The 57,537-nt window shown below is 44.8% G+C and carries 60 protein-coding genes and 1 tRNA gene (1 of these 61 only partly in view); 30 read left to right on the top strand and 31 right to left on the bottom strand.

Annotated features, from left to right (window positions below):
* The 5 genes from ACEW8S_RS09630 to ACEW8S_RS09610 all read right to left on the bottom strand — a co-directional run.
* A protein-coding gene (locus tag ACEW8S_RS09630) for a sulfite exporter TauE/SafE family protein (RefSeq protein ID WP_373517937.1) crosses the window boundary here: on the bottom strand, nt 1-787 show its 5' portion. 14 nt of this gene lie to the left of the window's left edge; the window shows 787 of its 801 coding nt (coding positions 1-787); the start codon lies at nt 785-787; the stop codon falls past the left edge of the window.
* Nucleotides 788-809: 22 nt separating this feature from the next.
* A complete protein-coding gene (locus tag ACEW8S_RS09625; protein ID WP_373517936.1) occupies nt 810-1,226 on the bottom strand; it encodes a DsrE family protein in 417 nt (138 codons plus the stop codon).
* Between the two features lie 45 nt (nt 1,227-1,271).
* Entirely contained in the window at nt 1,272-1,952 is a 681-nt protein-coding gene (locus ACEW8S_RS09620; RefSeq protein WP_373517935.1) for a Tat (twin-arginine translocation) pathway signal sequence containing protein, read from the bottom strand.
* Between the two features lie 6 nt (nt 1,953-1,958).
* A complete protein-coding gene (locus ACEW8S_RS09615; RefSeq protein ID WP_373517934.1) occupies nt 1,959-3,002 on the bottom strand; it encodes a c-type cytochrome in 1,044 nt (347 codons plus the stop codon).
* A 325-nt stretch (nt 3,003-3,327) separates the two neighbouring features.
* Nucleotides 3,328-3,843, bottom strand: a complete 516-nt coding sequence (locus ACEW8S_RS09610; protein WP_373517933.1) for a nicotinate-nucleotide adenylyltransferase — start codon at nt 3,841-3,843, stop codon at nt 3,328-3,330.
* Nucleotides 3,844-4,065: 222 nt separating this feature from the next.
* Between ACEW8S_RS09610 and ACEW8S_RS09605 the strand changes: the two genes are divergently transcribed.
* Both ACEW8S_RS09605 and ACEW8S_RS09600 read left to right on the top strand, forming a co-directional pair.
* Entirely contained in the window at nt 4,066-4,608 is a 543-nt protein-coding gene (locus ACEW8S_RS09605; RefSeq protein WP_373517932.1) for an RNA polymerase sigma factor, read from the top strand.
* Nucleotides 4,609-4,612: 4 nt separating this feature from the next.
* Nucleotides 4,613-5,338 (top strand): tol-pal system YbgF family protein, encoded by a 726-nt coding sequence (locus ACEW8S_RS09600; RefSeq protein WP_373517931.1) that lies wholly within the window; start codon nt 4,613-4,615, stop codon nt 5,336-5,338.
* Here the strand turns inward: ACEW8S_RS09600 and ACEW8S_RS09595 are convergent.
* From ACEW8S_RS09595 to ACEW8S_RS09540, 12 genes are all read right to left on the bottom strand, one after another.
* Nucleotides 5,318-8,002 (bottom strand): CHAT domain-containing protein, encoded by a 2,685-nt coding sequence (locus ACEW8S_RS09595; protein ID WP_373517930.1) that lies wholly within the window; start codon nt 8,000-8,002, stop codon nt 5,318-5,320. The genes ACEW8S_RS09600 and ACEW8S_RS09595 overlap by 21 nt on opposite strands.
* 137 nt (nt 8,003-8,139) lie before the next feature.
* On the bottom strand, nt 8,140-9,465 hold the full coding sequence (locus tag ACEW8S_RS09590; RefSeq protein ID WP_373517929.1) for a S8 family serine peptidase: 1,326 nt from the start codon (nt 9,463-9,465) through the stop codon (nt 8,140-8,142).
* A 286-nt stretch (nt 9,466-9,751) separates the two neighbouring features.
* Nucleotides 9,752-10,207 carry a hypothetical protein gene (locus tag ACEW8S_RS09585; RefSeq protein ID WP_373517928.1) on the bottom strand — a complete coding sequence of 152 codons (456 nt, stop codon included), beginning with the start codon at nt 10,205-10,207 and terminating at the stop codon, nt 9,752-9,754.
* A 54-nt stretch (nt 10,208-10,261) separates the two neighbouring features.
* Nucleotides 10,262-10,420, bottom strand: coding sequence for a hypothetical protein (locus ACEW8S_RS09580; RefSeq protein ID WP_373517927.1), 159 nt, complete (start codon nt 10,418-10,420; stop codon nt 10,262-10,264).
* A 22-nt stretch (nt 10,421-10,442) separates the two neighbouring features.
* Nucleotides 10,443-10,619: a nickel-binding protein gene (locus tag ACEW8S_RS09575; RefSeq protein ID WP_373517926.1), complete on the bottom strand. Its 177-nt coding sequence runs from the start codon at nt 10,617-10,619 to the stop codon at nt 10,443-10,445.
* A 24-nt stretch (nt 10,620-10,643) separates the two neighbouring features.
* Nucleotides 10,644-11,720: a nickel-binding protein gene (locus tag ACEW8S_RS09570; RefSeq protein WP_373517925.1), complete on the bottom strand. Its 1,077-nt coding sequence runs from the start codon at nt 11,718-11,720 to the stop codon at nt 10,644-10,646.
* Between the two features lie 17 nt (nt 11,721-11,737).
* Entirely contained in the window at nt 11,738-12,844 is a 1,107-nt protein-coding gene (locus ACEW8S_RS09565) for a nickel-binding protein (RefSeq protein ID WP_373517924.1), read from the bottom strand.
* A gap of 206 nt (nt 12,845-13,050) precedes the next feature.
* On the bottom strand, nt 13,051-13,650 hold the full coding sequence (locus ACEW8S_RS09560) for a MarR family winged helix-turn-helix transcriptional regulator (protein ID WP_373517923.1): 600 nt from the start codon (nt 13,648-13,650) through the stop codon (nt 13,051-13,053).
* 98 nt (nt 13,651-13,748) lie between these two features.
* The gene (locus ACEW8S_RS09555) at nt 13,749-13,988 is read right to left on the bottom strand and encodes a thioredoxin family protein (RefSeq protein ID WP_373517922.1); all 240 of its coding nucleotides are present in this window, start codon (nt 13,986-13,988) and stop codon (nt 13,749-13,751) included.
* Nucleotides 13,989-14,156: 168 nt separating this feature from the next.
* Nucleotides 14,157-14,399 carry a DUF2442 domain-containing protein gene (locus ACEW8S_RS09550; RefSeq protein WP_373517921.1) on the bottom strand — a complete coding sequence of 81 codons (243 nt, stop codon included), beginning with the start codon at nt 14,397-14,399 and terminating at the stop codon, nt 14,157-14,159.
* Nucleotides 14,400-14,722: 323 nt separating this feature from the next.
* Nucleotides 14,723-15,337 (bottom strand): ribosome biogenesis GTP-binding protein YihA/YsxC, encoded by a 615-nt coding sequence (gene yihA, locus ACEW8S_RS09545; RefSeq protein ID WP_373517920.1) that lies wholly within the window; start codon nt 15,335-15,337, stop codon nt 14,723-14,725.
* Nucleotides 15,338-15,356: 19 nt separating this feature from the next.
* The gene (locus ACEW8S_RS09540) at nt 15,357-16,121 is read right to left on the bottom strand and encodes an alpha/beta fold hydrolase (protein ID WP_373517919.1); all 765 of its coding nucleotides are present in this window, start codon (nt 16,119-16,121) and stop codon (nt 15,357-15,359) included.
* Between the two features lie 280 nt (nt 16,122-16,401).
* Here ACEW8S_RS09540 and mraZ point away from each other — a divergent pair, with 280 nt between their 5' ends.
* From mraZ to ACEW8S_RS09460, 16 genes are all read left to right on the top strand, one after another.
* Entirely contained in the window at nt 16,402-16,872 is a 471-nt protein-coding gene (mraZ, locus tag ACEW8S_RS09535; protein ID WP_373517918.1) for a division/cell wall cluster transcriptional repressor MraZ, read from the top strand.
* Nucleotides 16,862-17,755: a 16S rRNA (cytosine(1402)-N(4))-methyltransferase RsmH gene (gene rsmH, locus ACEW8S_RS09530; protein WP_373517941.1), complete on the top strand. Its 894-nt coding sequence runs from the start codon at nt 16,862-16,864 to the stop codon at nt 17,753-17,755. Before mraZ ends, rsmH begins: the two co-directional genes overlap by 11 nt.
* Nucleotides 17,756-17,770: 15 nt before the next feature.
* Nucleotides 17,771-18,130, top strand: coding sequence for an FtsL-like putative cell division protein (locus ACEW8S_RS09525; RefSeq protein WP_373517917.1), 360 nt, complete (start codon nt 17,771-17,773; stop codon nt 18,128-18,130).
* Complete coding sequence (locus tag ACEW8S_RS09520) at nt 18,130-20,136, top strand: penicillin-binding protein (protein WP_373517916.1); 2,007 nt, start codon at nt 18,130-18,132, stop codon at nt 20,134-20,136. The genes ACEW8S_RS09525 and ACEW8S_RS09520 overlap by 1 nt, the downstream gene beginning before the upstream one ends.
* Nucleotides 20,133-21,596 (top strand): UDP-N-acetylmuramoyl-L-alanyl-D-glutamate--2,6-diaminopimelate ligase, encoded by a 1,464-nt coding sequence (locus ACEW8S_RS09515; RefSeq protein WP_373517915.1) that lies wholly within the window; start codon nt 20,133-20,135, stop codon nt 21,594-21,596. The genes ACEW8S_RS09520 and ACEW8S_RS09515 overlap by 4 nt, the downstream gene beginning before the upstream one ends.
* 130 nt (nt 21,597-21,726) lie before the next feature.
* Entirely contained in the window at nt 21,727-22,950 is a 1,224-nt protein-coding gene (mraY, locus tag ACEW8S_RS09510) for a phospho-N-acetylmuramoyl-pentapeptide-transferase (RefSeq protein WP_373517914.1), read from the top strand.
* Between the two features lie 20 nt (nt 22,951-22,970).
* Nucleotides 22,971-24,365: a UDP-N-acetylmuramoyl-L-alanine--D-glutamate ligase gene (murD, locus tag ACEW8S_RS09505; RefSeq protein WP_373517913.1), complete on the top strand. Its 1,395-nt coding sequence runs from the start codon at nt 22,971-22,973 to the stop codon at nt 24,363-24,365.
* A gap of 95 nt (nt 24,366-24,460) precedes the next feature.
* Complete coding sequence (locus ACEW8S_RS09500; protein WP_373517912.1) at nt 24,461-25,666, top strand: FtsW/RodA/SpoVE family cell cycle protein; 1,206 nt, start codon at nt 24,461-24,463, stop codon at nt 25,664-25,666.
* Nucleotides 25,653-26,744, top strand: coding sequence for an undecaprenyldiphospho-muramoylpentapeptide beta-N-acetylglucosaminyltransferase (gene murG, locus ACEW8S_RS09495; RefSeq protein ID WP_373517911.1), 1,092 nt, complete (start codon nt 25,653-25,655; stop codon nt 26,742-26,744). Before ACEW8S_RS09500 ends, murG begins: the two co-directional genes overlap by 14 nt.
* A gap of 110 nt (nt 26,745-26,854) precedes the next feature.
* Nucleotides 26,855-28,207, top strand: coding sequence for a UDP-N-acetylmuramate--L-alanine ligase (murC, locus tag ACEW8S_RS09490; RefSeq protein ID WP_373517910.1), 1,353 nt, complete (start codon nt 26,855-26,857; stop codon nt 28,205-28,207).
* Nucleotides 28,197-28,916: a cell division protein FtsQ/DivIB gene (locus tag ACEW8S_RS09485; protein WP_373517909.1), complete on the top strand. Its 720-nt coding sequence runs from the start codon at nt 28,197-28,199 to the stop codon at nt 28,914-28,916. The genes murC and ACEW8S_RS09485 overlap by 11 nt, the downstream gene beginning before the upstream one ends.
* A 3-nt stretch (nt 28,917-28,919) precedes the next feature.
* Nucleotides 28,920-30,257 (top strand): cell division protein FtsA, encoded by a 1,338-nt coding sequence (gene ftsA / locus ACEW8S_RS09480; RefSeq protein WP_373517908.1) that lies wholly within the window; start codon nt 28,920-28,922, stop codon nt 30,255-30,257.
* 37 nt (nt 30,258-30,294) lie between these two features.
* On the top strand, nt 30,295-32,277 hold the full coding sequence (ftsZ, locus tag ACEW8S_RS09475; protein WP_373517907.1) for a cell division protein FtsZ: 1,983 nt from the start codon (nt 30,295-30,297) through the stop codon (nt 32,275-32,277).
* A 124-nt stretch (nt 32,278-32,401) separates the two neighbouring features.
* Nucleotides 32,402-32,851, top strand: coding sequence for a GatB/YqeY domain-containing protein (locus ACEW8S_RS09470; RefSeq protein WP_373517906.1), 450 nt, complete (start codon nt 32,402-32,404; stop codon nt 32,849-32,851).
* A gap of 89 nt (nt 32,852-32,940) precedes the next feature.
* Nucleotides 32,941-33,014: transfer RNA gene (locus ACEW8S_RS09465), tRNA-Arg, on the top strand.
* A 280-nt stretch (nt 33,015-33,294) separates the two neighbouring features.
* Complete coding sequence (locus ACEW8S_RS09460) at nt 33,295-33,918, top strand: HPP family protein (RefSeq protein ID WP_373517905.1); 624 nt, start codon at nt 33,295-33,297, stop codon at nt 33,916-33,918.
* Between the two features lie 5 nt (nt 33,919-33,923).
* Here ACEW8S_RS09460 and ACEW8S_RS09455 read toward each other — a convergent pair whose 3' ends face one another.
* A complete protein-coding gene (locus tag ACEW8S_RS09455) occupies nt 33,924-34,295 on the bottom strand; it encodes a PepSY-like domain-containing protein (protein ID WP_373517904.1) in 372 nt (123 codons plus the stop codon).
* 88 nt (nt 34,296-34,383) lie between these two features.
* On the opposite strand from ACEW8S_RS09455, the gene ACEW8S_RS09450 reads away from it, so the two are divergent.
* The 6 genes from ACEW8S_RS09450 (at nt 34,384) to ACEW8S_RS09425 (ending at nt 39,139) form a co-directional block, all read left to right on the top strand.
* Nucleotides 34,384-35,061, top strand: coding sequence for a response regulator transcription factor (locus ACEW8S_RS09450; protein WP_373517903.1), 678 nt, complete (start codon nt 34,384-34,386; stop codon nt 35,059-35,061).
* A 137-nt stretch (nt 35,062-35,198) separates the two neighbouring features.
* Nucleotides 35,199-36,470 (top strand): sensor histidine kinase, encoded by a 1,272-nt coding sequence (locus tag ACEW8S_RS09445; RefSeq protein WP_373517902.1) that lies wholly within the window; start codon nt 35,199-35,201, stop codon nt 36,468-36,470.
* 88 nt (nt 36,471-36,558) lie between these two features.
* Nucleotides 36,559-37,416 carry an SdiA-regulated domain-containing protein gene (locus ACEW8S_RS09440; protein WP_373517901.1) on the top strand — a complete coding sequence of 286 codons (858 nt, stop codon included), beginning with the start codon at nt 36,559-36,561 and terminating at the stop codon, nt 37,414-37,416.
* Nucleotides 37,417-37,418: 2 nt separating this feature from the next.
* The gene (locus tag ACEW8S_RS09435) at nt 37,419-38,144 is read left to right on the top strand and encodes a TVP38/TMEM64 family protein (protein ID WP_373517900.1); all 726 of its coding nucleotides are present in this window, start codon (nt 37,419-37,421) and stop codon (nt 38,142-38,144) included.
* Nucleotides 38,145-38,209: 65 nt separating this feature from the next.
* A complete protein-coding gene (locus tag ACEW8S_RS09430; RefSeq protein ID WP_373517899.1) occupies nt 38,210-38,950 on the top strand; it encodes a hypothetical protein in 741 nt (246 codons plus the stop codon).
* Nucleotides 38,951-38,974: 24 nt separating this feature from the next.
* Entirely contained in the window at nt 38,975-39,139 is a 165-nt protein-coding gene (locus ACEW8S_RS09425; protein ID WP_373517898.1) for a hypothetical protein, read from the top strand.
* A 200-nt stretch (nt 39,140-39,339) separates the two neighbouring features.
* Here ACEW8S_RS09425 and ACEW8S_RS09420 read toward each other — a convergent pair whose 3' ends face one another.
* The 6 genes from ACEW8S_RS09420 to ACEW8S_RS09395 form a co-directional block, all read right to left on the bottom strand.
* The gene (locus tag ACEW8S_RS09420; protein WP_373517897.1) at nt 39,340-40,185 is read right to left on the bottom strand and encodes a universal stress protein; all 846 of its coding nucleotides are present in this window, start codon (nt 40,183-40,185) and stop codon (nt 39,340-39,342) included.
* Between the two features lie 113 nt (nt 40,186-40,298).
* On the bottom strand, nt 40,299-40,427 hold the full coding sequence (locus tag ACEW8S_RS09415; RefSeq protein ID WP_373517896.1) for a hypothetical protein: 129 nt from the start codon (nt 40,425-40,427) through the stop codon (nt 40,299-40,301).
* The gene (locus ACEW8S_RS09410; protein ID WP_373517895.1) at nt 40,424-40,843 is read right to left on the bottom strand and encodes a GreA/GreB family elongation factor; all 420 of its coding nucleotides are present in this window, start codon (nt 40,841-40,843) and stop codon (nt 40,424-40,426) included. Before ACEW8S_RS09410 ends, ACEW8S_RS09415 begins: the two co-directional genes overlap by 4 nt.
* Nucleotides 40,844-40,939: 96 nt before the next feature.
* Nucleotides 40,940-41,305: a hypothetical protein gene (locus ACEW8S_RS09405; protein WP_373517894.1), complete on the bottom strand. Its 366-nt coding sequence runs from the start codon at nt 41,303-41,305 to the stop codon at nt 40,940-40,942.
* Nucleotides 41,306-41,515: 210 nt separating this feature from the next.
* Nucleotides 41,516-42,841, bottom strand: coding sequence for a sigma-54-dependent transcriptional regulator (locus ACEW8S_RS09400; RefSeq protein ID WP_373517893.1), 1,326 nt, complete (start codon nt 42,839-42,841; stop codon nt 41,516-41,518).
* 2 nt (nt 42,842-42,843) lie between these two features.
* Entirely contained in the window at nt 42,844-43,932 is a 1,089-nt protein-coding gene (locus ACEW8S_RS09395) for a sensor histidine kinase (RefSeq protein ID WP_373517892.1), read from the bottom strand.
* Between the two features lie 306 nt (nt 43,933-44,238).
* Between ACEW8S_RS09395 and ACEW8S_RS09390 the strand changes: the two genes are divergently transcribed.
* Nucleotides 44,239-44,607, top strand: a complete 369-nt coding sequence (locus ACEW8S_RS09390) for a hypothetical protein (protein ID WP_373517891.1) — start codon at nt 44,239-44,241, stop codon at nt 44,605-44,607.
* Nucleotides 44,586-45,434, top strand: coding sequence for a response regulator (locus tag ACEW8S_RS09385; protein WP_373517890.1), 849 nt, complete (start codon nt 44,586-44,588; stop codon nt 45,432-45,434). The genes ACEW8S_RS09390 and ACEW8S_RS09385 overlap by 22 nt, the downstream gene beginning before the upstream one ends.
* Nucleotides 45,435-45,512: 78 nt before the next feature.
* Here ACEW8S_RS09385 and cphA read toward each other — a convergent pair whose 3' ends face one another.
* Complete coding sequence (gene cphA, locus ACEW8S_RS09380) at nt 45,513-48,152, bottom strand: cyanophycin synthetase (RefSeq protein WP_373517889.1); 2,640 nt, start codon at nt 48,150-48,152, stop codon at nt 45,513-45,515.
* Between the two features lie 95 nt (nt 48,153-48,247).
* Between cphA and ACEW8S_RS09375 the strand changes: the two genes are divergently transcribed.
* The gene (locus ACEW8S_RS09375) at nt 48,248-49,108 is read left to right on the top strand and encodes a cyanophycinase (RefSeq protein WP_373517940.1); all 861 of its coding nucleotides are present in this window, start codon (nt 48,248-48,250) and stop codon (nt 49,106-49,108) included.
* Nucleotides 49,109-49,233: 125 nt separating this feature from the next.
* On the opposite strand, the gene ACEW8S_RS09370 is transcribed toward ACEW8S_RS09375, so the two are convergent.
* From ACEW8S_RS09370 to rpe, 3 genes are all read right to left on the bottom strand, one after another.
* Nucleotides 49,234-50,169 carry an isoaspartyl peptidase/L-asparaginase family protein gene (locus ACEW8S_RS09370; RefSeq protein WP_373517888.1) on the bottom strand — a complete coding sequence of 312 codons (936 nt, stop codon included), beginning with the start codon at nt 50,167-50,169 and terminating at the stop codon, nt 49,234-49,236.
* Nucleotides 50,170-50,241: 72 nt separating this feature from the next.
* Nucleotides 50,242-51,225, bottom strand: coding sequence for a YpdA family putative bacillithiol disulfide reductase (locus ACEW8S_RS09365; RefSeq protein WP_373517887.1), 984 nt, complete (start codon nt 51,223-51,225; stop codon nt 50,242-50,244).
* Nucleotides 51,222-51,884: a ribulose-phosphate 3-epimerase gene (gene rpe / locus ACEW8S_RS09360; RefSeq protein ID WP_373517886.1), complete on the bottom strand. Its 663-nt coding sequence runs from the start codon at nt 51,882-51,884 to the stop codon at nt 51,222-51,224. The genes ACEW8S_RS09365 and rpe overlap by 4 nt, the downstream gene beginning before the upstream one ends.
* 188 nt (nt 51,885-52,072) lie before the next feature.
* On the opposite strand from rpe, the gene ACEW8S_RS09355 reads away from it, so the two are divergent.
* The 3 genes from ACEW8S_RS09355 (at nt 52,073) to ACEW8S_RS09345 (ending at nt 56,058) form a co-directional block, all read left to right on the top strand.
* Nucleotides 52,073-53,908 carry a flavohemoglobin expression-modulating QEGLA motif protein gene (locus ACEW8S_RS09355; RefSeq protein WP_373517885.1) on the top strand — a complete coding sequence of 612 codons (1,836 nt, stop codon included), beginning with the start codon at nt 52,073-52,075 and terminating at the stop codon, nt 53,906-53,908.
* Between the two features lie 140 nt (nt 53,909-54,048).
* Entirely contained in the window at nt 54,049-55,101 is a 1,053-nt protein-coding gene (locus ACEW8S_RS09350; protein WP_373517884.1) for a glutathione synthase, read from the top strand.
* 54 nt (nt 55,102-55,155) lie between these two features.
* Nucleotides 55,156-56,058 (top strand): succinylglutamate desuccinylase/aspartoacylase family protein, encoded by a 903-nt coding sequence (locus ACEW8S_RS09345; RefSeq protein ID WP_373517883.1) that lies wholly within the window; start codon nt 55,156-55,158, stop codon nt 56,056-56,058.
* 162 nt (nt 56,059-56,220) lie between these two features.
* On the opposite strand, the gene ACEW8S_RS09340 is transcribed toward ACEW8S_RS09345, so the two are convergent.
* The 3 genes from ACEW8S_RS09340 to ACEW8S_RS09330 form a co-directional block, all read right to left on the bottom strand.
* Entirely contained in the window at nt 56,221-56,679 is a 459-nt protein-coding gene (locus tag ACEW8S_RS09340; protein ID WP_373517882.1) for a tRNA (cytidine(34)-2'-O)-methyltransferase, read from the bottom strand.
* Nucleotides 56,679-56,909, bottom strand: a complete 231-nt coding sequence (locus ACEW8S_RS09335; RefSeq protein ID WP_373517939.1) for a VF530 family DNA-binding protein — start codon at nt 56,907-56,909, stop codon at nt 56,679-56,681. The genes ACEW8S_RS09340 and ACEW8S_RS09335 overlap by 1 nt, the downstream gene beginning before the upstream one ends.
* A 165-nt stretch (nt 56,910-57,074) precedes the next feature.
* Nucleotides 57,075-57,537, bottom strand: a 463-nt coding sequence (locus ACEW8S_RS09330; protein ID WP_373517881.1) for a sigma-70 family RNA polymerase sigma factor, incomplete at its 5' end; no start/stop codon positions are given.

The following is a 57,537-nucleotide window of genomic DNA, read 5'->3' as shown; positions in this document are numbered from 1 at the left end:
CCGTATACAAAATACTGATCGCCACCATAAGCACGAACCAACCAAAAGTCTTTTTGAGGCTGTCGCCCTTGACAAAAGAGGATAGGTACATGCCCATAAAAATGCCTAAAATAGAAATCAATGTAAAGGGTATCAAGAATGACCAATTGATTTCCAAATGGCCCAGATCGCCCGTAAATCCGATCAAGGATTTGAGGGCTATGATGAGCAGGGAGGTCGCCACCGCTTTCTTCATCGGCAATTTTACACATAGCACCAAGGCCGGAATAATCAAAAATCCCCCACCTATACCTACGATACCCGTTAACATTCCAATGACAATGCCCTCGAACACGATCAAGGGGTAGTTATAGCGGACAGAGGCATCACCCTCGGTCAGCAACCTTTTTTTCCGTATCATTCCAATCGAGGCGGCTGCCATCAATAACGCAAAAAAGATCATGATCCCCATATCCCTGCTCAGGATAAACCGTTCCGTTGACCATAGCTCTTCAGGGATAACCGGCACTACAAACTTCCGTGCCATATAGACCGCAATAAATGCTGGAACGGCAAAAATAAGGGCAACCCTCAGGTCTATCAGCCCCTTATTGAAGTTCCGTAAGGCACCGACCGATGCCGAAGTGCCTACCACGAACAAAGAATATGCCGTGGTGGTTACGGGACTAATATGAAACAGATAGGTCAAAATAGGGACGGCCATCAGGGAGCCCCCACTCCCCATCAGGCCCAGAATTAGACCTATGGCCAATGCCCCTAAATACCCGAAAATTTGTAGGGTTTCCATATTGTCCTAAAATTGCTGTTTCCTATTTCCCTTCCTTTATATACCCCCAACCTTCTTTTTGTTTTCTAAAGATTTCATAGATCCCGTTCGGAACCGTCGTTACGCCAGGTATTAAATCGGAATCGGTCATATTGTGTCGATCTATGGTAGCCTTGCACACAACGAACGCCACATTATCCTTTTTAGCCAATTTTTCCAGTTCGTCGGCTACGGTCGATTTATTTTTGTTGACCATGTCGTAGGCCCCGCTATACATAACCACCTCAAATTTGGAATCGGGATATTCCTCGGACATATATTGTACATGTCGTATCGTCGACCCGTGTACGGCCGTATCGTCACTGGTAACATCGAATACGACTTTTATCCGTTCTTCCTGAGCCAATAGCAACGAGGTGCCGCCCATAACCAAACTTAACAAAATGATATACTTTTTCATGTTCTTACATTTTTAAGGCCTGCCTAGCGACAGGCCGGTTACTACCTAATTGCTTGCAAAAATATAGCCGCAGCCCTTTTCCTGAGCCCTGCCCAAGGCCCATACGCCCGAGGGCACTAACTGAATCCCAGGATGAACGGCATCTATCCATTCTTGGTAGACGACTTTGGGGTCTAGTCCCATTTTTTGCGAAACTACACCACTATATACCGAAAGAGCTAAATTGCAGACACAGAACATTGCGCCTCTGGCTTGCATATCTTTTATGCCCTGAATAACCGGCATGGGAAAATCTCCCTCCTTTGGTTCGTAATAAGGATTACGCAACGAAGGTGCCTTGGTCGCATTATCGGTTACCCCGAAAACCTCGCCCAAATCGTATTTTTTCCATACTTCGGATTTCAATGCGAAGGGAATGGCCTTATGGCGTAAAACCGTCATGGCCGTAATGTCGTCGTCTTCCGACCCCGTTTCATTGTTGGTCAGGTAAAAGGCCCAGTTCCAGATAATGGAAAAACCGTCATGCGGCGTAGAACCGTCATATACAATTCGGTGCGTACCCTTTATTTTTTTAAACCACGCATCGGCCTCGCTCATCTTTTTGTCATCGAAAGACGGTACATTGGCATAGATGGGGTCCGTAAATAGCGATAGCGTACTTGCAGTTGCCCCCATCAGCATCGCTCCCATAAATGTTCTTCTTGAATTTTTGCTCTTTGTTTCCATAATGATCTATTTAGATTTAACAATATTGTACGCTGTTTTATAGTGTTCCATAATGGGTTGAAAGGGCCCCAACTGATGCTGTGCCAATGAAAAAGTATCGGCATACGGGGGATAGGGGGTCGAGACCGGTTTTTTCTTCAGGTCGGGAAAATCGGCTTCCCGATTTTCTTTTATCGGCCGAAGCTGTTGGTTGATATAGCCGGCCACATCATAGGCCTCTTCATCGGTCAAAACGGGATTCTCATAAGTAACGCCATAGGGCATGTTGGCCTTGATGAATTGGGCCGCCGTGATAACCCGGGTCATTCCTGCCCCATTGTTATAGGAATCATTTCCCCATAGTGGAGGATATTGATAGGTAAGACCATCCGCTGATTTTGACCCTTGTCCGTTACGGCCATGGCATAGCGTACAGTTCGTTTTAAAAACCTTTTTGCCGTTATCTAGATCGACTGCCCTATAGGGAATGTCGATTTCTACGAATCCCTGTCCCTCTATTTTTCCATCCTCGGGGGCGTATCGGCCCAACCAATTGAGATAGGCGACCATGGCCTTCATTTCCTTGCTCTCTTGCGGCATGATCCTACCGTTCATACTCCGTTCCATACAGCCGTTGATACGTTCCTCGATGGTTCCGATCTTATTCTCCCTGCCCCGAAATTGAGGAAATCGTTGTACAACCCCTATTAAAGGGGCAGCATAGGGCTTTGTGCCGGACCACAAATGACAATTCGTGCAGGACAGATTGTTACCTGCATAAGTTCTATCTGCGTTACCGTTGTCCGGTCCTAAATATTTCGGTGTATTCTGAAAGACCTCATAACCGTACTTTATATCACTGTTTTCCTCGGAATCATTAAGTTCCGATACATCATAATTCCTATCATAAATAGCTGTTGTGCTATAATTGTCGACCAGTGTTTTTGGACTCCCGTCAAGGCATCCTTGCAGCATGGCGAACGACAGCAATACTATGAACACCGGGAATCCTGTAATTTCCGCAGGATGGCTTCCGTTGCATTTGGATGTATGTTGATTATTGCTCGGCATAATTATTAGCTCTTTAACCTTAGATTACATTTTTTTACCTACGATTTAGACATTCAAGTCCTTGCGGACATAGGCTGTCCACCTCCATATTCGGAATTGTTAAGGGGGAGAATCAACTGGCTGGCCAGTGATGCTATCTGTATTTAATACAGTAAAATTACGATGGGAAATGCGGGAAAAATGTAAGTTTTGTTTCAAAGGTTCGCACATTTGAACCACGGCTGTACTTTCTGGATCAAATGATGAAACAAATGGTTCAAACGTTATAATCCTCCCGCTCCACCATTGGCGGATCGGGAGGATATATTTCTTAATCCAAAGGGACTTACAACAGATTACCTTCCGCATCGATTTTTAGGTTCTTTTTTAATCGATCCTTCCGAACCTGTATTTTGTACATTTTTTTTGTCCCTTTCTTATGATGGTAAGAAACCAAATAGGCATTGTCCTCCATTTTCCAACCGGGATATTCGGTGTAAACCCTGTTCCTTACCGCTTGTGGAAGCGATACATTTTTATACCGTTCACTGGTAGACAGAATTTTTCCCTTGGGGTCATAGGTGGCAAGAATATTTCCGATCTTTTGTGCAAACTTGATTGTATTTAACTCCCCACTACCGTTATAGAAAGGTGATTCCTTGATATTATATCTAGACGCTTTCTTTTCCAAGGTAAATACGCGATACGAAATGGTTCCATCCCGCACCTTATCCAAATAGGCCTGGTTTGGCGTTACCGCAACATCAGATAGTTTTACTTCTTCCATCACATCGATAGAACTTTGTGAAAACCCTAGGCTGGCAAGACCTATAAATAACGTGCCGATCAAAAACTTTTTCATGATATATAGATTTAAAGATTAATACTCTACTTAGTTTGCTAAATCCAATTAGCTTCTTTTGGGATGGTTCTTTCAAAAAACCGATGATGTACAAGGCTTTCTTTTGCTATATTTGATTCTAGACAGATTGCCCTGTGTACTCTTTGGTCGATTTTTTAACCATTTACCCTTAGTACACCTGAAAATCTAAAAGGTTAACATTGACCTGAAAAAAAGTGCTACATGGATAACCAAGCGGTCGAAGACCTAAGATCGGACGATAGGCTTAAGCTTAAGGCATTATACAATCAATACAGGGCAGAATTTTTGGGCTTTGGAAAAAGGTACAACCTTGATCAGGATGCCTTGGCGGATGTCTACCAGGAAGCTTTTTTGGCTTTGCGAAAACGGGCCATCAATGGTAAGCTCGGTAACATACAAAGTAGTTTGAAGACGTATCTTTTCGGGATAGGCAAGCACATGATTTTTGATGCGCTTAAGGAAAAAAATCGAAATGTATCCTACGAGTCCAATATGCACCTTGTGGGAGAGGAAATAGCTGAGATCGAATTGGATGCCATGCCGCCGTTGACCCAAGAGCAGTCGCTATTGCGCAAATATTTTAAGGAATTGGGAGAAAAATGCCGTCAGGTGTTAACTTTATTCTATTATAGGGGACTAAATATCGAAGAGATTGCCCAAGCGGCCGGATACGGTAATGCCAATGTGGTCAAAGCCCAAAAGTCCCGCTGCCTAAAGACCCTTAGACAACTTATCAATAGTTAGAGTTATGGAAAGAGAAACGTTGTTGGAAAAATACATCCAAGGGGAATTGACCGAAAAAGAGTGGCGGGAATTCGATGCGCTCTTAAAAGAGGATTCCGATTTTAAGTCGGATGTGGATTTCCATACCGACCTGAAACGAGTGGCCGAGGCCGAAGATGATGATTACTTCAAGGAAATGCTGTCCGATTTTGAAGCTGAGGCAAGAACCGAAAATTCCATTAAAAAGAGATTCCCTACCAAATGGCTGGTAGCTGCGTCCATTGCTTTAATTGCAGGACTTGCTTACTTTTTTACCGTGGATTCTTCCGCTTCGACCCAAGATTTGTTTGTCAGTAATTTTGAACCCTACCGAAATGTGGTACACCCTATTGTTCGGGGCGAAGAAGGACAGACCAAAAAGACAAATGCCTTTGCTGCCTATCAAACAGGGGATTATGAAACGGCCTTACCCTTATTGGACGAATTGTATACCAATACAAAAGAGCCGTACTATCTATTTTATAGGGCCAACGCACTTATTGAATTGAACCGTGCCAAAGAAGCCGTTCCCCTGTTGCAGCAACATTTAAAAACCAACGACACCTTGGTCAAAAATTCACCCTGGTATTTGGCCATGGCCTATTTGCAGCTTGATGACAAGGAAAATGCTATAAAAATGCTGCAAGAGGTCATTAAAAATGGAAAGTACAAAGTGGAAGAGGCTCAAAAGCTACTGGATGCCCTTAAATAATTTTCCTCTAACAAGTAAGAACACTAGCACCAATAGGCCCATGGCCAAAAGTATCCAATACCAATACGATTTTGTTACCATGGGGGCATTGTCACCAACGACGATAAAGCCTGCCCAGTAATAGGGATGTTTAAGTTCCACTTCCTCGGTGGTCTTTAAATAGGCCAGCTTTGCTTTCTGTAGTGCCTCGGATTTTGAACACCCTTGATCTAGATTTTTGTAGAAACCGATCAGAATATCCTTGCCGGCTTCATCGGCCACGGGCCATAAGGTCGAGACCACGCTTTTGGCACCGGAATAAAAGAACCCCCTGGCGAGGCTCATGACCCCTTCGCCGCGTTTCAGTTCGCCGTTCGAGGTATTGCAACCGCTTAAGACCACCATATCGGCCTGGTTTCTGGTGGCATAGATTTCCTTTAGGTACATTTTTGAATCGCTAAAGGCTATCCAAGGGTTCTCCCCATCGCCAACATCGGCATGGGTGGCCAAATGCACAATTTTATGTTGATCTACATTTTCAATAAAATTCGCCTTTGTAGCCCGCCCGTTCATTAGGGTCTCCCCGGGATACACATCGGCGATACCGGTAATTTCGTTTTCGCTAAAATAGAGTTGCGGTAATCCCATACTATCGAATTGTACGGGGGCGAAAGCTACTAGGTCGTTTGGGGAATTCTTTTCCCTTCCCTTGGTATGATCCAAAAGAGACATAGAATAGGCATAACCTATGTCCACCTCCTCAATCAAGTATTTGGGTTCTTCCTTGTTGACCACCAAGGCTTCAAAGGGAATCCGCTGTAAGGTATAATCGGGAATTATGGTCAGTTGTTTTCCCTTAATTTCGTCATACACCTTTTCCGGAATCAGATTTTCAAATAAAGTATAGGCAAGGGCATTAAAAGTTTCTTGATCGGAATTACCGCTGGAAAGCATATGGATCAGTACTTCAATATCCCAATTGAGCTTGGAGGGATTTTCCAGTTTAAAGAGTAGGGTCGTATCTGCCGTAGTCAACAGGCCATAGCCCTGTTCGTCGTTCAGAATGTAGTGCAATACCGCTTGTTCGTCCAAAAGGTAATTTGCTTTTAGCTCATTAAAAGTAAGAACATCTACTTTTTTTTTGAATTTGGCATATTCCGGATAGGCTTTGTTTAGGGAATCTACAAACTGCTCATACCGATACTTGTCTTCCCGTATGGTCTCTTTTAAACGGGAAATAACCTCTTGACTTTCATCGCCGACTACTTGCCGACTGTTCTCCGATAAAAATATGGCGCGTTTAAGGCTAAACTCCCTTTCGGCAGCTTTGTTGGGTAAATTGGCTATTTCTTTGGCCTCTTCGTTAGTTAAATCTTCCAACAATAATAAAGCCTTATTCCGCTCCATAAAATGGAAGGCCTCCTTAGGTTTGTTGAGCAGATAGCATACCTCTACGGCCTTCATATAGAGTAGTGCGCCCTGTTCCCTCCAATAGAGTTTTGATTGGTGTTCAGTGCTTTCGAACCGGATCAGATCGACCAGTTGATCGGCCAAGGTAAAGGTTTCCAAAGCATGAACAAGATATTCTTTTTTGTTGTCAAAATGGTAGTATTTTAACCAGCCGTTGGCCTTAATTACTATATGACTCAATAAAAATGTCTTTTTCGGAGATAGTTCCAAATCTTCTAGGGATGGGATGTCGTCGTATTTAACCTCCAAATTTTTATTAGTGGCTAAAGCTATGGCTTTTTGGTAGTGGAGCAATCCCTTTTCAAACTCGCCAGAGTTCAGGAATAAATCCCCAAGATTTTCGTAAGGCAATGAGAATTCGGTATTCAGGAGCAGGGCCTTATTAAGATGTTCAAGGGCAATTTTGGTCTCCCCAAGTTTGTCATACGACATACCAATACTATTGTGGACTGTGGCCAAATTATGCTTCAAATCAGACTTCGAAAACTCCTTTACATGGGTATTGCTAAACTCCAAGACTTTCAAATGATGTTGCTTAGCGCCATCATAGTTCCCCAACATAAGCAGCAGATTACCTCTTAGCATCGCGATCTGGGCTCCGATAAAACTGTTCTTATCGGAATCTGCAGCTATAAGCGAATCGGCCACTTGCAAATGAAATGTAACCTTGTCGGCGTATTCCTTATGTCCCATCGAGGAATAGTTTTCGGCCATTGCAATATGTGCGGTCGCCTTAGCAGCATAATTTTGGGTGTCATTCTGTGCAATAGTCAAAGCCATTTCCAGGTGATCGATTGCTTTTTGATAATCACCTATTGTTCTGTAGGTATCGCCCAACTCTTGATGGGCGGCCTTTACCCTATTGTCTTTCCCTCCTAACTGAACCAAGCGTAGATGTGAGTTTAGCGACGCATAGAGGTCGTCATTTAGCTTTTGTAAAAAACCGAGGTTGAATAGTGATCTTTTAAGAGAAATGGAATCTATGGAATCTAGCCTGCTTTTAAGTGCAACTGCTTTTTTTGTATGAGCTATAGCATCTAGTAAATACTTTTCAAATCCGGTGTTATTCCAATTAGGATGATACCAATGCAATGCCAAATCATGGTAGGTATCCGCCAAATCCGCATTCGTTGATCTTTCAATACTTGACATTAAAAGGGAATCGATTTTTTTTTGCTTCAGTTCCAGGGAGCGATCTGATTCTATGATTTCCAATAGCGTTTGATTTTGACCATAAAACTGCCCGACCCAAAAAGAGACCAAATAAATTGCTATATATTGCCAGTACTTCATAGTTCTAGTACTATGATTAAAAGAATCTAAGTGCAGGAACTATCCGGTTAATGCCGTATTTACTGCTCGTATTTGCCATCTTTGATAAAGTTATTTAAACTGGGCGAACGGCTTGCAGCTCCCAGAAACCGAGTTTTTATTTCACGCGGGGTCAAATTCGGATTTTCGTCCTGAAATTTAGCGAGCGAAGCTGAAATCTGGGCTGTGCCAATCGAAGTGCCAGTGACATCCTTATTCATTAGTTTATGAACGTAAGGTGATGCGATATCGACACTTTTAGTGCCATAGTTTGATTTAACATGCTTACTTATACTATTTTTATTCAAGCCACCGACCCCCATTAAGGTTTCGGAATCGAATCCGACTGGATAATAGACAAATCTGCCATTTTTGTCCACATTTGTATGCTTATTGCCTGCTGCGGTTATAAATAAGGATGAATCAGAAAGATCGTTGATGTACTTTTTCAATATACTCATTTGATCTGGTAAATCTAACTCGTCTAGTAATGGGATTTTATTGTTGTTAAGTTTAAATCCAAGGCTGGCATTGATAATTTTGATGTTTACACCATGTTCATTTTTCAGTTTCTTGATAAAGCTCATCGCACAAAGAAGATTCCAATACGAGACTAGGCTATCATTTGATATCTTTAATGGTAAAATTTGATACTTTGCCCCAAGAGGGTCTACCAGCTTTTCCGTAATTTTTTTTGTAACAAAAGTACCATGACTTATTTCTGCATTATCTTGAATATCCGTATTGTTGTCTATAAAATTATATCCAGAGGAAGGTTCGTTATCATCAATGCAGCCTATGACTGAAGGGTTTCGAAATAAGAATTTTTCTCCCGTAAAGTGATTCAGATCTATTCCGGAATCCAAAACAGCCAGGACCATGGCATCAGTTTCTTCTGAAATAAAATCACTAATGATGGGGTCAGTTGGTCCGGTCGGAGGTAAGCCCGGTATATTTTTGAGGTTGGATTTTTTCAGGTTATACACAAGTACAGGATCTGCGGTCATTTCCCCCCCCTTTAATCCTGCCACAACCCCAAGTAAATCACCTTTAGTTTCCAATGCCTCGCCAAGGACGACCATCCATAAATCAGGATCCCCACATTTACAATCTTCTAACGTAATCTGTTCCTGTTGAGGGAATGCTAATCTCATTATTTCTTCTATTTGAGCCTTGGTCATAGGGACTTTTAATCGGATGATAAAACGGTCAAGAGATAGCGCGGTATTTTTTCCGGCGCAGGTGAGATCTCCAACAATAGGAAATTGATTTTCAATAAAAGGTATTTTAAGGGAACAACACCCCTGGAAAATAAGCAGTGATGCTAACAGGACTAAAAAGATGGAATAACGGAATAGATTTTTCATGACGAGTTAATTTAAAGTTCACCCATTAGTCTCTGCTAGACACCATAAGGTTAACACGTAGTACCAAAAAGTCGGGGGAAAGTAAATTTATAGCGTATAAAAATATAATGCGCTGAAATAAAATAGTTTAACAAAACTAAATGTAATGAATTTACCGCCAATTTCGTATACTTTTCGTTCCAAAATATGTACGTTTTGTTTCAAATACTGTAACAGATGGTTCATAAGGATCGGCGCAAGCGTATTTCCCGGATCAGCTCATTGGGTGACATTCCCGTTAACGCCTTTATTTTTCTATAGGTCTGGGCCTTGCTAAAGCCCAATTTTTTACGGAGATGGTCGCTCTTAAATTCGGGGTCGGCGCGTCGAGAATTTTCCGCAAGGCCGTATATAACGAAAAATCGTTCTCCGATAGAATCCTTAGCGATTCATCGCCCATATCCGGTATTTCGGAATCCCGGTGTACAAGCGACTTTGTATTGGAATCTATGTGCATCATTTGGCCGAGGCCCAGCCGACAAAGTAACCGCAACCGCTTTTTTGCCTCCTCGAACAACTCTGACCCCGTTTCATCCACCGGTTTTCCGGTCACCAATGCCATATTGTATTCCAAACCTTTGGGTAGGGTCTTTAAAAATCGGGATATCTCCGTGCTGCAAACCATGGCATCTTGGGCATGAGTAAAGGAGGCCATAATCTCGTCATTGGGGAGTTTGATCCTGCTGCCTTGATGCTTTTCCAATAACTGATAGATTCGGTCGATGTATTTTCCGCACGCTCCGGAGAAATCGGATAGTCAGATCATCATCAAAGTGCGGTAGCCCGTATCGATTTCCCCGGAACTGGTCAAGGCCATATCTTTTTTATCCTTGCCGCCTTCGCCTAGAAATGCATTAAAATCAATCTCACTAGACACTTCGATAACATTGCACGCTCCTACCCCATGTGCGGCCATATGGTTGTCTATAAAGGCTTTTTTATTGGGGTGCCTCCATAAGGCAAAAAACCTTTTTTTCAGGAAGGTTCAAGAAATATTTTACATGTTTCACGCCAAACCTATGTTGCACCGCTATATCTTTATGATGCCCTTCTTGGAGGGCGATTTCACTAAAGGCTTTGTCTTCGACGACATGTATGTCTATAAAAAGAGGCATAAGCTGAAAATATTAATTTTTTCACTAAGAGGCGTATATTCTGGCAAAAGAGGTCGGCAAAACCATGTACCTATTTCTAAAAACCCGGGTAAAATAGGTGGGGCTATTGAACCCGAGGTCATAGGCTATCTCCGCCACTGTTTTATGATTGTTTTTCAGCGCCTTGAGCGATCTTCGAAGGCGGAGTTCCCGTATCAAGGTGTTCGGCGACATACCGGTCAGCGCCTTTATCTTTCTATATGTCTGTGCCTTGCTCATGCCCAATAGCCTACCCATTTCCTCACTTTTGAAATAAGGGTCGTTACACTTATCGCTTAAAATTTTTATTAATTGTTCACAGAATGAAAAGTCCGTCGTATCGACTATCTTAACATGGGCGTGGTTTACCTTTGGGATATTCGATTCTTTTTGTGAAAGTGCCTTGGTATTTGCATCTAAATAGACCACATTATTCAGCCCGATCTGGCAAAGTGTGCGAACTCTTTTTTTGGTTACCTCGAACAGGTCGATTCCCTTTTCATCAACAGGGGTGCCACTTACCAATGCCAATCTGTATTCAAAATTGTCGGGAACGGTCTGCAATAAATTTGCTATGGCCATGGCAGCAATAATTGCATCGGAAGCCAACAAAAAAGAGGCCATCGTCTCATCATCATTTGGTTGGCGCACTATTTTACCGTGAAATTTTTCTATCAAACTTTTTGTTTCAATTATATAGTGCTGGTATTTTCCTGAAAAATCTGAAGTATTTACCTGCATAATAGTTCTGAACCCGGTATCAAGATTGCCGTCGGCCATATAGGCCAAATCATCTTTTTGTGTACTACCGCGTGCCATAAAAATGTTGTACTCGTCATCGGAGACCTCGATAATATTACAGGCGGTCATACCATGCGATTCTTCATGTGTTTTGTGGCAGGCTTCCTTGTTCGGGCCTTCCATCAAGCAAAACACCATTTTGTCTTCTTCGTTCACCCAATACTTGCGTTGTATTACCCCAAAACGCTCTTGCACTGCAAGATCTCGCAAATGGGCCTTTATCACATCCTCGACCGTAAAGTCATCGGAATCTACAGTGTGTATATCCATATAAAGTGGCATAATCAGTGTTTTAAGTTTTACGTTTTCAATTTAGAGTAACTTAACGGGAGAAGGCCAAACCGCTGTTGAAAGCACTTAATAAAATAAGACGGACTGTTAAAGCCTGTATCAAAGGTGGTCTGGGAAACGTTTCGACCTTCTTTTCCCAATAGCTCAAGGGATTTTAGCAATCGGTACTCCCGTAGCAGGGCATTGGGCGATTTACCGGTTGTACCGGTACATTTTCGGTATAATTTTGATTTGCTGATGGACAGCTCCTTACAGAAAGAATGGATACCGAATTCCGAATCTTGCGAATTCTTTTCTAAAACAGCAACAAAAGTTTCGAGAAATTGCTCTTCTGGCGACGTGAGTCTTTTGATGCTGTTTTGAAAGGGGACATTCTTTAAAAAATCGGGTCCGTTCAATTCCCCCACGATCGAAGACAGGATAATCCGATTTTCGCCACCAATGGTACAGAGGTAATTCGACAACCGCACCGTTTTTCCGAAGAGCGAATCGCTTTCATCCACCGGAAGACCGGCATGAAGGCCTACGCGCAGATCGATTAGATCGGCAGCCACATGCAGGGCTTTCTGAACGGCGATGGCGCATTCCACCGCTTGGGAGACCGATGCAAAGGAAACCACAAAAGCTTCCCCTTTTAGTTCTACTTCGCTCCCCTCGTATTGGGCAATTTGATCCTTAACCACTTCATAGTACAAGGCGAGCAAGTGTTTTGCCTTATCGATTCCCAAATCACGAAGCAGCAGACCGGCATCCTTGATCTTGATCGCCATGATGACCCGAAAAGCGGGGTCGTTGAATACTTTCAAGGTAGGGTCGCTGGGATTGAAATACGGTTCGGGATCGTCTATTCTTCCTAAAAAGGCTTCCACGACCTTACTGTTAACGGGAATGATTTCATGGGGTACGATGCCGTGGGACTGATCGTGCATTTCCCGAACCGCCTGTTCATTGGGCGCATCTATAAGGCAAAAGACCCTGCCCTTGTCCTCATCGATCCAGTAGGTCATATTTCTACAGCAGAACCGTTCCTGTACCTCAAGATCTTTCTTATGCGCTTCGGCAGCATGCTTGGCCTCGACCCCCGGAACGATATGTGAATCCATATAGATTGGCATGGCTTAAAATTTGAAATAAGACTTTTGATTCAACGGAAAGGGGGATAGTATAAATATACGGATTCTATTGTAGGAAAATAGAACTTTTGATTCAAATAATCGCACAAATGGGTCGTTTTCAATATTTTGTGTCGCAACTCAATTATAACCAAAATGGGTTGCTACGGGGATTTAGAAGAAAAGTAGGTGGTTATTCTAGTAGAGGTTCAGATCAACACCTCATGCTCCGGACAATCGACCCGCAGATCGGGTTTGCACAGCTTTTTTTCAAGCAGTTTGCAGTAGTCGTTTTCCTTGCCAGGCCGATAGAACCGGCAGGAAAAGCACATGCGCTGCACCGTAATAATTCCCGCCTTATTCAACTTTTCGATAAGTTCCAACAAACTTTGATAGAGGATTTCTTTTTGGGTTTCGGAGAAGGTATGGATCGGTTTTTCCAGCGCTCCCGCAAACGAACTGCATTTGGCGGCTATTTTCTTGCCTTTTTCGGTCAGATAAATGGAATAGCTACGAGTGTCGATTGGATCCGTTTCTTTGTCGATCAATTTTTTTATGGCCAACAACCGAACGGTTTCGCTAACCGTGGGCTTGGTGAGATTGAACTCTTGGGCCAAATAATTGACCTTGCATTTTTCAGGGGAATGGAACTGTATGAACAGCAGAAGTTGTAATTGAATGGGAGTAAGGGCGTGTTCCTTGCCTTCCTGCCAAAGCAGCACCCGAAACGCTTCGGAAATACGTTCCAGGGCGACCACGATCTTGCCCTCGATGTTTCGATTCTGATAATCGGGATCAAACGACTCCATAAGCTAAAAACAGTCAAATTTTTATCTCCCATTAATCGTTTGGGAGCTTAAAAATAGCCCCAAACGATTAGTTAACCTAACTATTTGGGGCAAAAAATTTACCCTCTAACTTCTGCCATGGTCGCCCCGTGGTTGATGTGCAGTACGTTGCCGTTGTCCAGTACCAAAGCGGGTACGGACTTTACACCGGAATTCTCGGCATCCCCGATCTTGTTTTTCTGTTCGCCGAGATGTACTACCTCTATATCAATTTTAGAAGAATCGACCAAGTTCAACAGTTCGTGTTCCGCGTTCACGCAGACCGGGCAGCCTGCATGGTAAAAGGTTGCTTTTTTCATTGCTATGATATTTAGGTTATGGCACTATTGCCGAGAACAAATATAGTTAGTTTAACTAACTATATAGGATATTTTTATCGTTTTAACTTTTCGCGAACAGGGACAGGGTTTATATAGCGTGTTAGAATGTGAGATAACTTAGAAAGAAGCGTGTACCTCGCAAGTAACTCAAATTTTCCCCTCGTGTAAATCCCAGATAGGGAAGCACATTTCAAAGTCGTTCCACATTAAGTCTCCGTACTCAATTTGAAATTTAGAAAACTCGTTTTTATCCAAATATTTAATAGTCATAGGATTCATTGATTTCGAAAGAAAACTCTCAAAATCTACCAAATTAGTTGCACCGTCGGAAAAGTAAAGTTCAATTTTATAATCCCCTCTATACTCGGCTTTGTCGATTGAAATTACCATGCTAGTCTATTTTTTTTGTTATTTTTTCAGTTTCGACTTTTCTATTATAAACGAAGAAGTCCACCCATTTACTTACAATATCGTCCCTATAGATTTCTGCTAGTTTTTTTAGTCTTTTCTTGTTTTTAGAATCTAAGGGCTTCTTGCCATTGACATCCATAATTCTAACCTTCCAAAACTTTCCTTCTCGGAATAATATCTCTGCTTTACTTTCCTGATCTTGATACTTCCATGCACATGTAACGGCCGGTGCTCATTGGAATAAAACAGGACAATCAATCCGAAGTACTCATATAGCTTTGGCATATGTAAAGTTAATATATTTATGGATTTTGCTTAAAAAAATCTGCATTAACATTCTCGATAAAATTCAAAACGTTATCCCGCCCGACACCCTTCGAGGAAGAGGTGACAAAATATTGTGGAGCATCTTCCCAAACACCGGATAGTAATTGTTCGAGATAGGCCTTCACATGCCGTTCAAGGGCCTTCGGCTTTAATTTGTCGGCCTTGGTGAAGATAATGCAAAAGGGAATGGCGTTTCCCCCCAGCCATTCCATAAACTCCAAATCGATTTTTTGCGGCTCGTGGCGAATGTCCACCAAAACGAAGGCGCAGACCAATTGTTCGCGTTTTGCGAAATAGTCGGTGATGTATTTTTGGAAGGTTTTTTTGCTTTTTTTGGAAACCCGTGCATATCCATATCCCGGCAAATCGACCAAGAACCAATTCCCATTGATCTTGAAATGGTTGATCAATTGCGTCTTTCCGGGCCGACCGGATATCTTGGCCAAACTTTTTCGCTCGGTCAGCATGTTGATCAAAGAAGATTTGCCGACGTTGGATCGGCCGATAAACGCATATTCAGGTAGCAGCTCGTTGGGACATTTGGCCACGTCGGTGTTGCTAATTATAAAATTGGCGGATTTTATTTGCATAGGATGAAAAAGTTCAAGTTCAAAACCCGCGCTTCTCCAACCAGGCATCCAAAATAGAGTTAAACTCGTTAGGATGCTCCATCATGGGCGCATGCCCGCATTTATCGATCCAGAAAAGCTCGGAATCGGGCAACAGTTCATTGAAAAGCTCGGCCACGTCAGGTGGGGTTACATTATCGTTTTTCCCCCAAATAATACAGGTCGGGGTGTGCATCGATGGCAGATCGTCCGCCATATTATGTCGAATGGCACTTTTGGCGATAGCCAGGGTCTTTAAAATTTTGTTACGGTCGTTCACGGTGGCGAACACCTCGTCGACGATTTCCTTGGTGGCTACCTTGGGGTCATAAAAGACATTTTCAGCCTTCTTTTGGATGAAATCGTAATCCCCGCGTCTGGGGTATCCATCACCCATAGCACTCTCATAGAGTCCCGAACTTCCCGTAATTACCAAGGCCTTGACTTTTTTGGGATACATTTTGGTGTGTAGTAGCCCAATATGTCCGCCCAACGAATTTCCCAGTAGAATTACATCCTTCAAACCTTTGTCTTCGATAAAACCCTCCACGAACTTGGCGAACTGTTTTACGGTAGTCTTTAACATAGGCATACCGTAGATCGGCAGTTCGGGCAGCAATATTTTGTAGCCGTTTTTCGGAAAATGGTCGGTAACCCCATGAAAGTTGCTTAGACCGCCCATTAGGCCGTGCAGTATAATCATGGGTGTGCCTTCCCCTTTTTCGATATACCGATATTTCCCTTCCGTGATAATTTTCTCTTCCATTCAAAATGGTTCTGGTGGTTGCGTCAAATATAGGCAATTCAAAGTAATACGGGAGTACCTTATTATCATCGAATGTATACTCCATCCAAAAAATCGGTTCCCGTTTTTCAGTTGATCAACATAAAACAACCCTCAAAATCCCACTATTTATTAACAATGTGGTAATTTGTGGTAAAATGTGGTAATAAAAATTGTATTTTTGAGTTATAGTACTGTAAAACGCGGATTGGTTTGGCTATTGCACCTGAAAAAATAGGTTTTACACATCAACAACAACTACGTGATCAATTTCATTGGAACATACGATTGTAAGGCTGACTCCAAAGGTAGGGTAATGCTGCCAGTTGCCCTAAAAAATCAGATGTCCCCAATCTTGAACCAGGGTTTTGTCATCAAAAGATCGGTTTTTCAGCCGTGTCTGGAGCTCTATCCGATGGAGGAGTGGAACCAGCTGATGCAGAAGATGAAAAAGAAAAACCGGTTCAAGGCAAAGAACGCCAATTTCATCCGCAGTTTTTCGGCGGGAGTCAAAACGGTAGAAATCGATGCTACGGGCAGGTTATTAATCCCGAAGAACTTGGTGGAGATTGCCAATATCGACAAAGAGGTCGTTTTGACTTCCGCAATCAATATCGTGGAGATTTGGGACAAGGATAGCTATGAAAAGGTGTTGGCCGATACGGCAGAGGATTTTGCCGCCCTGGCGGAAGAGGTAATGGGTGATGACGGAGATGATGGCGATGTATCATAATCCAGTGGTTTTGCGCGAGTCCGTTGATGGACTTAATATTAAAAAGGACGGGGTTTATGTGGATGTCACCTTTGGCGGCGGCGGACACTCCCAAGAAATATTGAAACGCTTGGGCGGCGAAGGCAAATTGTTCGCTTTCGATCAAGATGAGGATGCCCTTGAGAATACTATGGATGACGAAAGGTTTATGTTGATCAACGAGAATTTCAGGTTCGTCACGCAGTTTTTAAAGTTCTATGGCATTCGGAAAGTGGACGGTATTTTGGCCGATTTCGGGGTCTCGTCGCATCAGTTCGATACCGCCGAACGCGGATTTTCGACCCGGTTCGCGTCCAGTCTCGATATGCGAATGAGCAAACGCAACGCGCTATCGGCTTACGAAGTGGTCAATACATATGATTATGACGAATTGCGAAGGGTACTTTTTCAATACGGCGATCTGCGAAATGCGAACGCCATGGCCAAAGTGATCTTAACCCAACGGGAGCAATCCCCGATAAAGACCACGAAGCATTTAAAAGAAGTATTGCAACAATTTTTGCCCAAAGGAAGGGAACATAAAATACTGGCGCAGATCTATCAGGCCATCCGCATCGAGGTAAATCAGGAGATATCCGTTATAAAGGAATTCTTTTTGCAGACGCCGGATTTGCTGGATGCCGGAGGAAGATTAAGTATCATCAGCTACCATTCCTTGGAAGACCGATTGGTCAAGCGCTACATCCGCGCCGGCCGATTCGAAGGTGAGCCGGAAAAGGATTTTTACGGGAACATCGACGTTCCCTTTAAAAAAGTAGGGGGACTGATAGTGCCCTCGAAAGAGGAAATCGCCCAAAACAATAGGGCCCGCAGTGCCAAATTGCGGATTGCGGAAAGGATTTGAAAATAGGAATAATTAATGAAAACCGGACTACTAAACATACTAAAAGGAACATTCCTCATCAGCGGTGACGCGCCCAAAAACTGGTTGTTTATCATATTCACATCCTTTTTGGCGACCGTAATGATCGGTAGTTCGCACAGTGCCGATAAGAAAGTCCATCAGATTGCCGCCTTGAACGAAGAAGTAAAAGAGTTGCGCAGCGAGTTCGTCGATGTACGTAGTGACATGCAGCAGTTAAAGCTGGAATCAACGGTAATGCATATCGTAGAAAGAAATGGCCTGTACCCATCGGAGGTACCGCCGAAACAGATAAAAGTAAAATCCCAAACCAATTCAAAATCCCAAACCGATCTAAACCCCCAAATCAGAGAATAATGCCTACTAATGATAAAAATATTATGACCCGATTGTATGTCGTAACGGCATTCATGTTTTTGTTCGCCTTTGCCGTACTGTTCAAATTGGTGAACATACAGGTGGTACAAGGGGACAAGTACAAAGACTTGGCCATGAAGCGCACCGAGAAGATGTTCACGATTGCCCCGAACCGCGGTAACCTCTATTCCGATGATGGCAGCCTTTTGGCTACTTCGGTATCGCGATACACCATCCGCTTTGATGCGGTTACGGTCAGTGATGCGGATTTTAAAAAGTATATCGTGCCCTTGTCGGACGCCCTTTCGGATATGTTGGGCAGTTCTTCTTCCCATTACCAACAGGTGTTGCGCAAGGCGAAGGCCAATAAGAACCGGTATGCGCTGATCGCAAGAAACCTTGATTATTCGGAGTATATGGCCGTAAAGGATTTTCCGCTTTTCAACAAAGGGCCTTATAAAGGCGGACTGATCATCGAGCAAAAAACGGTGCGCGAACATCCCTTGGGAAAGATTGCCGAACGTAGCGTGGGCTATGAAAACGTTGATGACAACGGCTACTATTCCGGCGTAGGCCTTGAAAGGGCATTTGGTCCTTATTTAAGGGGGATTGAAGGGAAACGCCTAAAACAAAAAATCGCCAAGGGCCAATGGAAACCTATCGGATGGGATAACATCGTGGAGCCAAAGGATGGTTACGATCTGGTTTCCACTATCGATATCAATATACAGGATATCGCACATCACGCCCTATTGGGCCAGCTCGAAAAGTACAAGGCCGACCACGGTTGTGTCATCGTCATGGAAACAGGGACCGGGGAGGTAAAGGCCATCTCCAACTTGGGCCAGACCAAAGACGGTACGTATTACGAACGTCTGAATTATGCCATCGGCGAGTCGCATGAGCCGGGTTCCACATTCAAATTGATGTCTCTGGTGGCTGCACTTGAAGATAAGGTCGTCGATACCAGCACCGTTATCGACACCGAAAAGGGACGCTGGCGTATTTATGATCGGACCGTGAAGGATTCGAAATGGGGCGGGTATGGTAAGATTTCTTTGGCCAGGGCCTTTGAAGTGTCTTCGAATACCGCTTTTGCGAAAATGGTGCACAATAATTATAAGGATGACCCTGAAAAATACGTCAACCGTTTGATGAAAATGAACCTGCACCGACAACTAGATCTGCCAATCAAAGGGGAAGGACAGCCGGTGATACGTTTTCCAGGGGATAAAGGCTGGTCCGGAATTTCGTTGGCTTGGATGTCCTACGGATATGAGGTGTCCCTTACCCCCTTGCAAACACTGACCTTTTACAATGCCATTGCCAACGATGGTGAAATGGTCAAGCCTAGACTTATTAAGGAAGTTAGGGAGTGGGACCAAACCATCGAAAAATTCGATAAGGAAGTGATCAGTGCCTCCATCTGTTCCAAGGAAACCGCTGCCATTGCGCAAGACCTGCTAAAAAAGGTGGTGGAAGACGAACACGGTACGGGCCATAAACTGTATTCCCCCAATTTTTCGATGGCCGGTAAAACAGGTACGGCACAAAAGAATTATGCATCGCAAGATCCTGACAAGCTAAAATATATTTCAACGTTCGCCGGTTATTTTCCTGCGGATGCCCCTAAGTATTCCTGTATCGTTGTCATCCATGAGCCGGATAAAAGCGTGGGCTATTACGGCGCCGATGTATCCGGACCGGTATTTAAGTCCATCGCCCAAAAGGTATATGCCACTTCCCCTTTGATCGATGAGGTCGATATGGACAAGATGAAGATTGAAGCGTTGGAAACATCCTATCAAAAATACTATGCCGAGGTGCAGAAAGAGTACAACAAAGTACCCAACGTACAGGGAATGAGCGGTATGGACGCTATATCCATATTAGAAAACCTGGGAATTCAAGTCGAGGTAAAAGGCAACGGAAAAGTAAAAAAACAATCCATTGCACACGGAACCGACATCAAAAACGTACAGAGTATAACCCTCGAACTATCGTGAAGCTATTAAAGGACATATTATATGGAGTAGCCCTATCCGCGGTAAACGGTTCGACCGATATTTTGGTGAACGCCGTTTGTTTCGATTCCAGAAAAGTGGGCATGGACGATGTGTTCGTTGCCATAAAAGGTACCCTTACTGATGGCCATCGGTATATCGCAAAAGCGATCGATACCGGAGCCAAGGCCATAGTCTGCGAAACGCTTCCGGAACAGATCGTCAACGGGGTGACCTACGTCACGGTCAAGGATGGTAATACCGCCTTGGCCGTGATGGCATCCAATTTCTATGACATTCCCTCCAAAAATTTAAAGCTGGTAGGGGTAACGGGCACCAACGGAAAGACGACCGTTAGCAGCTTGCTATACCAACTGTTCAAAAAAGCGGGATACAAAGTGGGCCTATTATCCACTATAAAAATTTTGGTCGATGAAACCGAATACAAAACCACCCATACCACCCCCGATGCGCTGACCATCAACCAACATCTTTCGTTGATGAACGGAGCCGGGGTGGAATTTTGTTTTATGGAAGTCAGCTCGCACGGCATCCATCAGAAAAGAACCAAGGGACTGGTCTTTGCCGGCGCGATTTTCACGAATCTTTCGCACGACCATCTCGACTATCATAAGACCTTCGCCGACTACAGGGACACTAAAAAAATATTGTTCGACGAATTGCCCAAAAAGGCGTTCGCCCTGACCAATATCGACGATAAGAACGGTCCGGTAATGTTGCAGAACACCAAGGCCAAACCATATACCTATGCGCTACGAACCTACGCAGACTATCGCGGAAAGGTTCTGGAAAACCAATTCAGCGGGCAATTGTTGAAGATCAACGGCCATGAACTTTGGTCTAGATTGATCGGTAATTTCAACGCCTACAACCTTTTGGCCATATATGCCACCGCCGATCTTTTAGGGCTGGAACAATTAGAAATCCTGCGCCTTTTGAGCGAACTCGAAACGGTCGACGGGCGCTTTCAATATTTTATATCCGACAAAAAAATAACGGCTATTGTCGATTATGCCCATACCCCCGATGCGCTAAAGAACGTGCTGGAAACCATTGGAAGTTTAAGGACCGGAAATGAAAATGTTATCACCGTAGTGGGCTGTGGCGGCGATAGGGATACCACGAAGCGTCCCGTTATGGGGCATATCGCCTCCGAGATGAGCAACAAGGCGATTTTTACCTCGGACAATCCGAGAACGGAATCCCCCACCGCAATCATTGAAGCCATGGAAGCAGGGGTAGAGCCGCAGAATGTAAAGAAAATCCTGTCGATAGAAAATCGGAAACAGGCCATCAAGACCGCCTGCCAATTGGCAGTCGCCAACGACATCATCTTGGTAGCCGGCAAAGGCCATGAAACCTATCAGGAGACTAACGGGACCCGTGTTGATTTTGATGATTTTAAGATAGTAAAGGAGCTCTTGAAGGATTTGAACAAATGAGGGCGCAGGGCCATGAAATTTTCAGCCAGTACTCCATGGATAGAAGTAGACCCTTATAATGAAGAAAGTACGAGGTTCGAAAGTGAATCCAAAGGCAAAATAATTAGTAATAAACAACCAATACCTTCAGATGCTGTATTATCTCTTCGAATATTTGGAAAAAGAATACCAGTTGCCCGGGGCGAGCCTGTTTCAGTTCACCACGTTCCGTGCGGCCATGGCCATTCTGTTTTCATTGTTGATAGCTACGGCATACGGTAAGCGCATTATTGTATTCCTGCAAAAAAAACAGATCGGCGAAAGCATTCGTGACCTGGGGCTTGACGGCCAAAAACAAAAGGCCGGTACCCCGACCATGGGCGGGTTGATCATTATCATGGCCACATTGATTCCCGTATTGCTTTTCGCACGGTGGTTGGACAATGTTTATATCATCTTGCTGATTATAACTACCATTTGGATGGGCCTTATCGGTTTTGCGGACGACTACATCAAAATATTCAAAAAAAACAAACAGGGTCTCAAGGGCAGGTTCAAGATAATGGGCCAGATCGTATTGGGTCTCGCGGTCGGGGCCACGCTCTATTTTCATCCAGAGGTTACTATGAAAGAAGAGGGTACGACCATAATTACCGAACAAAATGAGATACAGAAGGTCGAGGGCATTGAAATTAAATCGACGCGAACGACGGTACCGCTGCTCAAGAACAACGAGCTTGATTATGCCGAATTTATCGGTTGGGCAGGCGAGAACGCAAAAAAATATGCCTGGTTGATATTCATTCCCATTGTCATATTGATTGTCACCGCTGTCTCGAACGGGGCGAACCTGACCGATGGTATTGACGGGCTCGCGGCCGGCACTTCGGCCATTATCGTATTTACGCTGGGTATTTTCGCATTTGTTTCCGGTAATGTCATTTTTTCGGACTATTTGGATGTCATGTACATTCCGAACTCCGGCGAGCTAGTGGTCTTCATAACGGCCTTTGTGGGTGCCCTTGTAGGCTTTCTGTGGTACAATACCTTTCCCGCACAGGTCTTTATGGGCGACACGGGCAGTTTGACCATTGGCGGGATTATCGCTGTAATTGCAATCATTATTCGAAAGGAGCTCTTGATTCCCGTGCTTTGCGGCATTTTTTTCGCCGAATCGCTTTCCGTCATTTTTCAAGTGGGCTACTTCAAATATACCCGCCGAAAGTTCGGTGAGGGCAAACGTATTTTTCTCATGTCGCCGTTGCACCATCATTATCAGGTGAAGGGCTATCACGAAAGTAAGATTGTTACCCGTTTTTGGATCGTAGGGATATTCTTGGCCATTATTACCGTGGTGACGCTGAAAGTGAGGTAAGATACAAAGGTAAAGTTGGGATGAAGAAGGATAAGAATAAAGGGAGGAACGATTTCTCTAAGGATGGGTTGCAAGCGAACGGCAGAAGGCTCGTGATTTTAGGTGCGGGAGAAAGCGGCATCGGCACGGCCATCCTCGGAAAACAAAAGGGATATGATGTATTCGTTTCCGACCGTGGAAGGATTAAGGATAGGTACAGAGAAGTTCTTGAACATTTTAATATGGATTGGGAAGCTGAAAAACATACGGAAGCGAAGATCCTGAATGCCGATCTGGTGATGAAGAGTCCCGGTATACCCGATTCCGTTCCCCTGGTAAAGGCCTTACGGGAAAAGGGGATTCCCGTAATCTCCGAAATCGAGTTCGCATCGCGGTACACCGATGCCACGATTATCGGCATCACGGGAAGCAATGGTAAGACCACGACGACAATGCTCACGCACCATTTGCTAAAGCATGGCGGATTGAAAGTGGGAATGGCCGGTAACATCGGCGATAGTTTCGCCAAAATGGTGGCCGAAAACGACCCTGATTACTACGTTTTGGAAATCAGCAGTTTTCAGTTGGACGGGATAACGGATTTCAGACCGCATATCGCCATTTTGACGAACATTACTCCGGACCATCTGGACAGGTACGATTATAAGTTCGAGAACTATATCGCCTCGAAGTTCCGTATCGCCGAAAACCAGACCGAAGACGATTTTCTTATTTACGATGCCGATGATCCGGTCATCGTAGATTGGCTCAAGGCACATCCGATCAAATCAAAATTGCTTCCCTTTTCCATCGAGCGAGCGGTGGGGGAAGGAGCGGATCTACTAAACAACAACATACGAATACAAACCAAAAACGAGACACTAGAAATGACGACTGAAGCACTGACACTGGAAGGAAAACACAACCTAAAGAACACTATGGCGGGCATGACCGCCGCAAAATTGGTAGGCATTCGAAAAAAGAGCCTTCACGAAAGTATCGAAAGGTTCGAGGGCGCTCCCCATCGCTTGGAAAAGGTGTTGAAAATACACCATGTACAATACATCAACGATTCAAAGGCGACCAATGTCAACTCCGTCTTTTATGCCTTGGATAGCATAAAGACCCCGATAGTTTGGATCGTAGGCGGCGAGGATAAGGGCAACGACTATAAGCCATTGATGAGCATGGTACGCGAAAAGGTAAAAGCCATCGTATGCTTGGGTATGGACAATGAAACGATCAAAGACGTTTTTGGAAACGTAGTAGATCTGCTGGTCGAGACCTACGCCATGTCCGAGGCCGTCAAGGTGGCCTATAAAATTGCAGAACGCGGTGACACCGTATTGTTATCGCCAGCATGCGCCAGTTTTGACCTGTTCGAAAATTACGAAGATCGGGGCGACCAGTTTAAGGAGGCGATCAAGAATTTATAGGCATTTCGGCAGCGACGCAATGCTTAGCGTCTCCCTCGCCTATAAAATGAATGGTAGCGGTTAAATTAGTAACAATCAGTATTAAATAATTCAGGTTGACAGGAATATTCCAAAATATAAAAGGAGACAAGGCCATTTGGGCCGTTGTAACACTATTGGGGCTGTTCTCGTTCTTGCCGATCTACAGCGCCAGTAGCAATCTGGTGTACGTGGTCGGTAACGGTACGACCTTCGGCTATTTGGTCAAGCACGCGCTGTTATTGGTACTCGGTTTTGGCATCATTTATGGCGTTCACAGTATTCCGGCGCGATTCTTTAAGGGACTTTCCATCATCGCCATGCCGATAGTTCTGGTGCTTTTGGGGTTCACTTTGGCGCAGGGTACCACCATCGAAGGGGCGAATGCCAGCCGTTGGATCAGTGTACCGCTGGTAGGTATTTCGTTCCAGACCTCCAATTTGGCCGCCGTGGTCTTGATGATCTATGTCGCGCGCTATCTGACCAAAATAAAGGATGTGACGGTCACCTTTAAGGAAAGCATCCTACCGTTATGGACGCCGGTTTTTTTGGTCATTGCCCTGATATTGCCGGCCAACTTCTCGACGGCCGGGATTATCTTTTCCATGGTGCTGCTGCTTTGTTTTTTAGGGGGATATCCCACCAAATACCTATTGGGGATTGTCGGAACCGGAGTATTGGCACTCACCCTGTTCATTTTGACGGCCAAGGCATTTCCCGGGATGTTCCCGAACCGTGTCGATACTTGGTCGAGCCGTATCGAAAGCTTCGCCGATGATCGTGACACCGAGGCGGACTATCAGATAGAAAGGGCCAAGATCGCCATTGCCACGGGAGGGGTTATGGGCAAGGGCGCCGGAAAAAGCATACAGAAGAACTTTCTTCCACAAAGCTCGTCCGATTTCATCTATGCGATCATTGTGGAGGAGTATGGACTTGTAGGTGGTTTCGCACTGATGTTCTTTTACCTGCTGTTCCTGTTCAGAATCGTTATAGTCGCACACGCAAGCACCTCAATATTCGGAAAATTGGTCGCCCTGGGAGTCGGATTGCCCATCGTATTTCAGGCCTTGCTGAACATGGCCGTGGCGGTAGAACTGTTTCCGGTGACCGGTCAGACCCTGCCCTTAATCAGTAGTGGTGGCACCAGTAGCTGGATGACCTGTTTGGCCATCGGAATCATTCTAAGTGTTAGCGTTAAAAATAGCGAGCGAACAGTTTCGGGGTCGAAGGTAAAGATCGATGAAAACAACCCTTTAGACGTGTTGAGTGGGCAACTATAGGTTCATATTATCCGGTGGAGGTACCGGCGGGCATATCTATCCTGCCATAGCCATTGCCGATGAGTTGAAAAGAAGGCATCCCGATGCGGAGTTTTTGTTCGTAGGAGCGCAGGACCGTATGGAAATGGAAAAAGTACCCCAAGCGGGATACCAAATAGAAGGATTATGGATTACCGGGTTACAGCGGAAACTGACCCTGAAAAATTTGATGTTTCCCTTTAAATTGATAAGTAGTTTGCTAAAAGCGGGAAAAATATTAAAGAAGTTCAGGCCCGATGCCGTAATCGGTACCGGAGGCTTTGCCAGTGGGCCCACTTTAAGGGTCGCATCGGGCAGGGGCATTCCCTGCGTGCTGCAAGAGCAAAATTCCTATGCCGGAATTACCAACAAATTATTAAAGGATAAGGTCGACAAAATCTGTGTGGCCTATGATACTATGGACAGGTTTTTTCCTGCGGATAAAATCGTAAAGACCGGAAACCCCGTTCGTGGGGATCTGGTAGAAAATTTTAAGGATAAGTCCGAGGCCCTCTATCACTTCGGGTTGGATACCCAAAAATCCACCTTGCTGATTTTAGGGGGCAGCCTCGGCGCAAGGCGCATCAACCAATTGATCGCCAAAAATTTGGACTTGTTCAAAAAACTGGATATCCAGTTGATTTGGCAATGTGGCAAATTATACATCGGAGAATATAAAAAATACGCCTCCGAAACGGTAAAGGTCCTCGATTTTGTAAATAGGATGGATTATGCCTATAGTGCTGCGGATACTATTATTTCAAGGGCAGGGGCAGGCTCGGTTTCCGAATTGTGCATCGTAGGAAAACCCGTACTCTTCATTCCCTCGCCAAACGTTGCAGAGGATCACCAGACCAAAAATGCGCAGGCGTTGGTAGCTGAAAACGCCGCCCTAATAATCAAGGAGACGGATTTGGAAGGGCAGTTTGAAACGATCTTTACGGATTTACATAAAAACAAGGACAAACAAAAGGCATTAGCCGCCAACATCAAAAAGCTGGCCCTGCCCAACGCCACAAGTGATATCGTGGACGAAATTTTGAAATTGGTTAATAAATGAACAGTAGCGGTAGGCAATTGCGGTTGGAAGTAAAAGAAATTTAACTATTTGCAAATGAAATCATTTAAAAATTACATAATTCATAATTCATAACCTTTTAAGCTTGACACATGAACCTAAAAACCCTAATTAACGTCTATTTCATCGGCATCGGAGGCATCGGTATGTCCGCCTTAGCACGTTATTTCAGGTTTATAGGGAAAAGCGTAGCTGGGTACGATAAGACCGAAACACCGCTGACCCGAGAACTGAAAGATTTGGGTATAGACGTTCATTACGAAGACGACATACATCTGGTTCCAGAAGAATTTTACGACACGACTAACACCTTGGTTGTGTATACCCCGGCAGTTCCAGCGGAACATTCCGAATACCAATATTTTTTGAACCGGGATTTCGAATTGAAAAAACGCTCGGAAGTACTAGGCCTGATTACAAGGGATACTTTCTGCTTTGCGGTCGCCGGCACACATGGAAAAACGACCACATCCTGTATTTTGGCCCATTTGTTAAAGGAAACCGATACGCCGTTTACCGCATTTTTAGGAGGTATATCCGAAGATTTCAACAGTAATTTCGTCTTTGAGGGTACGGAATACTCCATAGTCGAGGCCGATGAGTTCGACCGCTCCTTTTTGCGGTTATTTCCCGATGTGGCCTGCGTGACCTCCATGGATGCCGACCATTTGGATATCTATGGGGACGAAAGTGAGCTGAAAAAGTCCTTCAAGGAATTTACGGAACGGATAAAACCCGGAGGTAAACTATTCGTAAGAAAGGGACTTCCGCTAAATGGTATCACCTACGGCATCGAAGACGGATCGGATTATTGCCTTGAAAACATCCGAATCGAAGACGGCAGTTATATTTTTGATTTGGTAACGCCAGAAACAAGACTATCCGAAGTTAAATTCAACAAGCCCGGAAGGCATAACCTGCTCAACGGATTGGTAGCATTCGCCATGGCAACGCAGACCGGGAAGCCAGCTAAGGATTTGGCCGAAGCTTTGGAAACCTTCAAAGGCGTACAACGACGGTTTTCCTACAAAATCAAACGGGATACTTTCATTTTTATCGATGACTATGCCCATCATCCTACGGAAATCAATGCGGTCTATGAGGCGATATCCGAAATGCATCCCGGGAAAGAAATATTGGTCGTCTTTCAACCGCATCTATACTCCAGGACGAGGGATTTTGCCGATGACTTCGCTAAAAGCCTATCGCAATTCGATAGCATCCTTTTACTGGATATCTATCCCGCGAGGGAAAAACCGATGGCAGGCATCACCTCTGAATGGCTGTTGGAAAAGATAGACCGTCCGAAGAAAAAAGTAATCGGGAAATCCAAATTAATAAAGGAGATAAAAAAGCAAAATCCCGAAATACTGGTCACCCTGGGTGCCGGCGACATCGGGCTTGAAATACAAAAATTAACAGAAGAACTTGAACATGCAGAATAAGTGGAACTATATAAAAATAATGGTCTTAGGGGCAGTAATTACAGGTCTTTACGCCTTTTCGAACGATAGAAGCGAACATAAGATCGTAGACGGAATCGACATCGAATTCGTCGGTGACCAGAATGTATACCTCACCCAGGGAGCGGTTAATAAATTGTTGATACAAAAATTCGGTAGCCTTGAAAATGTGCCCAAAGAAAAATTAGCTTTGAACACTATCGAAAAAACCATTGAGGCCAATAAAATGGTAAAATATGCCCAAGTCTTTCTTTCCGTTAACGGCAAACTTGCGTCGAAAATCGTTCAGCGCAAGCCCATCGGACGTGTAGAGGGGGAATCGAAATTCTATCTCGACGAAGACGGAAAGCGCATGCCGTTGTCATCGAGCCACTCGGCGCGCGTACCCATTATCACAGGTAAGATTACGGGCGAAAGTCTTGAAGATGCCTATGAAATTTTGAACTACATCAATGCCGATGAATTTCTTCGGAAAAATGTGATAGGGATTCACGTCATGGCCGAAGGAAGGTATCAGCTGCGTTTTCGCACCGAGCAGTTCACGGTGAACCTGGGAGGCGTCGAGAATTTACGGGAAAAGTTCAACAAGTTCAAGGCATTTTACGCCAAGGCCGATAAAGACGATACCTTGGATAACTATGATATCGTAAGCCTGGAGTTTAACAATCAAGTAGTGTGCACCAAAATTTAAGGTATGAAAATAGGTAATTATTCGGTAGGATTGGATATAGGAACGACCAAGATCGTGGCCATTATCGGCAAGGAGAACGAGTACGGCAAAATCGAGGTGCTGGGCATCGGGCAGTCCAAAAGTTTGGGAGTGCACCGGGGTGTGGTGAACAATATCACCCAGACCATTAAATCGATTCAACAGGCGGTAGAGCAGGCGGAGGACAACTCTGGTCTTGAGATCGGGTCCGTCGTGGTGGGTATCGCGGGCCAGCATATCCGCAGCCTGCACCATAGCGACTATATTACCCGGGCCGATTCCGAAGAGGTGATCAACGAAGAAGATCTTGATAAGCTCTGCAATCAGGTGTACAAACTAGTGATGCTTCCCGGCGAGGAAATCATACACGTGCTTCCGCAGGAATACAAGGTAGACGGACAGGCAGAGATCAAAGAGCCCATAGGTATGTATGGCGGTCGTTTGGAAGCTAATTTTCATGTGGTCGTGGGTCAGGTGTCCTCTATCAAAAACGTGGGTCGCTGCATCAAGAGTGCCGGTTTGGAACTGGGCAACATTACGTTGGAGCCTCTAGCATCTTCGGATGCCGTTTTGAGCAAGGAAGAAAAGGAAGCCGGTGTAGCCTTGATCGATATAGGTGGTGGAACGACAGATCTGGCCATTTTTAAGGATGGCATTATCCGTCATACTGCGGTGATACCGTTCGGTGGGGGTGTGATTACGGAGGATATTAAAGAAGGATGTTCCATCATCGAAAAACAGGCCGAACTGCTGAAAATAAAATTCGGATCGGCATGGCCTGGCGAAAATAAGGATAATGAAATCGTTTCCATTCCCGGTCTGCGGGGCAGGGAACCTAAGGAAATCACGCTTAAAAACCTCTCGAAGATCATCCATGCACGCGTTGTGGAGATTGTCGAACAGGTGTATACCGAAATCAAGACTTACGGACACGAAGAACAGAAAAAGAAACTGATCGCCGGTATCGTATTGACCGGTGGTGGAAGCCAATTGAAACACTTAAAGCAATTGGTGGAATATATTACGGGAATGGATACCCGAATTGGCTACCCCAACGAACATTTGGCGGGAGATTCCGATGCCGAAATTGCCAGTCCGCTTTACGCGACCGCCGTCGGCCTATTGATGAACGCCGTTTCCAACGGAAGTAAGGTCAAGAAGGCCGAAAACCAAGAAGCGGAAAAGCCGGAGGAGGCGTTGGTCATGGCCGGGCATGAAGAAGAGGAAGAAATGGCCCATCAGGGCAAGCGCAAAAAGGAAAGATTATCCGTTTTCGACAAATGGTCCGAAAAGCTGAAGGATTTTTTGGATAATGCGGAATAGAGTTACATTATAAAATTAACCAGTAATAAAAAATACTATGAACAACATGGAATTTGACGGAATAGCCTTTGATCTCCCCAAAAATCAAAGTAACGTAATAAAAGTAATCGGCGTAGGCGGTGGGGGCAGCAATGCCATTAACCACATGTTTCAGTCGGGCATCAACGGGGTGGATTTTGTCATCTGCAACACCGATTCCCAAGCACTGAACAACAGCCCCGTACCGAACAAGATACAACTTGGCGTTTCACTGACCGAGGGATTGGGGGCTGGTGCCAATCCGGAAGTAGGGGAACAGGCCGCTTTGGAGAGTATGGAAGAGATCAAACAGATGCTCGCCCGTACCACCAAAATGATCTTTATCACCGCCGGTATGGGCGGTGGAACGGGTACCGGTGCGGCTCCCGTTATCGCCAAACAAGCTAAGGAACTTGATGTGCTTACCGTGGGCATCGTAACCATGCCCTTTGAGTTCGAGGGCAAAATGCGCTGCGAACAGGCCCGTATCGGTATCGAAAAACTACGTGCAAACGTAGATTCATTGATCGTCATCAATAACAACAAGCTTCGGGAAGTCTATGGAAACTTAGGTTTCAAGGCCGGTTTTTCAAAAGCTGATGAAGTGCTCTCTACAGCCGCAAGAGGCATCGCAGAGGTAATTACGCACCACTACACACAGAATATAGACCTTCGCGATGCCAAGACGGTATTGTCCAACAGTGGTACCGCCATAATGGGCTCCGCCACGGCCACCGGCTCCATGCGCGCCAGTGAGGCCATCACCAAAGCCTTGGATTCCCCGCTCTTGAACGATAATAAGATAACCGGGGCCAAGAATGTATTATTGCTGATCGTGTCGGGCGGACAGGAAATTACAATCGACGAGATCGGCGAAATCAACGACTACATACAAGTTGAAGCCGGTCATGGTGCAAATATTATAATGGGTGTCGGCGAGGATGAGGATTTGGGAGAAGCTATTGCGGTAACCGTAATCGCCACGGGCTTTGACGTAGATCAGCAGAATGAAATCGTCAATACCGAGGCGAAAAAAATTATCCATACCCTTGAAGACGAGCAAAAGGCCCATCGCGACCTTTCGGAAAGAAAGAACATCGTACATACGTTGGCGGAACCCGAAAATGTAAGACCGAAGGTTATCAAGCATACTTTGGTCGATGATGTCGAAGAGCCCGGTATGGATCTGGTGCCTACCTCGAACTATATCAAGAACTTCAATGTATTCTATGAAGAGATAGTCGAAGAAGTCGCCCAAATAAGCGATAGCGATGATGATTTTATAATCATAGATTCCAAAGATGCCTTGCACGACATGGTAGTGGTCGATCCCGTGACCGTGGCCTACGAGCGCTTGAAGGAAGAGCAGATGGCCATGAGTTTCGATATGCCCTTGGCCGGGACCCAAGAAGATAAGGAAGAGGAGGAACAAGATAACGTCATCACCTTCAGCCTTGACGATGATGTAAAGGATATCGAGGTGAAAAATCCGGTAGAAGTCATCACAGTGCTCGAGTACAATAAAAAAGGCGAGACTCGATACAGTCTGGATGACTATATGGACTTGGAAAATAAACTGACCGGCGCAAAACCGAAATCTTTCCAAAACAAACCGGAAGTAGTCGAAGAAGAAATGCAGATCGAAAGAAAACCGGTCGTTGAAGCTAAGCTTCCCGAACAGAGACCCGTCGCCAATACCAGCGAGCCAAAACAGGAATCGTTTAGTGCCGTTAATCCCATGGACAGCCCCATTGACGCATTATTGAAGGAGCGCGCCGACGAGCGACGTAGAAAATTGAAAGATTTCAATTATAAGTTCCAGAACAGCGTAAGCAGTATCGATGAAATCGAAAAGGAGCCTGCCTACAAGAGACAGGGTATTGATTTGAGCACAGGCCCAATGCAAGATATCAAGGTTTCGCGCACCACGCTTGGCGAAGATAGCAACGATGAGATACAGTTGCGTTCGAACAATTCGTTCTTACACGATAACGTAGATTAACCGTTTTACCCCTAACACTTTACTAACTCAAACCCTAACCCGGAAAAATCTAATTTTTTCGGGTTTTTTGCATTTGATATAAGGGGATATTCTCTATATTCGCAGTCCGAAAAATAGTTTGGTAATGAGCTTACAGCAGGAAGTAATGGAACAATTGAAGGTCGCTATGAAGGCCAAGGATAAAGTTGCCATGGAATCTTTGCGTGCCATTAAGTCCGCTTTGTTGTTGGCACGGACCGAGACAGGTTCGGGTGCTGAAATGACGGAAGAAGACGAAGTGAAACTAGTCCAAAAACTGGTCAAACAAAGAAAGGATAGTGCGGCAATTTTCAAGGAGCAGGGCAGAGACGATCTCGCCGGGCCCGAACTGGCGCAAGTTGCCGTTATCGAGCAGTTTTTGCCCGCACAGCTTTCTGAGGAAGACATCGAAAAAGTAGTCGTGCAGACCATCGACGCCACGGGCGCGTCTGGAATGCAGGATATGGGCAAGGTAATGGGGATGGTCTCCAAGAAATTGGCAGGCCAAGCTGATGGAAAGACAATTTCGACCATCGTGAAAAGGAAATTATCTTGAAGATCGATCTATAGAGCGATTGGTCATTGGTTAAAACGGTTAATTTGTTTTACTGCCAACTGCCATTGTCACTGACTACAAACATAAATGGCCGCGTGGCGCAACTGAATAGCGCATCAGATTTCGGCTCTGAGGGTTGGGGGTTTGAATCCCTCCGCGGTCACAAAGGGTCTTGCTCTGCAAGACCCATTTTTATTTTCGCTTACACAGAACAGGTCTACCAAAGGTTTCAGGCCATGGAAACTTATTGATCGGGAAGAGTTGGTTACCAGACCCGAGTCAAGAGCAAGAGAGATGTTTTTCAAATCTGGTGCTGGTAGAGCGTTTCTTAAAAATAGGCTGTGCAATTACTAAGAAAGCAGAGATTTCTATTCCTCCAGTCCCATTAATATAATTAAACCGATATTTTTGCCCCTTGAAAGTAAACTTAATTGGAATTATAAGTGGACGCTACAGGAAAGCAAAAAAGGAAAAGAATCGGCCAAAGAATCAAAAGGAATGCAAGAATTTCAAAATATGTAATCTACAAGGAGACACTTATAGATTTTAAGGAACAGTTCTGGTCTTTTACAGGAGCATTATTTGGAATTGGACTAATAGCCCTGATTCAATCTTCCTATTTGCCTGAGTTGGAAAACATACTTCTAACTGGTTCATTTGGCGCGGCAAGTGTGCTCATTTTTGGATCAATACAAAGTCCGTTTGCTCAACCGCGTAATTTTATAGGCGGACAAATAGTTTCGGCAATTATCGGTGTATCGATTTTTAAATTTTTCCCCGACATCATTTGGATTACCGCACCGCTTGCAGTAGCTACTTCGATTATTGTGATGCAGTTTACTAAAACATTACATCCCCCAGGCGGGGCAACGGCCCTTATTGCGGTTATTGGAACCGAAAAAATAAAATCTTTGGGCTATTTGTATGTCCTTTCACCTGTTTTGTCCGGTACGCTGATATTATTTGTCATTGCGCTGATTTTCAATAATATGACAAAACACAGAAAGTATCCAACAAACAGTAGGTTGACTAGAGTTTTCAAGAGTAAAGGACTGAAAAGAAAATGAAAAATCTAGTCGTTCATTTCGTTCAATACTTTTCCATCGGTATCAAAAAGTACCTTTTTATCATCGTCCCCACTTTTTTCAAGTTCTACTTCGTAAGTAGCGACACCATTTTCTTCGATCATATCGATGCCATCGATAGTATATCCTTCATAAGTATAGGAAATGGCGGAATGAATGGCCTGGGGCAGATCGCTGTCCGAAATTTCCTTTTCCATTTTCGCGGTGTTGCCATCTGAGGCGTACCAGATTTCGTGGTCTTCACGATCGATTTCGAACTCCACTTTATAACTCTCGCCTTCCATTTCCCATTCTACATCTTCTGCATTGGGGTAGGTCTGTTCAAACGACGTTCGCATATCAGCGGGTACTTCGCTCACGTTCACGTTCTAAAAGTAAAACCGATGGCGACGGGTTACCATTTCTTTCTAGATTTCCGTTATATTGTTGCTATAAATAGGAAGCCCCATGAAAATCCTGATTATCGAAGACGAGCCCCAGATGTTGGACAATATGCGCCAGACCTTGGAGCGCGAGCATTATAAAGTGGAAGCGGCATCGGACTTCAGAACGGCCAGCGCTAAAATTGGGGTTTATGATTACGATTGCGTGCTGTTGGACATTACCTTGCCCGATGGAAACGGATTGGAACTGCTAAAGCAACTCAAAAAATTGGGCAAGGAAGACGGGGTCATCATCGTCTCGGCCAAAGATTCGCTTGACGACCGTATAAAGGGCCTTGATCTTGGTGCGGACGATTACCTGCCCAAACCCTTTCACATGGCCGAACTCAATGCACGGGTAAAAGCGGTGCTGCGCCGGCGGAATTTTCAAGGTTCGACCCAGATCGAAGTGGGCAATATGAGTATATCCCCCGAAAATAGAAGTATTCAAATTTCCGCAAAGGACCTTGTTCTGAACCGAAAGGAATTTGATATTCTTATGTATCTCGTGACCAATAAAACAAGATTGGTTACCAAGACCGCTTTGGCAGAACACGTTTGGGGCGACCATATCGATCAATCCGACACTTTCGATTTTATCTATTCACAGATCAAAAACCTACGAAAAAAATTGGATGATGCCCAAGCGACTGTCGAAATCGAGGCCGTTTATGGAGTAGGTTATAAGTTAGTGGTCGTTTAAGGGGGGTAAATGTCATCCTGAGCGCAGTCCAAGGGCTACAACGCTAGAAAGTTCAAGTTAAAGTATCGAGTTCAGAATCAAAAAAGTAATTTTCTAACATCTAACATCTAACATCTAACATCTAACATCTCACCTCCTTGAAACTCCTTAACCATACCACCAAATATTTCGCACTTCTACTTATCGTGCTGATTACAGTATGGGCGGTCATTTTTTATTTTGCCATGCTCGATGAGATATATGATAGTTTAGACGATGGCCTAGAAAACCAAAAGGAACTGATTGTTCAAGCGACCCAAAACGATAGTACGCTGCTGAGCGATACCGATTTCGGGGTCAATAATTATACGATAAAAAAAACACCAAAACGGGCCTATGTCAAAGACAGCTATCGCGACACCCTGATGTATATGCAGAACGAAGGGGAATATGAGCCTGTTCGTATTTTGGAGAGCTCTTTTGAGCGCAACGGTTCACATTATAAAATTAACTTGATTACGTCAATGGTCGAGGAAGACGATCAGATCGAGAATCTCGTCATCTACTTACTAGGGCTGTATCTTGTGCTGATCGCGAGTATCGTGCTGCTCAACAATCTTGTTCTTAAAAGGGTATGGAAGCCCTTTTACGATCTTATCGGTAAGTTGAAAGATTTCCGTATCGAACGTGACGAACCCATAAAGACCGGGCCGACCACCATCAATGAATTTGAATTGCTCAATCAAAGCGTCGAAAGGTTGACCGAGAAATCAAAACAAAGCTATGTCGCTCAAAAGGAATTTATTGAAAATGCGGCCCACGAATTGCAGACCCCTTTGGCCATCTGCATTAACAAGCTCGAGTTGCTGCTCGAAAAGAACGAAATGAAAGAAGACCAGTCACAAGAGGTGGGCGCGATACTTGATACCCTTGGGCGTTTGACCCGATTGAACAAATCGCTGCTGTTGCTTTCCAAAATCGACAACAGCCAATATGTGAATGAGGAACTCATAGATTTTGGCGCACTTTCAAAAAGAGTTGTGTCCGATTTCGAGGATTTTTCAGCACATCGCGACATCGCTATCCAACTAATTCGGGCAGCTATTTTGCAATATCCAATGAATCGTGACCTGGCCACGGTATTGATATCCAACCTCATCAAAAACGCCGTCATTCATGGTACCGCTGGTAAAAGCGTAGCTATTGAAATCTCGGTTGATCGTATCGTGGTACAGAACTTCGGCACCGAGACCGGACTTGATGGCGACCAGCTCTTCAAGAGATTTAAGAACATCGGTTCCGACATGCGTTCCACGGGTTTGGGCCTTGCCATTGCAAAGGCCGTTTGTGATAGATATAACCTGCAGATGAATTACTATTTTGACTATAGGCATGTTTTCGAAATCCGGTTTCCGATGCATAGCCCTTAAATGTACACCCTAATTTTCAAATTCCAAATTCTTTACAGATTCATAGCTGACTTTAGCAGAATACTAGCGTAGCGTAAACAAAATACCGATGAACAAAATGAAATTATGGACAATATTGGGCCTTGGCCTTGGATTTATTTTGATAATCGTACTATTTACCGATATGGCGCCCGAAAGAAATCAGGGCGGGCTTTCGTTTACCGTATCCCAACGTTGGAATCTTCCATCCGAGCTCGATGAAATCTCAGGTATTGTCTATTTGGAAAATGGTAAAATAGCTGCCGTGCAAGACGAGGATGGTATTATTTTCATCTACGACCTGAACGAAAAGAAGGTTGACAGGGAAATAGCGTTCGGAGACAAGGGCGATTACGAAGGGCTTGCCGTTAACAAAGCGGATGCCTACGTACTGCGAAGCGACGGCACTATAATCGAGATCAAGAATTTCGAGAATGCCGATAGAACGGTAAACACCTACCGAACCCCATTTTCGGGTAAAAACAACGTAGAGGCCTTAGAACTGGATGTCGAAAGAAATAGTCTTTTGATAAGTCCGAAGGATATGGATTTAGGTTCCGATAGGTACAAGGGCGTGTATGGGTTTTCTTTGGAAACCAAGAAAATAGAGAGCGAGCCGCTCTTCAAATTGGATATGGGCGATAAGGCCTTAAAAAGGTTCAGGGAAAACGACCTAGCTAAAACCTTCCGGCCGTCCGACTTGGCTATCCATCCGAAGACCAAAGAAATCTACATGCTAGAAGGTTCCAAGCCTAAACTGCTTATTTTGGATGCCGACGGAAATGTCAAAAACGCATACGGTCTCGATAAGAAAATGTTTCCTCAACCCGAAGGCATTACGTTCGACAACGAGGGAAGTTTGTACATCGCCAGTGAAGCGAAAAAGGGAGGCAATGGTACGATTACCCAGCTTAAACTGAAGGAATAGGAATGGGCACATCAAGAAACGGGAACTCTTCCGTCAAAAAAAGCTCCGTCAAAAAAAGCAAGGCTCCCTTGTTCATTTCGATAGGATTGATAGCAGCTCTCCTTGTCGCTTATTTTTTAGTTCCGCAAGTCGAGACCTTTATCAACGAGGCTTGGAACGTATTGACCAGCGACGATGAGGAACGGATACAATCATGGGTCGGCGGTTTCGGGTGGTTCGGCCCGGTGTTGTTGATTCTTGCCATGATCGTTCAGATGTTTCTTTTAGTCATACCTACCATTCTATTGATGGTCGTGGCAGTTTTGGCCTACGGTCCGGTCTGGGGTAGTACGATCGTCTTCGCTTCCGTCTTTGCCGCATCTTCGGTCGGATATCTTATCGGTAGCTATTTTGGGGATGCCATTGTCACGCGGGTCATCGGCCAAAAATCGGAGAAAAAAGTAGAGAAATTTTTAGATGATTATGGCTTCTGGGCCATTATCGTAACCCGAATCAATCCTTTTTTATCCAACGATGCCATCAGCTTTGTCGGTGGACTGCTGCGCATGGGCTACTGGAAATTCATCGGTGCCACATTGGTGGGTATAGCGCCGCTTACTCTTTTTATTGCCATCATGGGAAAAAGTACGGAAAGTCTGAAAACGGGATTGCTGTGGGGATCTTTGGCGAGCTTGCTCGCTTTTGGAGTTTATGTGTGGTGGGATAAGGGGAGAAAATACTCAAAGTAAAGTACGACGGCTACGCTGCTTTGCTTACTTTCGCTGTTTGTTTTGCATCTATTTTTCCATAGCGAATGTCCAATATCCCTTCATCTTCAAAATCAAAAATTTTCAGTCCGGCCAACATTTTGCTGCTGGCCGGTATTTTGTGTATTGCCATTAATTTACGCCCGGCTCTGGCCGCCGTAGGCCCCTTGGTAAATGACATTCGGCAAGCTACGGGACTTTCAAATTCGATGCTCGGTCTGTTGACCACCTTGCCATTGATCGCTTTTGGAGTCGTTTCTACCTTGACCCCGTTGTTCACGGGCCGTTTTGGCATTGGCGGCACCTTGGCCGGGGCGATGCTATTACTGGCCGCCGGTATCGGTATTCGTTCGGCGGGCGGGACAGTCATGCTTTATTTCGGAACACTTCTTTTCGGCATTGCTATCGCGTTTGGCAATGTTTTGTTGCCGGGTCTAACGAAACGGAATTTTTCCTCGAATTCAGGGTTTGTAACGAGCCTCTATTCGAGCGTAATGGCCTTGGGCGCCTCCTTAGCGGCGGGCATCAGCGTTCCCTTGGCCCAATACCTATGGATTGGGTTGTCAGGTCTCCCTGGTGGTTTGGGCCCTATTGGCCTTGATCGCGTTTTTCGTGTGGCTGCCGCAATTGCCCCGTTTAAAAAAAGCGGAGGAGAAACGCAGTTTTTTGAAGGCAATGAAGTCTTTGGGCCGGTCCGGTCTGGCATGGAAGATCGCTCTTTTCATGGGGCTGCAATCCATGGTATTCTACGTGGTGCTGGCTTGGCTTCCCGCCATACCGCAGAGTAGGGGCTTTGAGGCCGAATTTTCGGGATGGCGCAATCGGTAGGCTATATCGTAGCGGCTACCGGACCCATTATTTTCGGGAGTATTTTTGACCTTACGGGAAATTGGACGTATTCGCTGATGCTGCTTATCGCCATTGCCGCATTGAAATTATATATGGGGTTGGGGGCCGGAAGCCCGGGCAAAGTGTAAGCCTCTCCATTCAATCTCACATTTGTACATTATGTTCTTTTGTCGGTAGCACACTTAGCGATATCGATTATCGGTCGATGCTAAAAATCGATGAACACAAACGAAAGAAATTCGAACAAAACCATTAGCTAAACGCCGTATGCAACACAACGGGGTACATTGTGCGCTATCAAAAAGTTGTCAAAAGTTTAACAATCCCTTCACCCATGTAGCGCCAGTACCGGAACATCCTTAAAATAACCCAACTTGCCCAAGGAAGGGGTACCGAAACCCAATTTTTCCCAAAAGGATGGTTTCTCGTCGATATAACTGACCATATTGCTATGTCGTATCTCGACGAAACAACTCAACGCGGCGGACATATTAACATCGTGCAGCACGTTGAAACTAAGGTCTACGGCCTTAAAGTATTTTTGTAAACGTATCTTGTTATTTTTTTGTTGCGATGTAAGTGTACCGTTATCCGCTAAGCTAAGCACCTGTATACTGGCCCCCGTCATTTTTGCGATCTCCGCTAAATATTTGACTTCTGAAGTCCTGAAATCGGTATTGAAATTTGTTGCCAGCACAATTTCTTCCGGCCGGTTAAAAATTGCGTTTTTGGGTACCATCAGAACGGGACATTTTCGCACGTTTTCGATTACGGCCAAAGTATTTTTTCCATATTTGCCCTCTTGCCTATGTTTCATTCCCTTGGCGCCCAGAATAATCATATCGATCTGCATATTTTCTACGATATTTTTGACCGCATCAATAAATACAGAGGAGCGTGAGAGCACATGAAACCGATGGTTCGGATTTTCTTTGGCGAAAGTAAGCCGGTTCAAAATATCGCCCAGGCCTTCTTTTGAACGATTTTCGGATAGTTTGTTGAACGCCTCGTCGGGATCCAAGCGGTTTATATTGTTCAGGCCATGGGAATCTTTAACGTATGTATTCAGAATGTAGAAATCACAATCCTGTTCGGCATGTAGTTTTAGGGCGTAGACTATGGCATTCCAAGAGTTTTTTGAAAAATCGGTAGGCAATAACAACTTTTTTCCCATGACATTGAATTTTAGAGGTTTTCGTGTTTTCTATGTTCTATTCTTTCTCTTAGTTCCATTTTCACCTTGTGACAAATTGGAGAATTTTTGACAGAATGTTCGATTTAATGTTCCTATATTTTTTGAGATGGTCGATATAAACGTTCCAGATCATCGGCCCAGTTAATGACCTCGGCCCTATCTTTTTTCACCATGATCTTACTGTCGGGCTCATGGCCATAAAATAATTTTGTAGCGCTCATAATACCATATTTGCGTTGATGTGTAAGTTCTCTTGTTCTACCTTTTCAATCGTCAGCTGCTGTTCGCCGCTCGGGAATTCCCAAGTTATCGTATCCCCCTCGGCATACCCCATAACGGCCGCCCCCATTGGCGTAAGAATGGATATCTTATCGTTTTTCACATCGCTAGCCGTGGGTAAGACCAACCTGAATTTTTTATGCCATCCGTTTTTCGAAACGATAGTGCTGGTGCTGTTGAACCGAATGACATCTTTTGGCATATCGGCATCGTCGCATATCTGTGCGGAGTCCAGTTCCCCCAATAAGGTTTTGACCGATTTGCGCAGGGTGTGGTCCTTGTGATATCCCGAAAGGTTCATGTACCGTTTTAGCAGCACGTATTCCCTTTTTTCTATGAGAAGATTTCCGTATTTCATTTTTAAATTTTTATGGAAAATACCACGCTTTACATACGTTCACGAAAGTCGGGCAGATACATCGACCCTACCTACGGCAGGCAGGCAACGCTATATTTATTTGACCTTTAGTTCGCCAGAGCCAACAGCATCCTCAAAATTTGCGGCTACCGTGGTATGGCTTCCGAAGAAACGACCACCATCTTCACGTTGTATCGCTACCTGTTTCGTACCGTCCTTTTTTTCTTTTATGGAGGTCACCACGACCTTGCTTCCAGCTACACTTTTATAGTTTGCGATACCACCTCTCTTGATGATAAAATTCGCTCTTGAAAATTCGATGTGCTTGAACCTATTGGTTTCCAGCCGTCCTATTTCAAAGACGTCGCCGACTTCAACTTCGTTCTGAATGGCATCGGTATTATTGGACTGTGCGTTCAGCACACTTACCGAGAACAAGGCTACTAGTACATATTTGATCATAACTTTATATTTCGGATTTTTAAAGAAATAACAGCATTATCTGGTGAATTTGATTTTCCTCCTAAAAGGCAAATGGCATGCCCTAAAAGGTATCGGGCATGCCATTTTTTATAATTAATTGGATATCAGGTAGTAATAGGAAATTTAAAAGGAGGGGATAGCAGCAAACTGGGGGAAATTTCCCCAGATGGGGAGTTTTGAACCTTTAAATCAGGTCAATTTATCGCGCAGGGTCTTGCGGTCGATTTGGAGAATTTCGGCGGCCTTGGTCTTATTGCCTTCGGTATGTAAGAGTACTTTTTTAACATATTCCTTTTGCATTTCACGGAGCGGAAGGAAATCGGAATCGGGAAAATCAATCTTGAACTTTAGGTTTTCTGGAAGGTCTTTGACTTCGATTGATCCGTCTGACATAATGACCGCCCGTTGAATGCTATTCTCAAGCTCCCTGATATTGCCGGGCCAATGATAACGTTGCAGAACTTGCAAGGCATGAGGGGAAATTTGCATAAGCCTATCCTTATACTCCACCCCATATTTTCGGATGAATTTATCTACCAACAAGGGAATATCCGATTTGCGCTCACGAAGCGGGGGCACATTGATTTCTACAACGGTCAGGCGATAATAGAGATCTTCACGGAAATCCTTTTTTTGGATGGCCTCCAATAGATTGCTATTGGTCGCCGCGACAATTCGGATATTTACGCTCTCTACCTTTCGGGAACCCACTTTCGTAATCTCCTTTTCTTGAAGGGCACGTAGCAGTTTCGTCTGAACCGAGAGCGGTGCGGAACCAATTTCATCAAGAAACAGCGTGCCACCATCCGAAGCCTGAAAGAACCCTTTGCGGTTTTCGTTGGCTCCGGTAAAGGCTCCTTTGGTATAACCGAAGAGTTCGGCTTCGAGCAAATTTTCGGGAATGGCGCCGCAGTTTACTGCCACAAAGGGCGCACGGGAAAACTTCCCGGAATAATGGATGGCCCGCGCCACCAGTTCCTTGCCCGTGCCGCTTTCGCCCTGGACCAATACCGTTGCTTTGTTGTTCTTGACCCTATCGATAATGTCCGTAATTTTTTGAAACGCTTCCGAAGTGCCGATCATGTCGGCATAGCCATTACTTTTTCCAGTTGTTGATACGGGTTGCCGTTTTTTACGTTTTGCACCACTTTCAAGGGACTTTTGTACGGCCTGTTTCAACTCGTTTTTAGTAAAGGGCTTGGTCAAGTAATCGGTCGCCCCTGATTTGATAACCTCCAAGGCACCATCCACCGAAGGGTAACCGGTGACAACCAGCTTCGGCATTTCGGGGTAGTGCTCATCGGCGAATTTCACCAATTGCAACCCGTCCACTTCGGGCATTTGAATATCGGTGATCAGAAGATCGATAAACGTATCCTTTAAAATGTAAAGCGCTTCCTTGACCGAAACGGCCTTGTAGGTATGATAATCGAGTGAGTGCAGATGGCGCTGTAACAGTTCTAGAATATCGATGTCGTCATCTACCAGCAGTATGTTTTCTTTCCGAAGACCCATGTTTACAATTTAGGAAAATCAACGGTAAAAATAGTTCCTTTTGGGGTATTAGGGCTGTGGGCGATCTTGCCTTTATGGCTACTGATTATTCCATGTACCACGCTTAGTCCCAATCCCGAACCGACCCCCAAAGGTTTTGTGGTGAAAAAAGGTTCGAACACCTTATGCTCATTTTTGGGGTCGATACCCGGACCTTCGTCCGAGATGCGAAGTTGTATTTTTTTTCCTTTTTCATGGATGTCAATGCCAATACCCCCATCCTTGGGCGAAAAATAGACTGCGTTCATAATCAGATTGAAAAGTACTTGGGTCAATTGCACGGTATCGGCACGCAGTGCTAGGGTATCATCACCAAAAGACTTGTTCAGTTTGATATTTTTGGTCTGTAGGGAAGGGCCAAGCAATTTCAGTACATTTACAACTACGGGAACCAACGCTACCGACTTCATTTGCTGGGGCATCTCACAGGCGAAGAACATCAGTTTTTTCACTACCTCGCGGCTGAAAATGGCATTGTCCACAATTTTCTCCAGATCACGCAAGGCTTTGGGGTTTGTCATCCCATCCTTTAAAAGTTCCGTAAATCCCAAAATATTGGCAAGTGGCGTATTGAGTTCGTGGGAGATTCCCGCCGTAATTTCCCCCAAGATATGAAGGCGGTCGGCACGCTCTACCTGGCGTTTGATGGCTGCCTCGCTATCGTGTACCTGTTTTCTTTCCAACAAGTTGCCAACGGCCAAAGCAACGTTTTCCAATAACTTTTCCTCTTCCTCCAAAAAGTCGTTTTGTTCGTATTTGGCTTTTGGATATCCCACTTTTATAAACCCTTCGGGTTTGTTGAAAACCTTAATATCGGATTTTATGAAAATCATGTCCGATGTGAACCCTTCCGTCTCAATATCGAAGTCGCCACTTTTTAATAGCACTTCCGTCTCATTCTCGAATTGCCATGCTTTTTTCAGACAGTAGGTAATTGCTTCTAGCGAAGTCTCTAACTGGTCGTAATCGGAGTTTACAATGATGGAAGTAACCTCGTAGAGACAGGTAAGTTCCTTGATGCGTTCTTTTAGTTTTGCTTCCGTACTGACCATAATAGTTCCAATTGCGGCATTTAAAAGGTGAAGGTCTTAAATATTTGGCTGTATTGAAAATCGGGCTCACTATTTTAATGGAAAATATGTAGCACGAACACACCCTTTCGCGAAAGCGGTCTATGCCATTTTCGTAAGAAACGGTAAAATTTAACTTCCTGATTTTTTCATTTGGGCGAATGGGTTCATTACGCCTAAATTTAAGATTTTTTTTTACTAAGTTTAGGCAGACACTGGTATAGCAATGATTTTCAGAAAAAACTTCTTGTTCATTATTGGCGTACTGGGGCCTTTTCTCTTCATCTCATGTACCCGACCGCTTCTAGTGACAAAGTCCGTATCGGTTTTTCCCAGGCGATGATCAATGACGATTGGCGGCGTTCCATGAACGATGCCATGCAGCTGAAGCTTCCTTGGTTGCTAATGTTGACCCTCATATTAAGTGCCATCGAATCCCTTGGCGGGGTTGCGGGCGAGCGAGGAGGAAATTTCATGAACCAGGTCGAACTGATTTACAATAACTCCAATCGCTTATTGTGCCTTATCAACCAATTGTTGGATTTTCAAAACGCCGAAGACCGTAAGTTCGCACTTAGGGCCACCAAAACAGACCTAGTTGCTTTCTCCCAATCGATTTCAATCCGGAATATTCATTGGACGATACCTACCTGCTAGAAACCAGTACCCCCGATGATGAAAGTGGAAAACCTTCTATTTTGATCATTGAGGATAATAGGGACCTGTCCCTTTTCCTGAAGAATAAATTGATGCGGGACTTTGAAATCCATCTTTCCGATGGTACCGATGCCATCCAAAAAGCCTTCGAGTTTATTCCGGATATCATCATTTGCGATATCAACCTTCCCGAAAAAAACGGATTCGAAATCTGCGCATCGTTGAAGAACGACTTGAGAACTTCACATATACCTACCGTCATCCTGACCGCTTCGGGCAATACCGAATCTTACTTGAAAGGTCTAGAATCAGGGGCCGATCTCTATTTGACAAAACCCTTCAGCTACTCCATTTTGATTCAGGCCATTCAGGCGCTCCTGTACAACAGGGAAAAACTGAGATATTACTACACCAATAACATCCATAAAATAACATCGACCAGCACGTTCGGGAACTTGGAGCAGGAGTTTATGCAAACCCTTAATGTGCGGATTAAGGATAATTTGGATAAAGCCGATTCCTCTGTAGAAAATCTAGCGGAAGAACTACACATTAGCCGAGTGCAGTTATATCCAAAGGTAAAGGCGATGATGGGGGTGAGTATAAGTGACTATATCGCAAACATCCGCTTAGAAAATGCTCGGGCCATGTTGGAGTCCACCACCTTGACTGTCTCCGAAATTGCATATGCCAATGGCTTTTCCTCTCCGAATTATTTCTCCACTGCTTTTAAAAACCAGTACGCAGCGTCCTTTAGATGCCGGGGCTTCCGACAACGGGAAATTGATTTTACGGGCGGACTTTATGTGCAGAATCCGGGGTACTAAAATATATAAGTATTAAAAATAACTCGGTAGTTCGAGTTAGTTTGAGTTATTTTGGAACACGGGCCTCGCCCCGCATTCTTACTTATCGACCACTAGCGAAGCTCCTTTTTGTTCCTGGTCCTTGAGGTCTTCTACGAGTTGCAAGGCATCCGTTACCACATCGCTGCACAAGATGATCAAGCCTCCTACGGGTATATTTTTAACAGCATGGTAAATGGCTTCCTTTTCCGAAGGAATGACGGTTGTTTTTAGATCGGGATTTTTCTTCGTGATACCGTCTTTTAACATCCCAATCAGTTCTTCCTCTGATTTTCCCCGTAAATGTTTGTCCTGTCGGATGATGATTTCGTCGAACATTTCGGCGGCAATACTTCCGATCAGGTTGTTGTCTTCTGCACGCCTGTCACCGATACCCGCGACGATGCCCAGCTTGTGGGTAGCCTCGATCTGGTCCGTAAATTTTTGAAGGGCCCGCATTCCGGATGGATTATGGGCATAATCGAGCAGTATCTGGAATTTATCGAAATTAAAAAGATTGAGACGTCCGGGGGTTTGGGACGCTGAAGGTATAAACGTTTCCAATCCCGCCTTCATATCCTCAATGGTAATGTTTTTTACATTGCAGGCGATTATGGCCGGCAAGATGTTCTGGATCATGAACTTGGCCTTTCCGCCATAAGTTAGCGGAATATTTTCTGCCTTCATGATCCGCATTTTCCAAGTGCCGCGACAAAGGGTCACATAGCCGTTTTCATAGACGGCGGTGATGCCGCCCTTTCTTTGAAGGGCTTTGATCCTAGGGTTGTCCTCATCCATGGAGAACAGGGCGACGTTACATTCCAGACCCTTGCGCATATCGTATACCAGATCGTCATCTGCGTTTAAGATCGCATAGCCATCGGGCAGTACGGTTTCGGGAATGACGGCCTTTACTTGAGCCAATTGTTGTATCGTATGTATGCCTTTCAAGCCCAAATGATCTGCCGCTACATTGGTAACGATGCCGACATCGCATTTGGAAAAGGCAAGCCCGGCACGTAAGAGTCCCCCTCTGGCACACTCCAATACCGCAAAGTTTACAGTCGGGTCACGCAATACAAACTCCGTACTTTGGGGGCCGGTACAATCCCCTTTCATCAACAATCTGTTTTTGATGTAGACCCCGTCGCTAGTGGTATATCCGACACGATATCCCGACATCTTGGCCATATGGGCTATAAGCCTCGTAGTGGTCGTTTTTCCATTGGTACCGGTGATGGCCACAATGGGAATACGGCCCTTGTCGCCCTGATGCGGAAAAAGCTTGTCCACCACCGGGGCGGCCACGTTTCTGGGGAGTCCTTTCGTAGGTGCCAGATGCATGCGAAATCCTGGACCGGCATTTACTTCGAGTACGGCACCACCAGTTTCGGATAATGGCTTACTGATATCGCTGGTCATAATATCGATACCGGCGATATCGAGATCGATAATTTTTGAGATACGCTCGGCCATGGCTACGTTGGCAGGGTGAACGATATGTGTGACATCTTCTGCCGTGCCGCCCGTGCTGAGATTGGCCGTATCTTTCAGCACCAGTTTTTCGCCTTTGGGAAGCACGGAATCCAAGGTATATCCGGCATCTTCGATTTTGGTCTTGGTCAGGTCGTTAATTGTGATAATGGTCAGTTCCTTTTCATGACCGTAGCCTCGTCGGGGATCTCTATTTTTATCGGCGATTAGGTTGTCAATGGTCGATTCACCGTCGCCGATGACATGGGCCGGAGAGCGCAGGGCCGCGGCCACCAAGATGTTATTGATAACCAGCAACCGATAGTCGTGACCGGTAATATAGGTTTCTACGATAATGCGGTCCGAAACTTCTTTGGCGACACGAAATGCCTTTATCGCCTCATCGTAAGAGTTGATATCGACCGAAATGCCACGGCCATGATTTCCATCAATGGGTTTGATGACCAATGGGAAGCCGATATAATCACAGGCATCCTTGAGACTACTTTCCTTTGATATAATATCGCCTCGGGGCACTTGTACCTCCGCCTGTTCCAAAAGATGCTTGGTGTCTTCTTTGTCACAGGCCAGTTCGACGCCGATGCTACTTGTCTCACTGGTAACGGTGGCTTGTATGCGTTTTTGGTTCGCGCCATAGCCCAATTGGCAAAGCGAATATTTATTCAGGCGTAACCACGGAATGCCCCTTCTTTCGGCCTCCTCGACAATTGAACCTGTGCTGGGCCCCAGACGTTCGGCCTCGCGCAGCTCACGCATACGTTGTAGGTCGGGGTCGATGTCGTAATCTTTGCCCTTTACCAACGCCTCGCAGATATCGACCGCGGCTTTGGCGGCATAGCGTCCGGCGTTTTCTTCGATGTACGAAAAGACCACATGGTAAACGCCCTCTTCACCGAAGCCCCGTGTACGGCCGAAACCGGTGTCCATACCGGCAAGAGTCTGTATTTCAAGGGCGATATGTTCGATGACGTGGCCCATCCAGGTACCTTCTTCCACCCGCATAAAAAACCCGCCAGCGCAGCCTTCGGAACACCGGTGTTCGTACATGCCGGGAAATAAGGCCTTCAAGCGGTCGCCGAAACCTTTTATTTCATTGGTAGGAAAATCTTCCATCGCCTCTAGGTCGAGGACCATCACGATCAGTTTCTCTCGGCGAACGGACCAATAATTGGGGCCGCGCATGGCATTGATTTCTCGTATCTTCATCAGTAATTATTAGTTGGAACTCTGGAATTTTATAAATATAAACCTAAATTCCACAACATTACCCGTATTTTTGCGTTCAAAACTTAAAATTTTTGATGCAGATAAAAGGTATATTGATTCCTATTGGAGGAAACGAGGATAAGGGAATAGAGACAAAGGAAAGGTATCACCTGGAATTTATAGAGGAAGGTATTTTAGCAAGGGTAGCCAAGGAATGTGGGGGATGTGATAGATCTATTGCGGTTATCCCGACCGCTTCAAGTATACCCGACGAAGTTATGGACAACTACATAAGGGCATTTGACAGATTGGGATGCACTAATGTCAATATAGTAGATATCCGTGAGCAAAAAGATTCCGAAGACCGGCAAAATATCGCGACCATCGAACAGGCGGACTGTGTAATGTTCTCTGGCGGCAGCCAATCCAAGATTGTCCAAAAAATTGGGGGAAGCACGATTCACAACATTCTTTTGGAACGCTATAAAAACGAGAAGATAGTTATCGCCGGAACCAGTGCCGGTGCCATGTGTATGTCAACGGAAATGATTTCGGGAGGCAGCGGCAAGGAAGCTTTTATAAAGGGAGCGGTTCGGATGAAAAAGGGTATGGGATTTATGTCAAACCTGGTGATAGATTCACATTTCATTACACGAGGGCGATTTGGACGCTTGGCCGAGGCGATTGCCCGATTTCCAGAATTTCTGGGTGTCGGTCTTGCCGAGGATACCGGTCTGGTCATCAAAAACTGCAATACCTTCGAGGTAATCGGCTCGGGAATGGTGATTCTCTTTGACCCCAGCGAAATAAGACACAACAACGAAAAGTTATTGAAAAAGGGCATGCCCATGTCGATCTCAAACCTGAAGACCCATAGTTTGGCCAATGGGGATCGATTCGATATTGAAGAAAGAACATTGAAAGTGACGCCTTCGGACAAGGCGTTTATGGTATAGGTTAAGAATTCTGAATTTTTTAATCTCTAGGGCTCAATTCTCCGTATGCCTGCATCGTTTTTTCCATTTTTTTTGGAATTTCTTTTTTCGGAATTTGATGCCTCGTATGCTTGCATCGAGGTATTTTATTCCCCATAAATGAAAATCTTCCTTTCCCCATAGGAGGTCCTACTCCCGCGATACATACCTTCTGTGTTGAAGGGCGTGGCGATGTTGCCGTGGATGTCGACAGCGATCAGCCCGCCATCCCCGCCAATTTCCAACAGGCGTTTATTGATAACTTCGGAGGCGGCATCGCTTACCGATAGGCCTTTGTACTCCATTAGACAGGATACATCATAGGCGACGACACCCTTGATGAAAAATTCGCCACTACCGGTACAGCTCACGGCACAGGTCTTGTTGTTCGCATAGTTGCCGACGCCTATCATGGGGCTATCGCCTACGCGTCCGAAACGTTTGTTGGTCATACCGCCTGTAGAGGTCGCAGCGGCAAGATTGCCATGCTGATCACAGGCCACGGCACCAACGGTACCGAATTTGGATTCTTTTTTGACCGAATGGTCCAGTTGAAAACTATCGGTTCCCTTGATTTCCTGCCACTGTTGATAGCGGAATTCATCATAGAAATAAGAAGCATCCTCTAGGCTATATTTTAGGCTTTTGGCAAATTCCATAGCCCCTTCGCCCGCCAAAAAGATATGGTCGCTTTTTTCCATGACGTCCCGTGCTAGAGCAATGGGATTTTTAATTCCGTGAATCAGGGAAACCGCTCCGGCATCCAAAGTCTTTCCGTTCATAATGGCCGCATCCATTTCATGGGTACCGTGGGCGGTGAAAACACTGCCCTTTCCCGCATTGAATAGCGGGGAATTTTCAAGTAGGGCCACGGATTTTTCCACGGCATCTACGGCGGAGGCACCCTCCTTCAAAAGAGCAAAGCCTTCGTCGAGAGCCAGTTCCAACGCTTTTTTATAGGCGGTTTCTTTTTCAAAGGTCATTTGGCCCTTGACCAAAGTACCCGCACCGCCATGTATGGCCAAAGAAAAAGGTTGTATCATTTTTCAGTAAATTTATTTTGGATTTTTCAGTCATCAGTCATCAGTCATCAGTCATCTGTCATCTATCATCCGTCAGGCTTCGACGGTTTCAGGATTTTCATGCAAAATAGCGTTCATAATAATCTTGGCATGTACCCTCGAATTTTCGATAAACCATTTGTGGGTTTCCATTCCGCCGCAGATAACGCCGGCCAGATAGAGTCCGTCAACATTGGTTTCCATGGTCTCCGGATTGTATTGTGGAAGTTTTTTCTCATCGTCGGAGAGTTCGATACCCAGCTTTTTAAGGAAGGCAAAGTTGGGTTTGTACCCGGTAAGGGCCAACACAAAATCATTTTCCAAGGTAACCGCGCCATCAGGCGTATCGATACGGATGTCGGTTTCCCTGATTTCCTTGACGGTGGAATTATAGTAGGCTTTAATACTGCCCTCTTCGATACGGTTCATGATATCGGGCCTCACCCAATATTTTACACGTTGACCGACCTCGGGCCCGCGAATGATAAGCGTAACTTCCGCACCTTTTCGCCAACATTCAAGTGCCGCGTCGATGGCGGAATTGCTGGCACCTACAACGGCGAGTTTTTGGCTGGCGTAAAAGTGGGGATCATCGTAGTAGTGTGCTATTTTTGGAAGGTCCTCACCGGGTACGTCCATGGTGTTGGGCAGATCGTAGAAGCCCGTGGCCACGATGACATTGGAAGTAGAATAGCTGTCCTTATTGGAAATGACGGTAAAGCCGCCGTCTTTTTTTTCAACGTTTTCCACTTTCTCAAAAAGCTGGATGTCCAGTTGGTTCGAGGTGACAATTCTCCGATAATATTCCAAGGCCTCGTTGCGTTTCGGTTTGGCCTCGTTGCTGATAAAGGGTATATCATCGATTTCAAGCTTTTCCGAAGAGGAAAAAAACTGCATGTTCACTGGATAATGGAACAGGGAATTCACGATAGGCCCCTTTTCTAGGATGACGTAGCTAAGTCCCTTATTTTTCGCTTCCAGGCCGCAAGCGATTCCTATTGGGCCACCACCTACGATAATTACATCGAACTGCTTCATTGTTCCGCACTTTCTTTAAGTTTTTTAATGGTCGCGGTCGGGTCGTCACTTTTGAATACAAAACTGCCGGCGACCAGCACATCGGCACCGGCCTTTACCAGCCTTTGCGCATTTTCCGAGGTCACCCCACCATCGATTTCAATGAGCGCCTTTGATTTTCGATTCGTTATCAGTTCCTTTAATGCCCTTACCTTTTCGTAGGTATTCTCGATAAACGACTGCCCGCCGAACCCTGGGTTTACGCTCATGACCAATACGACATCGATATCCCGTATAACATCCTCTAAAAGTAAGATATTGGTGTGCGGGTTTAGGGCAACTCCGGCCTTCATTCCTTCATCTTTTATGGCCTGTAAGCTTCTATGCAAATGGGTACAGGCCTCGTAGTGAACGGTGAGAATGGAGGCGCCCAGTTCGGCAAAAGTTTTGATATAACGGTCAGGGTCGACAATCATCAGATGCACGTCCAAAGGTTTGGTGGCATGTTCGGCAATGGTCTTCACCACGGGCATTCCGTAAGAAATATTGGGTACGAAAAGTCCGTCCATTATGTCGATATGATGCCAATCGGCCTCGCTTTGGTTCACCAGTTCTATGTCGCGCTGTAGGTTTCCGAAATCGGCCGCGAGTAGGGAAGGGGCTATCTTGGTTTCGCTCATTTGTTCGTTTTAAAGAGTACAAAGGTAAGTAATTATGGGCGTTCAGGATATGCGATCGAAAGCTAAATGGCCGATTTTCTAGGGGACTGGGGGTATACCTTAAATCATTGTTAAATATTACCGATCCAGATACTGAAATTGTATATTCTCTACTTCAAAACTTATTTTTAACCAACACGTCATACCATTTGGAAAAACCTAAGACCATAGAACATCTGCAACAACACTTGACAAATTTGGAGCCAGGCGGAAGAACGGTACTACAACTTCCCCGAGACGGTTTCCTTTTTCTCGAACACGATGTTCCTTACTTGATGGTGTACCGAAAACGGAGAAAAGATAAGAAAACCATGCGTCTGGCGAAAACTACGGCTTCCTATCTTATTCTAGGTGACGATTCGGAAGTGGCTATCAAAGATTTCTTGGAGGAACTCCTCAAATTAATTGCACGGAGATTTCGTTCTTTTCTAGTACTGGAAATTTGGGAAGGGGCTATGGATGGTACCGAGTTCGTTATTTCGGCCCCGCACAAAAAACTTTCCTCAACTTTAGATGCATTGTCCGAAGGTCTTGGAAAAATAGAGGCACGCTACGGGGCGGAACTATCGACTAGGATTTCAAAGGTTGATGACGAAGTAATAGAAGGGATCGCGCCGCTTTTCGATGCCAAAAGTCTGCGGGGCATAGGCGGGGCTTGGATCGGACTCGAAGTACCACCAGCCTATCGTGATGGCGAAGGCACAGAATTCCCTGTTTATTTCAGAAAATTCAGAACCCAATTTGCCAAAACTGTTCAGGAGGCACTTTTCGAATTTGTTCGTATACAGACCACTTCGAAGATAGCCAGTTATCACGCGTTGGGCAAAAGGGAAATCCATGAAGAGGTGCTCAAGATCGACAAAAAGATTGCTAAAATACAGAACAGTTATTCCTTTCTACTACTGGTCGCGCCCATCAATATATCCGAATTAAAAAAACGCTATTGCGAGAACGGATTCCGGAACATCGGAACCTATCATTATCGTTTATTGCCCGTGGATCCCGATATTCTGAAACGTAAATTGTACAACCTTGATATCCATGAAATTGATGACCCGGCCCTGGCCTATATTTATGATGAGAAACGGGAGGAAATAGATCACGAGCTAACCATGCTAAAGGAACGTGGGTCGCAGAATTTTTTTTACAGCGGCATCCGTATGTACGGATCGGTATCCAAAGAACTTCTCGAAGAGGCCGAAGCCATCTTAGGTCACCTATCCGAAGAACCGGAATCGTCACGGCAAACCGTTATGAACGCCCATGAATTCAAAAGTTTGGCAGAAAAGGAATTTGATTATTTCAGAAAAATGGCGCCCGATTATAAAGGCAAGGTGCACATCCGTAAAGACGTGAACATAATGATGGTGGCCCAGGGCGAACTATATCTTCCGGCGGACTATACCCTCACCGCTTTGGAGGCACGGGCCTTGATCCAACATGAAATAGGTACCCACGCCCTGACCCATTACAACGGTGCACGGCAACCTTTGCGGCAAATGGCCTGTGGTCTTGCCGGGTATGACGCCCTTCAGGAAGGGATTGCGGTATTGGCCGAATATCTGGCCAATGCCTTAGGGTTGAACCGGCTTCGTACTTTGGCAGGTAGGGTAATGGCCGGCAATGCCTTGGGCAAAGGAGCCAGCTTTGATGATATGTTCGTGCTTTTGCACAAGGATTATGGTTTTTCAAAAGATCGTTCGTTCGATATCACATCGCGTATGTTTCAAGGCGGGGGCTTCTTAAAGGATATCGTATATCTAAAGGGATTGTTGGAATTACGCCAGCATTTATCCGAGGGCGGTGCTTTGGAGCCCTTGCTCGCCGGCAAATTCGCTTTGAGACATTTGGCAACCGTAAAGGATTTGATGGAACGCGGTTTGCTTTATCCTCCGAAAATAATGCCCCGCTACTTACTGAACGAATCGTGTAACCAAAAACTCGGGGATTTTAAAAAAGGGATGCCACTTTATAAAATGGTTTGATCAGCACCCAGCTTCCGTAGGGTACTCCTGTCAATCAAATGTTTGTGTATTCCTATAAGGACAAAAAATAATGTAAACGAGTTTATAATTGCATCAACTTATTCGTATTCTTTTTAGCGTTAAGATAATACACCATAAAAATGAAAATATGCTTTGTCATCAGTGATTTGAAAAAGGAATATGTCGGTTCTTCTGTAGTTATGCTTAAAAAGGCATTCGAGCGTGGGCATTCGGCTTATATAATGGAGGTCGGGGGCTTCAATTTTATGCACGGATCACCGGTCGATATTCGCTGCAAAAAAGTACCCAAATCTTTGAAGTACGACTTTCCCGAGGATTTTCTGACCCAAATAAAGGATGATAAAGTCGCATGGAAGACGATATCGTCAGAGGAACTCGATGTGCTTTTTGTTCGCAACAATCCCACCGAGGAGACTATTAACAGGCACTGGGCCGAGCACTCCGGTCTCGCCTTTGCCAGGGCCATCCAGCAACAGGGCGTATTGGTCTTGAACGATGCCAATGCGATGGCCCATTCCTTTATCGACAAAATGTATTTTGAGGAACTGCCCAAGACCATCAAGCCTGAAAGCGTGATTACCCGTGACAAGCAGGTCATACTGGATTTCTGGAAAGCCTCAAATAAAAATATCGTGCTCAAACCCTTGGAAGGTTCGGGTGGTCAAAGTATCTATCTGATCGGGAAAGAGAAGCACAATTTTGAGCAGATTACCAACTCCCTGCTTGCTAAAGGCTACGTTATTGCCCAAGAATTTCTTCCGGGAGTTAGTAAAGGCGATGTTCGGGTACTTTTGATAAACGGAAAAATTTTGGAAAAAGATGGAGAATTGGGATTGATCCGTCGTATCAACTCCAATAAAGATGAATTTAGGAGCAACTTGGCCTTGGGCGGAAAAGCTGAAAAAGCAAAACTCACCCCCGAAATCGAACGGATTGTAGAGCTGACCGGCCCGAAATTGATCCGTGACGGCTTCTTTTTCGTGGGACTTGATGTGGTCGACGATAAATTGATCGAAATCAACTGTATGAGTCCGGGCGGGCTGGCCTACACCCAGGAAATTGGTCTGCCGGACTTTACCGAGACGGTCATAGCATCCATCGAACGCAAAATCGAATATAAGAAACTGAACAAAAACAGACTCAGCAATAAAGAACTGGCGACGATGGATTGATTGGCTGTGGCCAGCATTGATAGGAAGGAAGAATAAACACGATAAACAAGTAATTTGAATCAAGAAGATAAGAGAATCATCGGAGCCTATGAAACCGGAAACGAAGGCCCCTTAATGTTCATTTCAGCAGGTATTCACGGCAACGAACCGAGTGGCGTGACCGCTCTTAAAAAAGTATTTGAGATTCTGGAAAAGGAAAGACCGGAAATTTCCGGAAAGGCTATCGGGGTCTACGGTAATCGGACAGCGTTGGAGAAAGGCGTACGTTACATCGATGAAGACCTCAACCGTACCTGGACCGAAAAAAATGTGGCCTCACAAGAAAAGAACACGAACGAGAAACGTGAAATGTTCGAGATTATCGAGATACTCAAGACGCATTCCGATAGCCGAAATACCAAAAGATATTTCTTGGATTGCCATACTACTTCTTCCGATAGTCCACCCTATATTTCTGTGCAGGAGGTCGGCGATAACGATGCTTGGGCTCATCGGTTTCCCGTGAATATCATTCGCGGTTTTTCCGATATTGTATTTGGTTGTATCGACCGCTACCTAAGCCGGATCGGGTTAACGGGTTTTGTTTTCGAAGGGGGACAGCATGAAAGCAAGGACGCTATCATCTATCATGAAGCAATGATTTGGCTGGTTTTGGTAGAGGCATGCGGACTGGATTTGAAAAAGCTTTCCCAAATTCCCAAAGCGGTGGAAAAGCTGTCGGTGCAAAAAGAAAATCAAAAAACTTTTGAAATCATTTACAGGCAAACCCTTGACGATGACGACCAATTTGAAATGCAACCTGGCTATGAAAATTTTCAGTCCATCGAAAAAGGTGAATTTTTAGCCACTCAAAACGGAGAAAAGATTCTAAGCACTTGGGATGCCTTTATCTTTATGCCCTTATATCAGTCTCAGGGCAATGATGGGTTTTTTGTGGTAGAGGAAGTGAATAAGTAGAATTCTACACTGCAGGGTGTTGAAAACTTCTTGTAATGAACTTGTAATGGTACTCCTTTAGAATTTGCCAAATCATTCACGGCCAATATCTTGGATTGGGGCTGGGGGATAGGATTTTTCACAGTCCATATTATTTTTATTGCTGGCCCAAAAGGAGTTTTACTAATGGTTCGCTAGCTGCCTTAACCCTTCATAAATCACGATACCAACGGCATTCGCCAAATTCAAACTGCGGATATGTTCGCTGTACAGTGGAATCTTATACAGTTTGTCGCTGTGCATTTCCGTAATTTCTTCGGATAGCCCAACGGATTCCTTTCCGAAAATTAGAAAAAGGTGATCATTATAATCGATGGACCAATGGTTTTTGTCACCATGGCTCGAAAAATAGACCATTTCTTTATCCGAATATAAATTGAAAAAGTCGTCGGTATTTTCGTATATGGATACCGAGAGGTGCTGCCAATAATCCAATCCGGCCCTTTTTAGGCGTTTATCGTTAAGTTCGAAGCCAAAAGGTCTGACGAGGTGCAGCTGCGAGCCGGTCGCCAACGCCAAACGCCCAATATTCCCCGTGTTATTGGGGATTTCCGGTTCTATAAGCACAATGTTGAACGCCATTATTTTTTGATGGATTTTAAATATAGGCATTCGACTTTTTCCCTGGCCCAAGGCGTTCGCCTTAAAAATTTCAAAGAAGATTTGATGGATGGGTTGCTTTTGAAGCAGTTGATGTCGATTCGATCGGCGAGTTCTACCCAGGTGTATTTGTGGGTAAGTTGTTCAAGTATATCTGCAAGTTTTACACCATGCAGGGGATTGTTGGGCTGGTTTTGTAATTCTTCGTCCATGGTAAGGGCAAAAAAAACTCCGGTAATCAGCCGGAGTTTATTCATCAATCAAAAAACGAACAGTCATGATAAACTGTTGTTACCATAAAATTACAACTTATATGCCAAATTTCCAATTTAAGGATTATTTAACTCGTAATTTTTGTAGCTCGATACCTTATTTTTTTAACCTAAATAGGTTTTCAATATTTTACTTCTAGAGGTATGCTTCAATCTTCGTATCGCTTTTTCCTTAATCTGGCGAACACGTTCGCGGGTCAGGTCAAAGGTTTCCCCGATTTCTTCCAAGGTCATTGAATGCTGTCCGGCCAAGCCGAAGTACAAGCGGATGACATCGGCTTCCCTTGGGGTCAAGGTTTCCAAGGAGCGCTCGATCTCAACCCTTAGCGATTCCTGTAAAAGTTCCCTATCGGGGTTGGGCGATTCGCCGCTACGGAGTACATCGTATAGGTTGGAATCTTCACCATCGATCAAAGGCGCATCCATGGATACGTGACGCCCGGAGTTTTTCAAGGACTGTTTTACGTCCTCGACGGTCATATCCAGTTCCTTGGCGATTTCTTCGGCGGAGGGCATCCGTTCGTGTGCCTGCTCCAAGAAAGCGAAGGTCTTGTTGATCTTATTGATC

Source organism: Pricia sp. (genome assembly GCF_041745955.1).
Classification (GTDB): domain Bacteria; phylum Bacteroidota; class Bacteroidia; order Flavobacteriales; family Flavobacteriaceae; genus Pricia.
This window is presented reverse-complemented; position numbering and strand designations above follow the sequence as displayed.

Coding starts and splice junctions, on each gene's coding strand:
- ACEW8S_RS09625 (WP_373517936.1), bottom strand. CDS start 1,226: ATGAAAAAGTATATCATTTTGTTAAGTTTGGTTATGGGCGGCACCTCG.
- ACEW8S_RS09620 (WP_373517935.1), bottom strand. CDS start 1,952: ATGGAAACAAAGAGCAAAAATTCAAGAAGAACATTTATGGGAGCGATG.
- ACEW8S_RS09615 (WP_373517934.1), bottom strand. CDS start 3,002: ATGCCGAGCAATAATCAACATACATCCAAATGCAACGGAAGCCATCCT.
- ACEW8S_RS09610 (WP_373517933.1), bottom strand. CDS start 3,843: ATGAAAAAGTTTTTGATCGGCACGTTATTTATAGGTCTTGCCAGCCTA.
- ACEW8S_RS09605 (WP_373517932.1), top strand. CDS start 4,066: ATGGATAACCAAGCGGTCGAAGACCTAAGATCGGACGATAGGCTTAAG.
- ACEW8S_RS09600 (WP_373517931.1), top strand. CDS start 4,613: ATGGAAAGAGAAACGTTGTTGGAAAAATACATCCAAGGGGAATTGACC.
- ACEW8S_RS09590 (WP_373517929.1), bottom strand. CDS start 9,465: ATGAAAAATCTATTCCGTTATTCCATCTTTTTAGTCCTGTTAGCATCA.
- ACEW8S_RS09580 (WP_373517927.1), bottom strand. CDS start 10,420: ATGGCCGCACATGGGGTAGGAGCGTGCAATGTTATCGAAGTGTCTAGT.
- ACEW8S_RS09575 (WP_373517926.1), bottom strand. CDS start 10,619: ATGCCTCTTTTTATAGACATACATGTCGTCGAAGACAAAGCCTTTAGT.
- ACEW8S_RS09570 (WP_373517925.1), bottom strand. CDS start 11,720: ATGCCACTTTATATGGATATACACACTGTAGATTCCGATGACTTTACG.
- ACEW8S_RS09565 (WP_373517924.1), bottom strand. CDS start 12,844: ATGCCAATCTATATGGATTCACATATCGTTCCGGGGGTCGAGGCCAAG.
- ACEW8S_RS09560 (WP_373517923.1), bottom strand. CDS start 13,650: ATGGAGTCGTTTGATCCCGATTATCAGAATCGAAACATCGAGGGCAAG.
- ACEW8S_RS09555 (WP_373517922.1), bottom strand. CDS start 13,988: ATGAAAAAAGCAACCTTTTACCATGCAGGCTGCCCGGTCTGCGTGAAC.
- ACEW8S_RS09550 (WP_373517921.1), bottom strand. CDS start 14,399: ATGGTAATTTCAATCGACAAAGCCGAGTATAGAGGGGATTATAAAATT.
- yihA (WP_373517920.1), bottom strand. CDS start 15,337: ATGCAAATAAAATCCGCCAATTTTATAATTAGCAACACCGACGTGGCC.
- ACEW8S_RS09540 (WP_373517919.1), bottom strand. CDS start 16,121: ATGGAAGAGAAAATTATCACGGAAGGGAAATATCGGTATATCGAAAAA.
- rsmH (WP_373517941.1), top strand. CDS start 16,862: ATGTATCATAATCCAGTGGTTTTGCGCGAGTCCGTTGATGGACTTAAT.
- ACEW8S_RS09525 (WP_373517917.1), top strand. CDS start 17,771: ATGAAAACCGGACTACTAAACATACTAAAAGGAACATTCCTCATCAGC.
- ACEW8S_RS09520 (WP_373517916.1), top strand. CDS start 18,130: ATGCCTACTAATGATAAAAATATTATGACCCGATTGTATGTCGTAACG.
- mraY (WP_373517914.1), top strand. CDS start 21,727: ATGCTGTATTATCTCTTCGAATATTTGGAAAAAGAATACCAGTTGCCC.
- murD (WP_373517913.1), top strand. CDS start 22,971: ATGAAGAAGGATAAGAATAAAGGGAGGAACGATTTCTCTAAGGATGGG.
- murC (WP_373517910.1), top strand. CDS start 26,855: ATGAACCTAAAAACCCTAATTAACGTCTATTTCATCGGCATCGGAGGC.
- ACEW8S_RS09485 (WP_373517909.1), top strand. CDS start 28,197: ATGCAGAATAAGTGGAACTATATAAAAATAATGGTCTTAGGGGCAGTA.
- ftsA (WP_373517908.1), top strand. CDS start 28,920: ATGAAAATAGGTAATTATTCGGTAGGATTGGATATAGGAACGACCAAG.
- ftsZ (WP_373517907.1), top strand. CDS start 30,295: ATGAACAACATGGAATTTGACGGAATAGCCTTTGATCTCCCCAAAAAT.
- ACEW8S_RS09470 (WP_373517906.1), top strand. CDS start 32,402: ATGAGCTTACAGCAGGAAGTAATGGAACAATTGAAGGTCGCTATGAAG.
- ACEW8S_RS09450 (WP_373517903.1), top strand. CDS start 34,384: ATGAAAATCCTGATTATCGAAGACGAGCCCCAGATGTTGGACAATATG.
- ACEW8S_RS09440 (WP_373517901.1), top strand. CDS start 36,559: ATGAACAAAATGAAATTATGGACAATATTGGGCCTTGGCCTTGGATTT.
- ACEW8S_RS09435 (WP_373517900.1), top strand. CDS start 37,419: ATGGGCACATCAAGAAACGGGAACTCTTCCGTCAAAAAAAGCTCCGTC.
- ACEW8S_RS09430 (WP_373517899.1), top strand. CDS start 38,210: ATGTCCAATATCCCTTCATCTTCAAAATCAAAAATTTTCAGTCCGGCC.
- ACEW8S_RS09425 (WP_373517898.1), top strand. CDS start 38,975: ATGGCGCAATCGGTAGGCTATATCGTAGCGGCTACCGGACCCATTATT.
- ACEW8S_RS09420 (WP_373517897.1), bottom strand. CDS start 40,185: ATGGGAAAAAAGTTGTTATTGCCTACCGATTTTTCAAAAAACTCTTGG.
- ACEW8S_RS09415 (WP_373517896.1), bottom strand. CDS start 40,427: ATGAGCGCTACAAAATTATTTTATGGCCATGAGCCCGACAGTAAGATC.
- ACEW8S_RS09410 (WP_373517895.1), bottom strand. CDS start 40,843: ATGAAATACGGAAATCTTCTCATAGAAAAAAGGGAATACGTGCTGCTA.
- ACEW8S_RS09405 (WP_373517894.1), bottom strand. CDS start 41,305: ATGATCAAATATGTACTAGTAGCCTTGTTCTCGGTAAGTGTGCTGAAC.
- ACEW8S_RS09400 (WP_373517893.1), bottom strand. CDS start 42,841: ATGGGTCTTCGGAAAGAAAACATACTGCTGGTAGATGACGACATCGAT.
- ACEW8S_RS09395 (WP_373517892.1), bottom strand. CDS start 43,932: ATGGTCAGTACGGAAGCAAAACTAAAAGAACGCATCAAGGAACTTACC.
- ACEW8S_RS09390 (WP_373517891.1), top strand. CDS start 44,239: ATGTACCCGACCGCTTCTAGTGACAAAGTCCGTATCGGTTTTTCCCAG.
- cphA (WP_373517889.1), bottom strand. CDS start 48,152: ATGAAGATACGAGAAATCAATGCCATGCGCGGCCCCAATTATTGGTCC.
- ACEW8S_RS09375 (WP_373517940.1), top strand. CDS start 48,248: ATGCAGATAAAAGGTATATTGATTCCTATTGGAGGAAACGAGGATAAG.
- ACEW8S_RS09370 (WP_373517888.1), bottom strand. CDS start 50,169: ATGATACAACCTTTTTCTTTGGCCATACATGGCGGTGCGGGTACTTTG.
- ACEW8S_RS09365 (WP_373517887.1), bottom strand. CDS start 51,225: ATGAAGCAGTTCGATGTAATTATCGTAGGTGGTGGCCCAATAGGAATC.
- rpe (WP_373517886.1), bottom strand. CDS start 51,884: ATGAGCGAAACCAAGATAGCCCCTTCCCTACTCGCGGCCGATTTCGGA.
- ACEW8S_RS09350 (WP_373517884.1), top strand. CDS start 54,049: ATGAAAATATGCTTTGTCATCAGTGATTTGAAAAAGGAATATGTCGGT.
- ACEW8S_RS09340 (WP_373517882.1), bottom strand. CDS start 56,679: ATGGCGTTCAACATTGTGCTTATAGAACCGGAAATCCCCAATAACACG.
- ACEW8S_RS09335 (WP_373517939.1), bottom strand. CDS start 56,909: ATGGACGAAGAATTACAAAACCAGCCCAACAATCCCCTGCATGGTGTA.